Source organism: Streptomyces sp. G-G2, from assembly GCF_030063135.1.
GTDB lineage: Bacteria > Actinomycetota > Actinomycetes > Streptomycetales > Streptomycetaceae > Streptomyces.
In genome coordinates, this window is the sequence record NZ_JASISO010000039.1 from 1 (window position 1) to 57671 (window position 57671).

At 71.8% G+C, this 57671-nt stretch carries 46 protein-coding genes, 1 tRNA gene and 2 pseudogenes (1 of these 49 running past the window's edge); 16 read left to right on the forward strand and 33 right to left on the reverse strand.

Going from position 1 to position 57671, the window contains the following annotated elements; genetic code table 11:
* Positions 1-115 precede the first annotated feature (115 nt).
* From QMF80_RS27160 to QMF80_RS27180, 5 genes and pseudogenes are all read right to left on the reverse strand, one after another.
* A complete protein-coding gene (locus QMF80_RS27160) occupies positions 116-1570 on the reverse strand; it encodes a relaxase/mobilization nuclease domain-containing protein (RefSeq protein WP_283457842.1) in 1455 nt (484 codons plus the stop codon).
* Positions 1567-2127 carry a MobC family plasmid mobilization relaxosome protein gene (locus tag QMF80_RS27165; RefSeq protein WP_283457844.1) on the reverse strand — a complete coding sequence of 187 codons (561 nt, stop codon included), beginning with the start codon at positions 2125-2127 and terminating at the stop codon, positions 1567-1569. Before QMF80_RS27165 ends, QMF80_RS27160 begins: the two co-directional genes overlap by 4 nt.
* 475 nt (positions 2128-2602) lie before the next feature.
* A complete protein-coding gene (locus QMF80_RS27170) occupies positions 2603-3520 on the reverse strand; it encodes a DUF2637 domain-containing protein (protein WP_283457845.1) in 918 nt (305 codons plus the stop codon).
* A 402-nt stretch (positions 3521-3922) separates the two neighbouring features.
* Positions 3923-5204, reverse strand: a pseudogene (locus tag QMF80_RS27175) (DUF3631 domain-containing protein).
* Positions 5205-5434: 230 nt separating this feature from the next.
* The gene (locus tag QMF80_RS27180) at positions 5435-5629 is read right to left on the reverse strand and encodes a hypothetical protein (protein WP_283457988.1); all 195 of its coding nucleotides are present in this window, start codon (positions 5627-5629) and stop codon (positions 5435-5437) included.
* Between the two features lie 130 nt (positions 5630-5759).
* Between QMF80_RS27180 and QMF80_RS27185 the strand changes: the two genes are divergently transcribed.
* Together QMF80_RS27185 and QMF80_RS27190 are read left to right on the forward strand one after the other, a co-directional pair.
* The gene (locus QMF80_RS27185; protein ID WP_283457847.1) at positions 5760-6437 is read left to right on the forward strand and encodes a helix-turn-helix domain-containing protein; all 678 of its coding nucleotides are present in this window, start codon (positions 5760-5762) and stop codon (positions 6435-6437) included.
* Positions 6434-8044, forward strand: a complete 1611-nt coding sequence (locus QMF80_RS27190; RefSeq protein ID WP_283457849.1) for a tyrosine-type recombinase/integrase — start codon at positions 6434-6436, stop codon at positions 8042-8044. The genes QMF80_RS27185 and QMF80_RS27190 overlap by 4 nt, the downstream gene beginning before the upstream one ends.
* 124 nt (positions 8045-8168) lie before the next feature.
* Here QMF80_RS27190 and QMF80_RS27195 read toward each other — a convergent pair.
* From QMF80_RS27195 to bldG, 11 genes are all read right to left on the reverse strand, one after another.
* Positions 8169-8242: transfer RNA gene (locus QMF80_RS27195), tRNA-Thr, on the reverse strand.
* A gap of 136 nt (positions 8243-8378) precedes the next feature.
* Complete coding sequence (locus tag QMF80_RS27200; protein WP_283457851.1) at positions 8379-9986, reverse strand: alpha/beta hydrolase; 1608 nt, start codon at positions 9984-9986, stop codon at positions 8379-8381.
* 162 nt (positions 9987-10148) lie between these two features.
* Positions 10149-11360, reverse strand: a complete 1212-nt coding sequence (locus QMF80_RS27205) for a DNA polymerase III subunit delta' (protein ID WP_283457854.1) — start codon at positions 11358-11360, stop codon at positions 10149-10151.
* 118 nt (positions 11361-11478) lie between these two features.
* Entirely contained in the window at positions 11479-14718 is a 3240-nt protein-coding gene (tmk, locus tag QMF80_RS27210; RefSeq protein WP_283457855.1) for a dTMP kinase, read from the reverse strand.
* 273 nt (positions 14719-14991) lie between these two features.
* Positions 14992-17826 carry a type I DNA topoisomerase gene (gene topA / locus QMF80_RS27215; protein WP_283457857.1) on the reverse strand — a complete coding sequence of 945 codons (2835 nt, stop codon included), beginning with the start codon at positions 17824-17826 and terminating at the stop codon, positions 14992-14994.
* A gap of 302 nt (positions 17827-18128) precedes the next feature.
* Positions 18129-18326 carry a hypothetical protein gene (locus QMF80_RS27220; RefSeq protein WP_283457859.1) on the reverse strand — a complete coding sequence of 66 codons (198 nt, stop codon included), beginning with the start codon at positions 18324-18326 and terminating at the stop codon, positions 18129-18131.
* A gap of 103 nt (positions 18327-18429) precedes the next feature.
* Positions 18430-19947: a DUF7059 domain-containing protein gene (locus QMF80_RS27225; protein WP_283457861.1), complete on the reverse strand. Its 1518-nt coding sequence runs from the start codon at positions 19945-19947 to the stop codon at positions 18430-18432.
* A gap of 162 nt (positions 19948-20109) precedes the next feature.
* The gene (locus tag QMF80_RS27230; protein WP_283457863.1) at positions 20110-20676 is read right to left on the reverse strand and encodes a small secreted protein; all 567 of its coding nucleotides are present in this window, start codon (positions 20674-20676) and stop codon (positions 20110-20112) included.
* 150 nt (positions 20677-20826) lie between these two features.
* Entirely contained in the window at positions 20827-23229 is a 2403-nt protein-coding gene (locus tag QMF80_RS27235; RefSeq protein WP_283457866.1) for a sodium-translocating pyrophosphatase, read from the reverse strand.
* A 278-nt stretch (positions 23230-23507) separates the two neighbouring features.
* Positions 23508-24002: an ATP-binding protein gene (locus QMF80_RS27240; RefSeq protein ID WP_283457868.1), complete on the reverse strand. Its 495-nt coding sequence runs from the start codon at positions 24000-24002 to the stop codon at positions 23508-23510.
* Between the two features lie 83 nt (positions 24003-24085).
* On the reverse strand, positions 24086-24427 hold the full coding sequence (gene bldG, locus QMF80_RS27245; RefSeq protein ID WP_008743037.1) for an anti-sigma factor antagonist BldG: 342 nt from the start codon (positions 24425-24427) through the stop codon (positions 24086-24088).
* 81 nt (positions 24428-24508) lie between these two features.
* Here bldG and QMF80_RS27250 point away from each other — a divergent pair, with 81 nt between their 5' ends.
* Entirely contained in the window at positions 24509-27064 is a 2556-nt protein-coding gene (locus QMF80_RS27250; RefSeq protein ID WP_283457884.1) for a DEAD/DEAH box helicase, read from the forward strand.
* 202 nt (positions 27065-27266) lie between these two features.
* Here QMF80_RS27250 and QMF80_RS27255 read toward each other — a convergent pair.
* The 7 genes and pseudogenes from QMF80_RS27255 to ssd form a co-directional block, all read right to left on the reverse strand.
* Positions 27267-27527: pseudogene (locus QMF80_RS27255) on the reverse strand (Rv3654c family TadE-like protein); the annotation flags it as partial.
* A complete protein-coding gene (locus QMF80_RS27260; protein WP_283457886.1) occupies positions 27524-27922 on the reverse strand; it encodes a TadE family type IV pilus minor pilin in 399 nt (132 codons plus the stop codon). The pseudogene QMF80_RS27255 and the gene QMF80_RS27260, both read right to left, overlap by 4 nt.
* Positions 27909-28046, reverse strand: coding sequence for a DUF4244 domain-containing protein (locus QMF80_RS27265; protein ID WP_349372244.1), 138 nt, complete (start codon positions 28044-28046; stop codon positions 27909-27911). The genes QMF80_RS27260 and QMF80_RS27265 overlap by 14 nt, the downstream gene beginning before the upstream one ends.
* A gap of 96 nt (positions 28047-28142) precedes the next feature.
* A complete protein-coding gene (locus QMF80_RS27270) occupies positions 28143-28964 on the reverse strand; it encodes a type II secretion system F family protein (protein WP_283457888.1) in 822 nt (273 codons plus the stop codon).
* A 14-nt stretch (positions 28965-28978) separates the two neighbouring features.
* Complete coding sequence (locus tag QMF80_RS27275; protein ID WP_283457890.1) at positions 28979-29866, reverse strand: type II secretion system F family protein; 888 nt, start codon at positions 29864-29866, stop codon at positions 28979-28981.
* A complete protein-coding gene (locus tag QMF80_RS27280; RefSeq protein WP_283457893.1) occupies positions 29863-31011 on the reverse strand; it encodes a TadA family conjugal transfer-associated ATPase in 1149 nt (382 codons plus the stop codon). The genes QMF80_RS27275 and QMF80_RS27280 overlap by 4 nt, the downstream gene beginning before the upstream one ends.
* Positions 31008-32231: a septum site-determining protein Ssd gene (ssd, locus tag QMF80_RS27285; RefSeq protein ID WP_283457894.1), complete on the reverse strand. Its 1224-nt coding sequence runs from the start codon at positions 32229-32231 to the stop codon at positions 31008-31010. The genes QMF80_RS27280 and ssd overlap by 4 nt, the downstream gene beginning before the upstream one ends.
* 684 nt (positions 32232-32915) lie before the next feature.
* On the opposite strand from ssd, the gene QMF80_RS27290 reads away from it, so the two are divergent.
* Positions 32916-33791, forward strand: a complete 876-nt coding sequence (locus QMF80_RS27290; RefSeq protein ID WP_283457896.1) for an HAD family hydrolase — start codon at positions 32916-32918, stop codon at positions 33789-33791.
* 547 nt (positions 33792-34338) lie between these two features.
* On the opposite strand, the gene QMF80_RS27295 is transcribed toward QMF80_RS27290, so the two are convergent.
* Positions 34339-35214: a Fic family protein gene (locus QMF80_RS27295; protein ID WP_283457898.1), complete on the reverse strand. Its 876-nt coding sequence runs from the start codon at positions 35212-35214 to the stop codon at positions 34339-34341.
* A 109-nt stretch (positions 35215-35323) separates the two neighbouring features.
* Between QMF80_RS27295 and QMF80_RS27300 the strand changes: the two genes are divergently transcribed.
* Positions 35324-36454, forward strand: a complete 1131-nt coding sequence (locus QMF80_RS27300) for an ATP-binding protein (protein WP_283457900.1) — start codon at positions 35324-35326, stop codon at positions 36452-36454.
* Here QMF80_RS27300 and QMF80_RS27305 read toward each other — a convergent pair.
* Positions 36420-37727 carry a polysaccharide deacetylase family protein gene (locus QMF80_RS27305; RefSeq protein WP_283457902.1) on the reverse strand — a complete coding sequence of 436 codons (1308 nt, stop codon included), beginning with the start codon at positions 37725-37727 and terminating at the stop codon, positions 36420-36422. The genes QMF80_RS27300 and QMF80_RS27305 overlap by 35 nt on opposite strands.
* Before the next feature lie 244 nt (positions 37728-37971).
* On the opposite strand from QMF80_RS27305, the gene QMF80_RS27310 reads away from it, so the two are divergent.
* The 6 genes from QMF80_RS27310 (at position 37972) to QMF80_RS27335 (ending at position 46209) form a co-directional block, all read left to right on the forward strand.
* A complete protein-coding gene (locus QMF80_RS27310; RefSeq protein WP_502962928.1) occupies positions 37972-40626 on the forward strand; it encodes a SulP family inorganic anion transporter in 2655 nt (884 codons plus the stop codon).
* A 172-nt stretch (positions 40627-40798) separates the two neighbouring features.
* Entirely contained in the window at positions 40799-42796 is a 1998-nt protein-coding gene (gene acs / locus QMF80_RS27315) for an acetate--CoA ligase (RefSeq protein WP_283457994.1), read from the forward strand.
* Positions 42797-43003: 207 nt separating this feature from the next.
* Positions 43004-44449: a Na+/H+ antiporter NhaA gene (gene nhaA, locus QMF80_RS27320; protein ID WP_502962929.1), complete on the forward strand. Its 1446-nt coding sequence runs from the start codon at positions 43004-43006 to the stop codon at positions 44447-44449.
* A gap of 51 nt (positions 44450-44500) precedes the next feature.
* Positions 44501-44959, forward strand: coding sequence for a phage holin family protein (locus QMF80_RS27325; protein WP_283457905.1), 459 nt, complete (start codon positions 44501-44503; stop codon positions 44957-44959).
* The gene (locus tag QMF80_RS27330; RefSeq protein ID WP_283457907.1) at positions 44956-45918 is read left to right on the forward strand and encodes an alpha/beta fold hydrolase; all 963 of its coding nucleotides are present in this window, start codon (positions 44956-44958) and stop codon (positions 45916-45918) included. The genes QMF80_RS27325 and QMF80_RS27330 overlap by 4 nt, the downstream gene beginning before the upstream one ends.
* 111 nt (positions 45919-46029) lie before the next feature.
* On the forward strand, positions 46030-46209 hold the full coding sequence (locus QMF80_RS27335) for a hypothetical protein (RefSeq protein ID WP_283457909.1): 180 nt from the start codon (positions 46030-46032) through the stop codon (positions 46207-46209).
* Between the two features lie 58 nt (positions 46210-46267).
* Here the strand turns inward: QMF80_RS27335 and QMF80_RS27340 are convergent, their stop codons facing one another.
* From QMF80_RS27340 to nth, 3 genes are all read right to left on the reverse strand, one after another.
* Complete coding sequence (locus QMF80_RS27340; RefSeq protein ID WP_283457911.1) at positions 46268-47470, reverse strand: MarP family serine protease; 1203 nt, start codon at positions 47468-47470, stop codon at positions 46268-46270.
* Positions 47471-47483: 13 nt separating this feature from the next.
* Positions 47484-48248, reverse strand: coding sequence for an NUDIX hydrolase (locus QMF80_RS27345; RefSeq protein ID WP_283457913.1), 765 nt, complete (start codon positions 48246-48248; stop codon positions 47484-47486).
* Between the two features lie 88 nt (positions 48249-48336).
* Positions 48337-49182 carry an endonuclease III gene (gene nth, locus QMF80_RS27350; protein ID WP_502962930.1) on the reverse strand — a complete coding sequence of 282 codons (846 nt, stop codon included), beginning with the start codon at positions 49180-49182 and terminating at the stop codon, positions 48337-48339.
* A 378-nt stretch (positions 49183-49560) separates the two neighbouring features.
* Here nth and QMF80_RS27355 point away from each other — a divergent pair, with 378 nt between their 5' ends.
* Together QMF80_RS27355 and QMF80_RS27360 are read left to right on the forward strand one after the other, a co-directional pair.
* A complete protein-coding gene (locus QMF80_RS27355; protein ID WP_003981529.1) occupies positions 49561-50235 on the forward strand; it encodes a Crp/Fnr family transcriptional regulator in 675 nt (224 codons plus the stop codon).
* A gap of 83 nt (positions 50236-50318) precedes the next feature.
* Positions 50319-51119 carry a nucleotidyltransferase domain-containing protein gene (locus tag QMF80_RS27360; RefSeq protein WP_283457938.1) on the forward strand — a complete coding sequence of 267 codons (801 nt, stop codon included), beginning with the start codon at positions 50319-50321 and terminating at the stop codon, positions 51117-51119.
* Positions 51120-51138: 19 nt separating this feature from the next.
* Here QMF80_RS27360 and QMF80_RS27365 read toward each other — a convergent pair whose 3' ends face one another.
* From QMF80_RS27365 to sp36, 4 genes are all read right to left on the reverse strand, one after another.
* Positions 51139-51993, reverse strand: a complete 855-nt coding sequence (locus tag QMF80_RS27365; RefSeq protein ID WP_283457939.1) for an MBL fold metallo-hydrolase — start codon at positions 51991-51993, stop codon at positions 51139-51141.
* Positions 51990-52901: an NUDIX hydrolase gene (locus QMF80_RS27370; RefSeq protein WP_283457941.1), complete on the reverse strand. Its 912-nt coding sequence runs from the start codon at positions 52899-52901 to the stop codon at positions 51990-51992. The genes QMF80_RS27365 and QMF80_RS27370 overlap by 4 nt, the downstream gene beginning before the upstream one ends.
* A 140-nt stretch (positions 52902-53041) precedes the next feature.
* Positions 53042-53521, reverse strand: a complete 480-nt coding sequence (locus QMF80_RS27375; RefSeq protein WP_283457943.1) for a RidA family protein — start codon at positions 53519-53521, stop codon at positions 53042-53044.
* A complete protein-coding gene (gene sp36 / locus QMF80_RS27380; RefSeq protein WP_283457945.1) occupies positions 53518-53679 on the reverse strand; it encodes a Sp36 family protein in 162 nt (53 codons plus the stop codon). The genes QMF80_RS27375 and sp36 overlap by 4 nt, the downstream gene beginning before the upstream one ends.
* Positions 53680-53775: 96 nt before the next feature.
* Here sp36 and bagA point away from each other — a divergent pair, with 96 nt between their 5' ends.
* Both bagA and bagB read left to right on the forward strand, forming a co-directional pair.
* Complete coding sequence (bagA, locus tag QMF80_RS27385) at positions 53776-54756, forward strand: ATPase BagA (protein ID WP_283457947.1); 981 nt, start codon at positions 53776-53778, stop codon at positions 54754-54756.
* Positions 54753-56153, forward strand: coding sequence for an ATPase BagB (bagB, locus tag QMF80_RS27390; protein WP_502962931.1), 1401 nt, complete (start codon positions 54753-54755; stop codon positions 56151-56153). The genes bagA and bagB overlap by 4 nt, the downstream gene beginning before the upstream one ends.
* A 17-nt stretch (positions 56154-56170) precedes the next feature.
* On the opposite strand, the gene QMF80_RS27395 is transcribed toward bagB, so the two are convergent.
* Positions 56171-56536 carry a WhiB family transcriptional regulator gene (locus QMF80_RS27395; protein WP_283458000.1) on the reverse strand — a complete coding sequence of 122 codons (366 nt, stop codon included), beginning with the start codon at positions 56534-56536 and terminating at the stop codon, positions 56171-56173.
* Positions 56537-56921: 385 nt separating this feature from the next.
* Between QMF80_RS27395 and QMF80_RS27400 the strand changes: the two genes are divergently transcribed.
* Positions 56922-57671 carry the start of a transglycosylase domain-containing protein gene (locus tag QMF80_RS27400; RefSeq protein ID WP_283457949.1) on the forward strand. It continues 1569 nt past the right edge of the window, so the window shows 750 of its 2319 coding nt (coding positions 1-750); the start codon lies at positions 56922-56924; its stop codon lies beyond the right edge, outside the window.

A 57671-nucleotide genomic window follows, 5' to 3' on the forward strand; every position in this document is an offset into this window, starting at 1 on the left:
GCCTTCAACTCGTCATCGATCCGGGCATAGAGTGCTGTTGCGAGGGTGTTCACGTCGTTCTTCACACATCGACACTGGACGCCCTCGTGCCATGTCCGCAGGCCATCCCTTGGACTCATTCATCTAGGAGAGTGGCGAGGGCGGCCCAGCTGGGGTCGGCAAGGATCTGGTCGGCCTGGTCGGGGATGGCGGCGCGTACGTCGTGGGCGAGGGTTCGGATGGATCCCTGCTGCGGCTGACGCTGTTCGAGTACGACGAGAGTGGGCGTGAGGGTTCGGTCTGCGGCTGCTTGTAGGTGGTGGAGGGTTTGGCGGGCGGCGTCGGCTTGGTGGGCGTGGCCCTTGGCCTCGTGCCAGCGGCCGGCGATGATTCCGGCCCACAGGAGGGCTGCGATGAGGGCGGCGAGGGCGCTGCCGTCGGGGCCGGTGGCGGTGTGGACGATGTCGCGGGCCGCGTTGCGTATGGCGTGGGCGGCGCGGTCTTCCGCCCGGATCTGTGAGCGCTGGGCGCGTGCGAACGCCTTCGAGGCGGCCTGGAGTTCGGCGCGGAGGTGGGTGGGGGCTTTCTGGGCGGTGGCTTCGAGGAGTTCGCCGAGGGCGGTGATGTGTGCCTGGGCGTGGGTGTCGTCTGCGAGGTCGGTGCGGAAGGTGTCGAGGGCTTCGGTGGCCTGGTGCCAGGCGGTGGCGGGCTGGTTGCGGCGGGCGGTGGGGTGTTCTTCCGGCTGGCCGGCTTCGAGGCGGGCCCGGAGTTTGGGGAGGGTGAGGTCGGGGGCGATCTTCCCGCCTGGGTGGAGGACCTGTTCGCCGTCCTTGTTGAGGTCGCCGGGGCGGCCTGCGGCGTAGCCGAGGAGGTCTCCGGATGGGCCGCGGCGGGCCTTGACTGCGATGCCGTCGGCTTCGAGGTAGGCGAGGAGTTCCTCGGCCGTGTGGGCGTGGGGGATGGCGGCGCGGATACGGTTCTGAAGCCATTCGCGGCTGGTCTGCTCCCAGCCGAGCCGTTGGGCCTTGTGCTTCTCGGCCTGGGTGGGGGCGCGGGTGCCGGTGCGGTCGCCCTTCTTCAGGCGGCGCAGGCCGTAGTCCTTCTCGATCTGGCGGCAGGCGTCGCCGACGCGGATGCCGCTGTCGTGGAGTTTGGGGCGGCGGCCGTCCTCGCGGACGGTGGTGGCGAGGATGTGGATGTGATCGTCGGCGTGGCGTACAGCGATCCAGCGGCAGGCCAGGTCGTCGCCTTCGGGGGCGATGCCGACCGCGGCGACGATGCGCTGGGCGATCTCGCCCCACTCAGCGTCGGAGAGGTGGCGGTCTTCGGGTGCTGCGCGGACGGGGCAGTGCCAGACGTGGTCGGTGATCTTCTTGCCGAATTCGCTGTTGCGGAGCCGGACGGGTTCGTCGAGGTAGCGGGCGAGCTGGGTGAGGGTGGCGTTCTCGTCGCGGCCGGGGTCGGGCATGGCGAGCATGGCGAAGCCGGCCACGATGTGCGGGTCGGTGTGCTCGTCGTGCCGGCCGGGACCATAGAGGTAGGCGAGCAGTCCGCGGGTGTTGGCGCCGGAGGGCTTGATGGCTGCGATCACGGCTGACGGACCTCCCGGGGGTCGGCGGGCTCGCGCAAGACCTCAGCGATCGCCGTGAGCAGGTCGTGGAGTTCGTCGAGGCGCTGGCGTATGTCGGGCGGGGTGAGGTCGCTGTTCAGGGCGCGGGTGATCTGGTTGATGTTGACGCCGATGCGGTTGCACTGGCGCAGGACCTGGGCGCGGAAGACGTGGGTGCGGCGCCGGTCCTCGGACAGGGGGAGGTTTGCGGTGAACCGCCCGTTGACGAAGGCGAGGACGATGTCGGCGGCGAAGCCGGATTCGCCCTTGTAGCTATGCTCGGCTGCTGCCTCTGTCAGGCGGGCACGTTCGTCGTCGGTGAAGCGCAGGGGGCCGACGCGGTCGGTGCGCTTGTTGCCGGTGAAGCGGCGGATCGTGGGCTGGACGCTCTGCACCATCGGCTCGCCGGCGGTGGGCTGGGCACTGCGTTCGGCGCGGAGTATCTCGCGCTGGATGGCGTGGAGCTTGTCCTGGTCGGGGCCGCCCTCGGACCCGACCCCACGGTCCGGCGCCCCCTGGCGCCGGACCGTCTCCGCCACCCCCGGGGCGGAGATCCCCGAAGACCGGCCTTGAGTCGGACTCGGAGTACTACTGGCTCCGCCAGGAGCCGCCGTCATCCCGAACGCACTCCACCAACGGTCGCTCAGGCTAGGCGGCTTCGAGGCCGGCGAGGGCGTGGAGTCGGGTTCGTTCGGGTCGAGCGTCACAGGGTGCTTCTCCGATGCGGGGGTGGGCTGACAGTGCGGGGACAGGCGAGGTCGGCAGGCGGGCGTCAGCGGCGTTGGCACAAGTCGCGGCGCGAGGTCAGCGGGGAGATGACCGGAAGACCGGCGGTCCCCGGAATACGGCGGATGGCTGCCCCGGTGCGGAGGACCGTCGAGCACGGCTCGTGGACTGGGGTCCGGGCGAGTGGTGAGGGGACGGGCGTACTGCGGTGGTCGACGGGGACCGTGGCCGTCAGGCAGTCACGGTCCCCATACGGCCTTACCGGCGTTGACCTGCGGTGAATATCGGTCAGCGTCCGGGCTGGGTTCCGGTGAGGACTTGCTGCCTGCGGAGGTCCACAAGCTCCTTCTTCACCTTCCCCAGACGCTCGTTGCTGATCGAGTGGCCCTCGCCCTCGATGGCCTCCCGCATCTGCTTCAGCGTCGGCTCCCCTTCCAGCTTCTCCACAATCGCGAGGAAGTCGTCCATGTCGCCGGTTGTCGGTCGGCCAACCTTCCGGGAGGGGACGGCGGGCGGGGCAGCCTTTTGGGGGCCATCGTCCAGCTCCGACTCCAAGGCGGTCTCGACGCCGGTATCCCCTGGCCTCTCCGGCTCATCGCCTACAGGTTCGGGGTGGCGGTCGAGAGCGCTCGCGTCGTCCTTCGGGGGCAGGACGGAGACTGCCGTCGGGCGGCTGCAGTCATCCGAGCGGCATGGGGTGCCGGGTTCGACGACATGCTCATGGATCTGGCGCATGAGGACGCCGAAGGCCAGGAGGGCAGCAGCTGAGGGTACGGCGGCGACCACGTAGTCCAGCAGGGGCACCGTGTAGACGCCCCGGGTGCCGCTAACGCCCGCGACGTTGAGGGCGATGGAGCCGAGGGAACCGGTGGTGGTGAGGGCGATCGCCCACCAGTCGGTGACGCTGCGCAATCCTGCGCGGAGCATCAGGAGCTCGCCGGCGACGATGAACGCGTCCAGGGTCGCGGGCCAGGCCCACTGGCGGACGGGGGAGGCGGCCAGACCGTGGCGTCCGGCGACCTCTGCGAGGTGCGCGTACGAGAGCCAGAACGCTCCGGCGGTAAGGGCCACGATGACGACCCCGGCCGCTGTGAGCGTGTACCGCTCAGCGGTTTGCGCGGCACTCGCTTGGCGCCTGTCGCCGGACGGTGCCTCATCAGGTCTGGGCTCGCGGTTCGTGGTGTTGGGTGTGGCAAGGGTGGTCATGGGTGTGGGGATGCTCCTGCGCGGCTTCGGGGGGTGTGTGAGGCGTCTTAGGCGTCTTGGCCGTTAAAATCGCAGGTCAGGGCCGGTACGGGGCCGTGCTGGCCTTCCGTCTTGGCGGGCCCCGCGGGCGTCTTGGTGTCATGCGATGCCGGGGGCTCCCCGCCGATGTCGGGTGCCGGTGCTCTCGCCCGGCGTACGGCGACCTGCTGACTGCCGTCTCGGGCGGCAGCGCTGTGACCTGGGGCGATACCGCCAAGACGTTAAGGACGGGGCAAGACGGATGTGGGTGCCGTCCTGGGTGGGTTCCGTCTTGGGCCCGGTTGCCGTCTTGGCCGCATGCCTGTTGACCTGCGGTGTCACGGCAGGGACGGCAAGGACGGCAACCGGGGCTCGGCTCGGGTGTCAGCTCTCGCTGAGCGGACCGACGGGGTGGACGGTGGGGCAGTATCGCCGCCAGGGGTCGAGGAACTTGTGGCGCATGTAGCCCTTGCGCTGGGTTCCGTCGGCGAGCCGGACGTTGCCGGAGGCGATGCCGAACTCGCGCAGCATCGCGCCGAGGTCACGAGGCTTCAGCCCGCCTCCCCCCCCACTCCGCCCACGGGCCCTCCGGGTCCTGGCACAGGTGGTGCAGGAGTTCCTCGGTGGTAAGGCTGTCAACCTCGCGCTGGGCTGCGAAGACGCGGCGGATGTCGGCGAGGATCCTCGCTCCGCCGGGGTGTTCCTCCTCGGCCTCGGTTTCGGCGGCGACCATCCGCGCGCACGCGGTACGTGCGAGGGCGGGCCACTGGCCACCGGCGAGATCGGCCACGGCGATCAGCGGCTGCCAGGTGTCGGCTGCCCTGTCTCGGACCGGCATGGGCGGTACCAGATCCATTGCCTCCGCGTGACGTGGGAGCAGCCACGCCTTGAGGCGATTACGCAGATCGTGGAGCTTGGCGACGTCCCGGGGGACGCGGAACTCCTCGACGCTCTCGTCGCCTCCGCGGCGGCGCATGCGCAGGACGACGGACCGGTCCATGACCGTGTCGGGCAGGTTCCCGATGCCGGCGAGGGCGGCCATCGCGAAGGTGGGAAACTGGACCACTTCGTGGTTGGGCCCAGACACCCGCAGGGTGGGACGGTTGCGCTGGTGGCCCGCGTTGAGAAGGCCGCGCATCTCCTCGTTCTTCTCCGCCACTTTCACGGAGCCGAAGATCGTGTCGACCTCGTCCACTAGCAGCGTAGGCGGGACGTCGGTGATCGACCGGAAGATCGCGGCGGCGGAGGCGTTCACCGTGATCAGCGGGTTGTGGACCACTTCAGTGATGACGTCCAGGAGCCGCGACTTGCCGCACCGCCTGGCCGGGCCCAGCACCGCCAGGCGCGGGGCGTGCTGCCACGCGGTCTGCAGGTGGCTGGCGGCCACCCACAACGTCACCGCCGTGAGGGCTTCATCGCTCGGCAGCACGACATAGCGGCTGATCTCCGTGCGCAGGTCACACAGGACTTGGTCGCCCTCGGTGAGAGGGCCGACGAAAGAGGCGTCCTCCTTTTCGGGCTGGACCTCCGCCCCAGGGCTTACGGGTGCTTCGGCATCCACAGGCTGTGGATGCTGGAGGTGGGCGCCCGGCCGGCCGGGGATCGCGGTCGCAGGCCAGCCCGTCTCGTCTGCTGCGGTAGGGGGCGTGGGTGTCGTAGGTTTCAAGAGGCAGCTCCTTCTCATGTGGCCGCGTGCGTGCAGGCCACTCGGGTTGACCGTGTGATCGCGTGTGTGGGTATTGCCGGGGCCTCCGACGTTGGCGCGTCGGGGGCTCACCCATTTCCCGTGGGCACTTGGCCGCGCCGGGGGATCACGAACAGTACGTACGACCCCGGGCACAGTCCAGCGTTTCTGTGTCATCTCAGCGCAGAAGTGTCTGCTACCTTCTCTCGCCCTCACGCGGCCAGACCCAGCAGATCCAGCAGGTCCGCGGTCACCACGCGATACGCCTTGCCCAGCCGCAGGACCTTGCACGGGTACTCGCCCCGCTTGGCCAGCTCATAGCCCTTGCTACGACCCAGACCCAGCGCCCGGTTGCCTGTGTCCAGGTCAACGGCTACTGGAAGCGCCAGCAACTCATCCCGACCCATCCCCTTCGAGCCGGTTTCTATCGGGTTATCGCGCACTCAGCGCACCTCTCGTCACAGCCCTCGGCGAACACGGCGATCACATCCGGCTCCAGGCCCACAAGAACAACGGTAGGGAAGCTATTGTGTTGCTATGACACAGCGCCGTTTCGATGATGAAGACGAGGACGACTTCCCCGAATGGGTCGACCGGATCAAGAACAACGTCGCCGGCGAGGTCCGGCGGCGACGGAAGGAGATGAGGTGGAGCGCCCAACGGCTGGCAGAACGATGCGAGGAGCTCGGCCACCCCATCCCGCGCAACGTCATCGCCAACCTGGAATCCGGCCGCAGGGCCAACCTGCCCCTGGTCGACGTCATGGTCCTTGCCGCGGCCCTGTACACGTCCCCGATCTGCCTGATCTTCCCCGTCGGCTACGTCGAACAGACCCAGGAACTTCCCTTCCAGCACCTCATCCCGACCTGGGACGCCATGCGGAAGTTCACCGGTGAGCAGCCGGGCCACGACTCCGACGCCGGACTGATCCCCGACTTCAACCGGCACGCCAACCTGGTCCGCACCATCGAGGCCGCCCTCTACGAGACGGAACGAGCCGACTTCGCGACGAAGACGGCGGCCACCCCCGCCGAGCGCGAAGAAGCCGAACGCAGGAAGGCCGACTACGCCAAGCGGGCCAAAGAAGACACACAACAACTCCTTTGGGTTCGCGAGAGCATCCGCGACGAAGACGCCACCCCACCAGACCTGCCACCCGCACTCGCCGCCATCGACCCACCCGATATCGGAACCGACGAAGAGGACGACATTTGAAGGGCTCCACCTACCGCCGATGCTCCTGCCGCGACCCCAAGACCGGCAAGGAACTCGGCACTTCCTGCCCCAGGCGCAACAGCAGGAATCACTGCACCTACTCCATACGCCAGGAGCTGCCGCCCCACGAGGACAGCAGTAGGCGGTCCTTCGCTCGTGGCGGCTACACCAACGCCAAGGCGGCGCAGGCCGACCTCGACCATGTACGTGCCCTCCTGGGCCTCGTGGAGGCCGACGACCGCGAGGGCATACAGCTGGTCGCCGAGATGCTGGCCGAGGTCAGCGGAGAGAAGCTGCCCCTGCCCGACGTCGAAGAGACGCGGCGGCGGCTCAAGGCCGGCCAGGATCTCGTCGGCAGCCTGACCGTCACTGAGTGGCTGGACCGGTGGCTGGCGGGCAAGCGGATCCGGAAATCGGGCATCAGCCGGTACGAGACCGACATCCGCGTGCACCTCAAGCCGCACATCGGGCACCGGCGCCTTGACCGGCTGCGGGTCAGCCACCTGAGCGAGATGTTCACGGCCATCGCCGACGGCAACGCCGAGGTTCTGGAGCAGAACGCCCAGCGGCGTGCTGCCGTGGAGGAGTTGGCGACCATCCCGTGGAAGGGGGCCGAGAACCGTGCTCGCCGGAAGGCGCTGAAGGCGGCGCTCGACGCGATGCCGCCCTTCCGCCGGGTGACCGGCCCCGCCACCCGCCAGCACGTGAAAGCGACGCTCCGCGCGTCCCTGAACGACGCGATCGGGCAGCAGATCATCACGTTCAACCCGGCGGCCCACGTCGAGATCGATCCGGTGCGCAAGCCGAAGGCACTGGTGTGGACGGACGAGCGGGTCGCCAAGTGGGAACAGACCGGCGAGAAGCCCTCGCCGGTGATGGTCTGGACGCCGGAACAGACCGGCGCCTTCCTCGACTTCGTCGCCGGCGACCGGCTGTACGCGATGTGGCACCTGATCGCCTTCCGGGGCCTGCGGCGTGGTGAGGCGTGCGGGCAGCCTTGGTCGGAGACCAATCTCGACCGGCACTCCCTCACCGTGACGGGACAGCTCGTCCAGGACGGCTGGGAGGTCGAGGCGTCCGAGCCGAAGACAGACAGCGGCTTCCGCGTCGTCGCGCTCGACGATGACACCGTCGGCGTCCTGGAGCGGCACCGCAAACAGCAGGAAGCCGAGCGCGCCGAGTGGGGCTCGGCCTGGGTGAACACCGGGCTCGTCTTCACCCAGGAGGACGGCTCCTGGCTGCATCCGGGCAAGGTGACCGATCTCTTCGAGCGACTCGTGGCGGCGTCCGGACTACCGCCGATCCGGCTGCACGACCTTCGGCACGGGGCGGCAACGCTCATGCTGGCGGCCGACATCGACATCAAGATCGTGTCGGACACCCTCGGGCACAGCGACACCCGGATCACGCGCGACATCTACCAGAGTGTGCTCCCCCACGTCGGCAAGAGCGCCGCCGAGGCCACGGCCAAGCTGGTCCCTCTCCAACGCAAGGCGGAGCAGGAGGAGCAGGCCCGCAAGGCCGCCAAGAAGGCCGAGCAAGCCGCGAAGGCGAAGGCCAAGAGGAAGAAGAAGGACAAGGCCAAGAAGGCCGCGAAGAAGGGCTGACAGCCCCTCCGCTCACGCATCGCTCACGCACGGGGTCTCGGGTCTTGGCCGACCCACGCCCCGACCGCCCCCAGAAATAGCAAAACCCCCAGGTCACGGCGAGTGAGTCCTGAGGGTTTTACAGAGCCGCCTTCGGGATTCGAACCCGAGACCTACGCATTACGAGTGCGTTGCTCTGGCCAACTGAGCTAAGGCGGCACCGCTGGGAAGACGAAGTTTCCCCGGAGGGAGGCTCTCATCAGCAGCGGCGCCAAGTCTACAGGGTTAAACCGGGTGCCCTGAACCAGGTTCCCGCAGGCCGGGTCCCTGGTGGGGGCGGGCGGGCGGCGGGGCGCTAGCACTTCGTGCCGTTCCGGGGCGGGGTGCCGTCCAGGAGGTACCGGTTGATCGCCGTGTCGATGCAGTCGCTGCCGCGGCCGTAGGCCGTGTGGCCGTCGCCGTCGTAGGTGAGCAGGACGCCCGAGTCGAGCTGGGTCGCCAGGGCCTGGGCCCACTTGTACGGGGTGGCCGGGTCTCGGATCGTGCCGACGACCACGATCGGGGCCGCGCCCTTCGCCTCGGCGCGGTGGGCCGCACCCGTCGCCTTGACCGGCCAGTACGCGCAGTTCAGGGAGGCCCAGGCGAGGCCCGCGCCGAAGACCGGGGAGGCCTTCTCGAAAGACGGGAGGGCCCTGTCCACGTCTTCCGGGCCGGCGAAGGCCGCGGGCTGGTCGAGGCAGTTCACCGCCGCGTTGGCGTACATCAGGTTGGCGTACGTGCCCTTCGGGTCGCGCTCGTAGTAGCTGTCGGCGAGGCCGAGCAGCCCCGCGCCGTCGCCGTTCATGGCCGCTTGCAGTGCCTCGCGCAGCTGCGGCCAGGCCGCCTGGTCGTACAGGGCGGCGATCACCCCGGTCGTCGCGAGCGACTCGCCGAGCGGGCGGGCCGGGTCGCCGCTGGCCACCGGCTGGGCGTCGACCTTGCGGAAGAACTCCTTCAGCCGGTCTGCCACCGCGTCGGGACCGCCCTGGCCGAGCGGGCAGTCGGGCTGCTTCGCACAGTCCTGGGCGAAGGAGCGGAAGGCCGTGTCGAAGCCCTCCGTCTGATCCCGGTTCAGCTCCAGCGCCGGGCGCGAGGGGTCCATCGCGCCGTCCAGGACCAGCCGTCCGACCCGGCTGGGGAAGAGGTCCGCATACGTCGACCCGAGGAAGGTGCCGTACGAGGCCCCCACGTAGTTCAGCTTCGGGTCGCCCAGCACCGCGCGCAGCATGTCCATGTCGCGTGCCGCCTCCACCGTGGAGACGTGCGGCAGGATCCTGCTGGACTCCTTGGCGCAGCCCGCGGCGAACTCCTTGAACGCCGCCACCAGCTTCGCCCGCTCGGCCGCGTCGTCCGGGGTCTGGTCCACCTGGGTGAAGGCGTCCATACGCGGGCCGGTCAGGCACCCCACCGGGGCGCTGCGGGCGACCCCGCGCGGGTCGAAGGACACCATGTCGTACTGGGCGCGGACGGGGGCCGGGTAGCCGATGCCCGCGTACGCCTGGAGGTAGCCGATCCCGGAGCCGCCCGGTCCGCCCGGGTTCACCAGCAGCGAGCCGAGCCGTTTGCCGGGGCCGGTGGCCACCTTGCGCGAGACCGCGATCTCGATGTCCTGGCCGTTGCCGACGTGCGCGTAGTCCAGCGGGGCCTTCATCGTCGAGCACTGGAACCCGGGCGCGCCGCAGTCGCGCCACTTCAGCTTCTGGGCGTAGTACGGGGCCAGGGCGGCCGCGATCGCGGTGGGCTCGGGCGCCAGCGCGCCGGCGCCCGTACGCGCGGCGGGGCCGCTCGGTCCGGTGGGCGCGGCCGAGCCGGGGGAGGACGCCGCCGCACTGGGGGCGGAGCTGCCCGATGTGCACCCGGAGAGCAGCAGCCCGGCGGCTGCGATCACGGTTCCGGTGGTACGCAGCAGGCGACTGGTGTCCATCCCCGGAGCGTACGGCCTGCCCGGTGCCCGCGGGCCGGAGGCCGCGCCCGCCCCGGAGGGTGGGGAGGGCGCCACGGACCACGGCACCCGCCGGAGCGGGGTCCGGAGCGGCCGCCGCCGCCCCGCGCCCGTACGGGTGAGCCGGTCAACCGGCGTCCCCCGTCAGCCCGCGCGCAGGCCCATCGTCATCGCCTCGACCGCGAGGAGCGGGGACACATTGCGGTCCAGGGCCTGTCGGCACGCGATGATCGCCTCGATGCGGCGCAGGGTCCGCTCGGGGCCGGACGCGCGGGCGACCCGGTCGAGGTCCGGACGTATCTCCTCGTTGGCGATGGCCAGTGCGGAGCCGAGCTGGAGCGCCAGCACATCGCGGTAGAAGCCGATCAGGTCGGTGAGGGCCAGGTCGAGGGTGTCGCGCTGGGTCCGGGTCCGGCGGCGCTTCTGCCGGTCCTCCAGGTCCTTCATCACTCCGGCGGTACCGCGGGGCATCCGCCCGCCGGTGCCCGCGGGGGCGCCCATCGCGGCGCGCAGCTCCTCGGTCTCCTTGACGTCGACTTCCTCGGCGACCTGCTTGGCGTCCTCGGCGGCGGCGTCGACCAGGTCCTGGGCGGCCTTGAGGCAGGCGCCCACGTCGTCCACGCGCAGCGGGAGCTTCAGCACGGCGGCCCGGCGGCTACGGGCCCGCTCGTCGGTGGCGAGCCGACGGGCCCGGCCGATGTGTCCCTGCGTGGCGCGGGCCGCCGCGGCGGCGACGGCGGGCTCGATGCCGTCGCGCCGCACCAGCACGTCGGCGACGGCGGCGACCGACGGGGTGCGCAGCGTGAGGTGACGGCAGCGGGAGCGGATGGTGGGCAGTACGTCCTCCAGGGAGGGCGCGCACAGCAGCCACACCGTGCGGGGTGCGGGCTCCTCCACCGCCTTCAGCAGGACGTTCCCCGCGCCTTCGGTGAGCCGGTCGGCGTCCTCCAGGACGATGACCTGCCAGCGGCCGACGGCGGGGGACAGCTGGGCCCGGCGGACCAGCTCCCGGGTGTCCTTCACGCCGATGGACAGGAGGTCGGTGCGGACGATCTCGACATCGGAGTGGGTGCCGATCACGGTAGTGTGGCAGCCGTCGCAGAATCCGCAGCCCGGTTCGCCGCCGAGCGCCCGGTCGGGGCTGGTGCACTGGAGGGCGGCGGCGAAGGCCCGGGCCACGGTGGAGTGGCCGGAGCCGGGCGGTCCGGTGAACAGCCAGGCGTGGGTCATCTTGGACCCGGCCGCCGATTCGGTGCCCGCCGCGTCGGCCGTCACCAGGGCGTCGGCATCACGGGCGGCGGCGGCGAGCTGCGTCTGCACGCGCTCCTGACCCACCAGGTCGTCCCATACGGGCATTGCCGCCCACCGCCTTTCTCTCTCCGTGCGTTCACGTGGTCACCTACCGCTCACCATTGTGGCGGTGCCCACTGACAATCCCGGCCCGCGGGCCGCGCGGCCCGTCCGCCGGGCGCGGTCAGCGTCGGCGTGGGCGGCCCTCGTGGCCCTCGTCGTCCCGGCGGTGCGGCCCGAGCAGCTCGTCCGCGAGGGTCGGCAGGTCGTCCATCGGGGTCTGCTCCGCCCAGTCCGAGCGGCGGCGCGGGTGCCCCGACTCGTCGACCAGCGGAAGCTCCCGGGTCACGTCATTGCCGTTGTCCTGCGTGTCACGCGCGCGCTGGTCGTCCTGGCTTCCCTGGCCGGCGGGCGCCGCGTCGCGGAAGATCCGCTGCGGTACCCGGGCCGTCGGGTCGGAGCCACGGGACGGCGCGGGTTCCTGCGGCCGACGTGCCTGCTGCGAGCGCGGCGCCGGGTCCTGGGGGCGGACCGGCGGCAGCACCGCCGTCTCCTCGTTCGCGGAGTTCGCCGGGTTCGCGGAGTTCGCCGAGTTCGCCGAGTTCGGAGGCAGGGTGACCTTCGGCACCGGGACCGTCTGCGTCATGTCCTGCGGCTTGACCACCGGAGTGACCACGGTGATCGCGTCGGCGTCGGCATCCGCGTCGGGGCCCGTGGCATCCCGCCGCGCGTCCGGCGCCGCGTCCTTGACCATGTCCACCCGCGGCGCGGGAGCCGCAGGCGTACGGGCCGCGGCGGCGGCCGCGGAAGCGGCGGCCGCCTCGGCGGCGAGAGCCGCGGCCGAAGCCTCCGCCAGCCGACGCGCCTGCTCCGCCTTCAGCAGGGCCTCCTCGGCCCGCCGCTGCTTCTCCAGCCGACGCTCCTCGGCCTCGGCCCGCAGCCGGGCCTCCTCCTCCGCCTGCTTGCGCAGCCGCTCCTGCTCCACCGCGTGGGCCCTCTCCTCGGCCTCCACGCGCAGCCGCTCCGCCTCGGCCCGGACCCGGGCCTCCTCCTCGGCGCGCAGCCGCTCCTCCTCGGCCTTGCGGGCGGCCTCCGCCTCGGCCTTGATCCGCGCCGCTTCTTCCTCGCGCGCCGTGCGGGCCTCTTCCTCGGCCCGCAGCCGCGCCTCCTCCGCCTTGCGCGCGGCCTCGGCGGCCGCGGCCCGCTCCGCTTCTTCCTTGGCCAGGCGACGCGCCTCGATCTGCGCCGCCACCTCGGCGTCGGACAGCGGAAGCATCCGGTCCATCCGGTGCCGTACGACCGTGGCCACCGACTCCGGGTCCTGGCCCGCGTCCACCACGAGGTAGCGGCCGGGGTCGGCCGCCGCCAGCGTCAGGAAGCCGGCCCGCACCCGCTGGTGGAACTCCGTCGGCTCCGACTCCAGCCGGTCCGGCGCCTCCGTGAACCGCTCCCGGGCCGCCTCCGGGGAGACGTCCAGCAGGACGGTCAGGTTCGGGACGAGCCCGCTCGTGGCCCATCGGGAGATCCGGGCGATCTCGGTCGGCGACAGATCGCGGCCCGCGCCCTGGTAGGCGACGGACGAGTCGATGTAGCGGTCGGAGATGACGACCGCGCCCCGCTCCAGGGCGGGCCGGACCACCGTGTCCACGTGCTCCGCGCGGTCGGCGGCGTACAGGAGGGCCTCGGCCCGGTTGGAGAGCCCGGCCGAGGAAACGTCCAGCAGGATCGAGCGCAGCCGCTTGCCCACCGGGGTCGCCCCCGGCTCGCGCGTGACGACGACCTCGTGACCCTTGCTCCGTATCCACTCGGCGAGGGTCTCCACCTGGGTGGACTTGCCCGCGCCATCGCCGCCCTCCAGGGCGATGAAGAATCCGGTGGCGGACGCGGCCGAGGCCGGCTCGCCGCCGCGCAGGGCTTCCCGCAGGTCCCGGCGCAGCGGGACGCCCCGGCGGTCGTCCGCCTTGATCAGGACGACCACGGCCACGGGCAGCAGCAGCGCCCCGACCAGCATCAGGACGAAGGCCGCGCCGCCGTACGCGAAGGTGAGGTCGTCGGAGGCCAGCCGGTGCGGGCCGATCAGGGCCGCCAGCGCCGGGGCGCCGACCGCGCCGAGGGCGACCGCGACGCGTACGGCCGCGTGCAGGTGCTCGGCGAGCCGGGTCCGGCGGAACTCCTCGGTCTCCTGGTCCAGCAGGGTGTGGCCGGTGTTGGCCGCCACGCCCGCGCCGGTGCCCGCGAGCAGGGTCAGGAACAGTACGGTCGCGGTGTCCGCGACCAGTCCCGTCAGCAGCAGCGCGACCCCGGTGACGGCGACGGCCAGGGCCAGCAGACGGCGGCGCGAGAGCGCGGGCAGCATCTTTCCGACCTGGGTGAGCCGGATCCCGCCGGCGGCGCCGCCGGCCAGCCCGAGCACCAGCAGCGCGAAGGTGGCGGGACCGCCGTCCAGGTCGTACGCGCGCAACGCGGCCACCCCGACCGCGCAGGCCACCGCTCCGGCGACCGCCGCGCAGGCGAGCACGAGGAGCGGGATCGCGCCCGTACGCCCCTTCTCCGGGCGGTCACCGGCCTTCGGCGTGCGCAGGCCCTCCAGCGGGGAGCGCGGGCGCGGGGTCCTGCCGTCGGGCAGCACCAGCGGGAGCAGCAGCGAGACGGACGCGGCGAAGAGTCCGGCGGCGACGTACGAGCCGAGCGCGGCCTGGTTCTCCGCGAACCACCCCACGCCGAGGCCGAGGGCACGGCCGACGAGGGTGGCCGCGAGCAGCGCGGCGGCGGCGATGGGCAGCGTCGCGAAGGCGGTCCGCAGGGTCAGCCGCTTGAGGGTGTCGAGGTGGTCCGGCAACGGCCGCACGCTCGCCCCCTCGGGCGGCGGCCCGGGCAGCAGGGCCGGGGCCGCGCTCTCCTTGGCCAGGGTCCACAACCGCTCGGCGGCGCCGGAGACGAAGACGGTCGCGAGCAGCACGGTCAGCGCGTGCGCCGGGACCCAGTCGAGCCAGAGCGGGGCGACGACGAACAGCGCCATCCGGACCCCGTCGGCGCCGATCATGGTCCACCGGCGGTCGAGCTTGCCACCGGCCGCGGTGAGCTGGGACAGCGGACCGAGCAGGACCGCTCCGAACAGCAGGCCGGCCAGGGCGCGGACGCCGAGGACGGCCGCGACGGCGAGCGCGGGGCCGCGCAGGCCGCCGCCGAACGAGCCCTCGGACACGGCGGCCTGAAGCGCCAGCAGCACCAGGACCAGCAGCGCCAGCATGTCGCCGATGCCGCTCACCAGCTGGGCGCTCCACAGGCGGCGCAGCCTGGGAGTGCGCAGCAAGGCGCGCACCGCACGCTCGCGGGAGTCCGCGGCGAGGGCTTCGTCGTAGGTGGGTGGCGGGGTGGGGTTCTCGGGGGCCGTGACGACCGTTGGCTGCTCGGCTCGCGTCATCCGCCCAGCCTATCCGCTGCGCTTGGCGGGTGCGGAGGGCTGTGGACAAGGTGGGCTGTGACCCCGGCCCCACCGGTGGGCGCGGGCCCACCGGCTGCCCGCCGTACGGGTGACGACGGGCGCCGTGACCTCGGGGTCCGGCCGGGGCGGGAGGAACCGGTCGACCGCCCTCGCCCTGCGGCGAAAGGCTCCGGCGCGAAGGCTCCGGCGCACGGCGAAGGGCCCCGAGCACGGATGCTCGGGGCCCTTGCCGTGGCGCGGGAGGGGGCGGGGTCAGTCGTCCGAGGCCGGGGTGGCCGCCGTCGTCTTCGCCGTCGTCTTCTTCGCCGTGGTCTTCGCGGCGGCCGTCTTCTTCGTGGCCGTCGTCTTCTTCGCCGCGGTCGTCTTCTTGGCCGCGGTCGCCTTCTTGGCCGGGGCCTTCTTCGCCGGGGCCTTCTTCGCCGGGGCCTTCTTGGCGGTCTTCTTCGCCGGGCTCTTCTCCCGCTTCTCCGCGAGCAGCTCGTAGCCCCGCTCCGGCGTGATCGTCTCGACGTCGTCGTCCCGCCGCAGCGTCGCGTTCGTCTCGCCGTCCGTCACGTACGGCCCGAAGCGGCCGTCCTTGACCACCACCGGCTTCTCGCTGACCGGGTCGGTGCCCAGCTCCTTCAGCGGCGGCTTGGCCGCGGCGCGGCCGCGCTGCTTCGGCTGGGCGTAGATCGCCAGCGACTCGTCCAGCGTGATCGAGAAGAGCTGGCCCTCGGTCTCCAGGGAGCGCGAGTCCGTGCCCTTCTTGAGGTAGGGACCGTAGCGGCCGTTCTGCGCGGTGATCTCGACGCCGTCGGCGTCGACGCCGACGACGCGCGGCAGCGACATCAGCTTGAGCGCGTCCTCCAGCGTCACGGTGTCGAGGGTCATCGACTGGAAGAGCGAGGCGGTCCGCGGCTTGACCGCGTTCTTGCCGGTCTTCGGGGTGCCCTCGGGGAGGATCTCCGTCACGTACGGCCCGTAGCGACCGTCCTTCGCGACGATTTCGTTCCCGCTGACGGGGTCCTTGCCCAGCTCGAACTCACCGCTCGGCTTCGCGAAGAGTTCCTCCGCGTACTCCGTGGTCAGCTCGTCCGGAGCCATGTCGTCCGGCACGTCGGCCCGCTGGTGGCCGTCCGTGTCCTTCTCGCCGCGCTCGACGTACGGCCCGTAGCGGCCCACGCGCAGCACGATGCCGTCGCCGACCGGGAAGGAGGAGATCTCCCGGGCGTCGATCGCGCCCAGGTCCGTGACCAGCTCCTTGAGCCCGCCCAGGTGGTCGCCGTTGGCCGGGACCACCTCGGAGGCGTCCGGCGCGCCGAAGTAGAACCGCTTGAGCCACGGCACGGACTGGGCCTCGCCCCGCGCGATGCGGTCGAGGTCGTCCTCCATCTTGGCGGTGAAGTCGTAGTCGACGAGCCGGCCGAAGTGCGTCTCCAGCAGGTTCACCACGGCGAACGACAGGAAGGACGGCACGAGCGCCGTGCCCTTCTTGAAGACGTAGCCGCGGTCGAGGATCGTGCCGATGATCGACGCGTACGTCGACGGGCGGCCGATCTCGCGCTCTTCCAGCTCCTTGACCAGCGAGGCCTCGGTGTAGCGGGCCGGGGGCTTGGTCGAGTGGCCGTCGGCGGTGATGTCCTCGCCGGACAGCGCGTCGCCCTCGGTGACCTGGGGCAGCCGCTTCTCGCGGTCGTCCAGCTCGGCGTTCGGGTCGTCGGCGCCTTCGACGTAGGCCTTCATGAAGCCGTGGAAGGTGATCGTCTTGCCGGAGGCGGAGAACTCGGCGTCGCGGCCGTCGGCCGACCGGCCGCCGATCTTGACGGTGACCGAGTTGCCGACCGCGTCCTTCATCTGGGAGGCAACGGTCCGCTTCCAGATCAGCTCGTACAGGCGGAACTGGTCGCCGGTCAGACCCGTCTCGGCGGGAGTGCGGAAACGATCGCCCGAAGGCCGGATCGCCTCGTGCGCCTCCTGCGCGTTCTTGACCTTGGCCGCGTAGACGCGCGGCTTCTCCGGCAGGTACTCGGCCCCGTAGAGCTGGGTGACCTGCGCCCGGGCCGCCGTGATCGCGGTCTCGGACAGCGTCGTGGAGTCCGTACGCATATAGGTGATGAAGCCGTTCTCGTACAGCTTCTGCGCCACCTGCATGGTCGCCTTCGCACCGAAGCCGAGCTTGCGCGAGGCCTCCTGCTGGAGCGTGGTCGTACGGAACGGCGCGTACGGGGAGCGGCGGTACGGCTTGGACTCGACCGAGCGGACCGCGAAGGCCGTCTCGGCGAGGGCCGCGGCCAGGGAGCGGGCGTTCGCCTCGTCGAGGTGCAGCACCTCGCTCTTGAGCTGCCCGGTGGATCCGAAGTCGCGGCCCTGCGCCACGCGCTTGCCGTCGACCGTGTTGAGGCGGGCGACCAGCGAGGACGGGTCGGAGGCGTCACCGGTGCGGCCGGTGGCGAAGGTGCCGGTCAGGTCCCAGTACTCGGCGGAGCGGAAGGCGATGCGCTCGCGCTCCTTCTCCACGACCATGCGCGTGGCGACCGACTGGACGCGGCCCGCCGACAGCTTCGGCATGACCTTCTTCCACAGGACCGGCGAGACCTCGTAGCCGTAGAGGCGGTCGAGGATGCGGCGGGTCTCCTGGGCGTCGACCATGCGCTGGTTCAGCTCGCGCGGGTTGGCGACGGCGTCGCGGATCGCGTCCTTGGTGATCTCGTGGAAGACCATCCGGTGGACGGGGACCTTGGGCTTGAGGACTTCCTGCAGGTGCCACGCGATCGCTTCGCCCTCGCGGTCCTCATCGGTGGCGAGGAAGAGTTCGTCGGACTCGGCCAGCAGCTCCTTGAGCTTCCTGACCTGCGCCTTCTTGTCCGCATTGACGACATAGATCGGCGCGAAGTCGTGCTCGACGTCCACTCCGAGGCGACGCACCTCGCCCGTGTACTTGTCGGGAACCTCGGCCGCGCCGCTGGGGAGGTCGCGGATGTGCCCGACGCTCGCCTCGACGACATATCCCGGGCCGAGATAGCCCTTGATCGTCTTCGCCTTGGCAGGAGACTCGACGATGACGAGTCGGCGGCCGCCCTTTGCGGTCTCGCTAGTCGGGGACAACTTGGCTCTTCTCTCCGGTCGGCACTCGGTCGCGGTACGGCGACGCTGCGGAGTGTGACGGTACATCCCGCCCCCGTGTCAAACGGCACAAGCCCGCAACGGCCACTCGAACGGTAACCCGACAAGTGCCACTTCTGCCGCCCGGATGCCGCGCCGGGCCCATCCTGATCACCGTGCGGGGGGTCGCGGGGGCCGTCTGGCCCCGCCCGCGGAACAGCCCGGCGGGCCGTCGGGGCCGCCGCCGCACGCCGCTCAGGACGCCGCTCGGGAGGCCGCTCGGGAGGCCGCTCAGGACGCCCGGATCAGAGCCGGCTGAGGCACCATGCGCCGAGGGCCACCGACACGCCCCCGGCCAGCAGTGCGACCGGTACGGCCACGCGCTGGCGCACGCCCTCGGCGACCGGCGCCCGGTGGAGTGCGCGCGCCCCGGTCCAGGCCAGGAGAGCGGCCCCGAACAGCAGGAACACGGCTGCCGCGAACACCGCCGGACCGATTTCCATGCCGTCCCCCCGAGCCCTCGGACCGCCCCCGGGATCCCCCCTGGACCCCCTGTGTCCGGACCCTCCCAGCCCTGGGCGTACGGCGCGCCAACCGAGGGTTAACTCACGGTTCCACGGGCTCGGCGGGCTCGATGAATCCCTGCTCCACCAGCAGCCGGATCGCCTCCGGGGTGCGGTCCCGCAGGGTCACCGGGTCCTCCTCGACCAGGTGGGCGATCGCGTCGAGGATCCGCCCGGCGCTCAGTGATCCGTCGCACACTCCGGCGAAGCCCGCCCCGACGGTGTCCACCTTGGTGGCCCGCCGCATCCCGCGGTTCTGCCGGAGCACCACGTGCTCGGGGTCCTCCGCGCCGGGCGCGCCGACCTGCTCCTGCACGACCTCCACGGCGAGCCGGAAATATCCCTCCAGCAGGGCGGCGTCGTCGTGGTCGCGCAGGTAGTCCTGGCGGGCGAAATGGGCCCGGACGGTGTCCCCGAGCGGCTGCTCCACCGAGTGCGGCCACTCCTCGACCACGATCGACGGGACGGCCGCGTCCGTGCGGCGCAGGGTGATCCAGCCGAAGCCGACCGACTTCGTCCCGCGGGCCTCGAACTCGTCCAGCCAGGCCTCGTAGTGCCGCGTGTACACCTCGGGATCGTCCCGGTGGTCACCCGCGTCCCGCAGCCACAGCTCTGCGTACTGCGTCACATCCTGAACGTCGCGCTGCACGATCCACGCGTCGCAGCCCGGCGGCACCCAGGAACGCAGCCGGTCGTGCCAGTCCTCGCCCTCCACGTGCTGCCAATTGGCCAGGAACTGCGCATATCCGTCCGGATTCAGCCGTTCGCCCGCCTGCCGGACCAGCTCCCGGCACAGGTCGTCCCCGCCCATCCCGCCGTCGCGGTAGGTCAGCCGCGCGCCGGGGGAGATCACGAAGGGCGGGTTGGACACGATCAGGTCGTACGTCGCCCCGCCGACCGGCTCGAAGAGCGAGCCGACGAGCAGCTCGGCCTCCGGCGCCCCCGACAGCGCGAGCGTGAGACGGGTGAAGTCCAGGGCCCGCGGGTTGACGTCAGTGGCCGTGACCCGGGTCGCGTGCTGGGCGGCGTGCAGCGCCTGGATGCCGGAACCGGTGCCGACGTCGAGGGCCGAGCCGACCGGGGTGCGGACGGTGATCCCGGCCAGGGTGGTGGACGCGCCGCCGACCCCGAGCACGACGCCCTCCTCGCGGCTGCCGATCCCGCCGGCCCCGCCGACCGCGCAGCCCAGGTCGGAGACGATGAACCAGTCCTCGCCGTCCGGGCCGCCGTACGGGCGTACGTCCACCACGGCGTGTACGTCGTCCCCCTCCAGGCGCACCCAGCCGTCGGCCAGCGCCTCCCGCAGGGGCAGCGCGGCCTCGGCGCGGTCCCGGGGCACGGGCCGCTGGAGCAGGAACAGCCGCACCAGGCTCGCCAGCGGGCCGTCGCCCCGGGTGGCGCGCAGGGCGGGGACCGTCTCGCTGCGGGCCAGCGCGGCGTACGCGGGGGCCCCGAGCAGGTCGAGCAGGCCGTCGGCGGTGAACCCGGCGGCGAGCAGGGCCGTACGCAGCGCGGCGGCGTGGTCGGGCGAGGGCAGGCGGGGAAGGCTGGTGGTACTCACCCGCCCATTGTGTCCGGTGCCACGTGTCCGGTGCCACCGACAACCGGGGCCACCCACAACCGGGGCCACCCACAACCGGGGCCACCCACAAACCAGGGCGGCCGGGTCCGTTTCCGGTCCCGGCCGCCCTGGTCGGCGTACGCCGCGTCAGCGGGCCCCCGCTCAGCTCTTGGAGGGCTCCGGGGCAGCCGCGACCTGGCAGCCCTTCTGAGCGTTCATCGCCTTGTCGAGACCGCCCGACTTGAGCTTCTCCAAGGCGGCCTTGCCGCCCTGGGTGGTCTGGTCGAGTCCGCTCGCGATGCCCTTGAGGCCCTCGGCGAACTTGCCCTGGTCCTTGGGGTCGAGGGCGTCCATCTTCGTCTTGAGGTCCGCGTAACCCTTGGAGGTGTCCTCGAAGCCCTTCACAGCGGCCTTCTGGGTCGCGTCACCGTCCTTGACCGGCGGAACTCCCGCGCCCGTCAGGGCTCCACCCATGGCCTTGTACGACTCGGACATGGTCTGGAACGCGCCCGCGTCCGTCTTCTGCACGTCCTCGGGCTTGCTGCTCTCGGTCGCCACCCGCTTGATGTCGGTGTTGGCTCCCTCGATCTTCTTCAGTTCTGGCTGCCACTTGTCGCAGACCTTCTTGGCCCACTCGTCGGTCTTGTTGGCGCCGTCGTCACCGCAACCGGACAGCACGAGCATCAGTACCGCGCCGCCGGACAAGGCGGCCGCAAACTTCTTGTTCACCGGATCGGTCCCTTCCAAGGCTCTCGGCCCGGAAGATACACGTGTGCGTCCGGATAAGCGGAAAGACGGACGGACGGCGCGTCAGTACGCGCCGCCCGTCCGCCATTCGGTCCCGTGCAGCGGCCCCTCGCGGGGCCGGTCGGTCCACCGTCAGGAAACCACCGCGGGATCGACCGGCTTCGCCACCCGCTCGGCGGCGCCGGTGCCCGTGTCGTCGCCGACCGTGATGCCGCGCCGCTTGGACACGTACACCGCGACGACGATGACGAGGATCGCCAGGACGGCGACCACCGCACGGACGGTCGGGCTGGCGTCGTCGCCGTAACTGAACTTCACGACGGCCGGGGCGATCAGCAGCGCCACCAGGTTCATCACCTTGAGCAGCGGGTTGATCGCGGGACCGGCGGTGTCCTTGAACGGGTCGCCGACGGTGTCGCCGATGACGGTCGCGGCATGGGCGTCGCTGCCCTTGCCGCCGTAGTGGCCGTCCTCGACGAGCTTCTTCGCGTTGTCCCACGCGCCACCGGAGTTGGCGAGGAAGACGGCCATCAGCGTGCCGGTGCCGATGGCGCCCGCGAGGTACGAGCCGAGCGCGCCGACGCCGAGGCTGAACCCGACCGCGATGGGGGCCAACACGGCGAGCAGCCCGGGCGTGGCGAGTTCGCGCAGGGCGTCCTTGGTGCAGATGTCCACGACGCGCCCGTACTCGGGCTTCTCGGTGTAGTCCATGATCCCGGGGTGCTCGCGGAACTGGCGCCGCACCTCGTAGACCACGGCCCCGGCCGAGCGGGAGACCGCGTTGATGGCCAGGCCCGAGAACAGGAACACGACGGCCGCGCCCAGGATCAGCCCGACCAGGTTGTTGGGCTGCGAGATGTCCAGGCTCAGGCCCATGTCGCCGGCCTTGGCACCGACGTCCTTGACGGCCGTGGCGATCGCGTCCCGGTACGAGCCGAAGAGCGCGGCGGCGGCCAGTACGGCGGTGGCGATGGCGATGCCCTTGGTGATCGCCTTGGTGGTGTTGCCCACCGCGTCCAGGTCGGTCAGGACCTGGGCGCCCGCGCCCTCGACGTCGCCGGACATCTCCGCGATGCCCTGGGCGTTGTCGGAGACCGGACCGAAGGTGTCCATGGCGACGATGACGCCGACGGTGGTCAGCAGGCCGGTGCCGGCCAGGGCCACCGCGAAGAGCGCCAGCATGATCGACGTGCCGCCGAGCAGGAACGCGCCGTACACGCCGAGGCCGATGAGCAGCGCGGTGTAGACGGCGGATTCCAGGCCGATGGAGATGCCGGCGAGGACGACGGTGGCCGCGCCGGTGAGCGAGGACTTGCCGATGTCCTGGACGGGACGGCGGGTGGTCTCGGTGAAGTAGCCCGTGAGCTGCTGGATGAGGGCGGCGAGCACGATGCCGATGGCCACGGAGACGAGCGCGAAGACGCGCGGGTCGCCGGAGTGGCCGGTGATGCCCGTGTCCTCGACGCCGACCAGGTCCTTGAAGCTGGACGGCAGGTAGACGAGGACCGCGACGGCGACCAGCACCAGCGAGATCACCGCCGAGATGAAGAACCCGCGGTTGATGGCGCTCATGCCGCTGCGGTCGGTGCGGCGCGGAGAGACCGCGAAGATGCCGATCATGGCGGTGATGACGCCGATGGCGGGCACGATCAACGGGAAGGCCAGACCCAGGTCGCCGAAGGCGGCCTTGCCGAGGATGAGCGCCGCGACGAGCGTGACGGCGTACGACTCGAAGAGGTCGGCGGCCATTCCCGCGCAGTCGCCGACGTTGTCGCCCACGTTGTCGGCGATGGTCGCGGCATTTCGCGGGTCGTCCTCCGGAATGCCCTGCTCGACCTTGCCGACCAGGTCGGCGCCGACGTCGGCGGCCTTGGTGAAGATGCCGCCGCCGACGCGCATGAACATCGCGATGAGCGCGGCGCCGAGGCCGAAGCCCTCCAGGACCTTGGGGGCGTCGGCGGCGTAGACGAGCACGACGCAGGAGGCGCCGAGCAGGCCGAGGCCGACCGTGAACATGCCGACCACGCCGCCTGTGCGGAAGGCGATCCGCATGGCCTTGTGGGAGACCTCGGTCAGGTCCTTGGCGGGTTCGCCCTCGGCGGGGGTGGCCTCGCGGGCGGCCGCGGCGACGCGGACGTTGGCGCGGACGGCGAGGCGCATGCCGATGTATCCGGTGGCGGCCGAGAAGAGCGCGCCGACGAGGAAGAAGGCGGAACGTCCCGCCCGCTGGGTCCAGTTCTCGGCGGGGAGCAGGAAGAGCAGGAAGAACACGACGACGGCGAAGATGCCGAGGGTGCGCATCTGGCGTCCCAGGTAGGCGTTGGCGCCCTCCTGGACCGCTGCCGCGATCTCCTTCATCCGGTCGGTTCCCTCGTCGGCGGCGAGCACCTGGCGGACCAGGATCTGCGCGACGACGAGCGCGGCGAGTGCCACCGCGGCAATGACGATCACGATAAGCCGATTGTCATCGGTCAGCACGGCCGCAGCGAGCTGGGCGGTGCTGTCTTGCGCGAGAGGGGTGAAGAGCCCCGTCATTCGTCCTCCTTGACGTGATGAGCTCAAGATGTGGACGGATTGTAGGGAGCGCCACCTGATCAAAACAGTGGGCGGGAAACGGAATTGGCCTGCACTTGCCCCTCTGCAATAGATCGCGTCACGGCAATACCCTCGAAAGTAGTAACGGGGCAAACCCATTGACCGATCGATGGCCGGTCGGCAAGGGATCTAGGAAAACGAAAAAGGCCCTGCTCAGCAGGGCCTTGGGAAAATATCGGAAGATGGGATTAAAGATCTCTGGGGAGCTACCGGAAGGACTAGGGCAGTTCCGAGACCCTGGTGGTCGGCCAGCTCATCCTGATGACACCGCCCGATTCACCACTGGTGACCTCGACGTCGTCGACCAGCCCGCTGATCACGGCGAGGCTCATCTCGTCCTCGGTGTCGACGTCGGCGTCCGCCGCGGGTGCGCCGGGGCCGGGAAAACCCGGGTGGCCGACGGAACCGCCGGGTTCACCCGAACGGCCGCCGGAACGGGACGCGGAGGTGCCTCCGGGCGGCCCGGGGACCTCGTCGCCGACCTCGATGGAGAAGACCTTCTCCTCTTCGGTCAGCACGACGCGGACGGGGGCGGTGAGCCCATTGCCGCGGTGGAGTCCGACGGCGCGCGAACAGGCCTCGCCCACGGCGAGTCTGACCTCGTCGAGAACGGCTTCCTCCACGCCTGCCCTGCGCGCGACGGCGGCCGCGACGAGGCGGGCCGTCCGGACGTGTTCGGGCTGAGCGCTGAAGCGGAGTTCAACGGTGGCCATGCGCGTCCCCCTCGGACTACGGGCGTGCCTTACAGGGGCCCGGGCACATAGCCCGGGACCCCCGCTCCTACTGCCGGGATCCGTCAGTCGGTGGCGTTGACGGCGTCTTCCACCGTGGTGTGAATCGGGAACACCTTGGTGAGACCGGTGATGCGGAAAATCTTGAGGATGCGCTCCTGGTTGCACACCAGACGCAGTGAGCCCTCATGCGCGCGGACGCGCTTGAGGCCTCCCACGAGCACACCGAGGCCGGTGGAGTCGAGGAAGTCCACTCGCTCCATGTCGACAACCAAGTGGTAGCTGCCGTCGTTCACCAACTCGACCAACTGCTCGCGCAGCTTGGGCGCGGTATACACATCAATCTCGCCACCGACCTCGACGACTGTGCGGTCGCCAACTGTGCGAGTCGACAGGGACAGGTCCACGGATCCTCCAGCACCTTGCTATCGAGCGGCGCCCCCCAGGGGCCTCCTCACCCGAAGGTAGAGGAGGGATTGGCTGCCGCGATGGCATTCAATCACTTACCGGTAGGCGCGCACGACGCCTTGGGACCATTGTCCCGCACGCCAGTGACACACTCGCTTCCGATGTCCCATTCTCACCGTTCCCGTCGGCCCACGGCGGCCGCGGACACACGACCCAGCCCCGACACGGTCCTGGACCGGCTGTCACGGGGGCCTGCCCGAGCTGCGCGCATCACTCATACGGAGCACTTGCCCCCTCGGGAGGGTCGTCATGCGGTCTGGCCTGATCGCATCCGAACTGATGTCGTAGCCGCGATCCAGGCCGCCGGGATCGAACATCCGTGGGAACACCAGGCGCGGGCCGCGGAGCACGCCCTGGACGGCGAATCCGTGATCGTCGCCACCGGCACCGCCTCCGGCAAGTCCCTGGCCTACCTCGCCCCGGTGCTCAGCGCCCTGGCGGACGGCGCCGAGGCCCCGAACGGCCGGGGCGCGACGGCCCTGTACCTCGCCCCCACCAAGGCCCTGGCCGCCGACCAGCGGCGCGCCGTACGAGAACTGGCCGGGCCCCTCGGGAACGCCGTCCGGCCCGCGGTCTACGACGGGGACACCCCCGTCGAGGAACGCGAATGGGTGCGGCAGTACGCCAACTACGTCCTCACCAATCCCGACATGCTGCACCGGGGGATACTCCCGGCCCATCCCCGCTGGTCCTCCTTCCTGCGCGCCCTGCGCTACGTCGTCATCGACGAGAGCCACACCTACCGCGGGGTCTTCGGCTCCCACGTCGCCCAGGTGCTGCGCCGGCTGCGGCGGCTGTGCGCCCGCTACGGCTCCGACCCGGTCTTCCTGCTGGCCTCGGCCACCGCGACCCGGCCCGCCGCCTCGGCCTCCCTGCTGACCGGGCTCCCCGTGACGGAGATCACGGACGACGCGTCCCCGCGCGGCGAGGTCGTCTTCGCCCTGTGGGAGCCCCCGCTCACCGACCTGAAGGGCGAGAAGGGCGCCCCGGTGCGCCGTACGGCCACCGCGGAGACCGCCGACCTCCTGACGGACCTGGTCGTCCAGGGGGTCCGTACGGTCGCCTTCGTGCGCTCCCGGCGCGGCGCCGAGCTGATCGCCCTGATCACCCAGGAGCGGCTGGCCGCCGTGGACCGCTCGCTGCCGCCGCGGGTGGCCGCCTACCGGGGCGGGTACCTGCCCGAGGAGCGCCGGGCCCTGGAGCGGGCCCTGCACTCCGGCGAGCTGCTCGGGCTCGCCGCCACCACCGCCCTGGAGCTGGGCGTGGACGTCTCCGGCCTGGACGCGGTCCTGATCACGGGCTACCCGGGCACCCGGGCCTCCCTGTGGCAGCAGGCCGGGCGGGCCGGACGCTCCGGCCAGGGCGCCCTGGCCATCCTGATCGCCCGGGACGACCCGCTGGACACCTACCTGGTCCACCACCCCGAGGCCCTGTTCCAGCAGCCGGTGGAGGCCACCGTGCTGGACCCCGACAACCCGTACGTCCTGGCCCCCCACCTGTGCGCGGCGGCGGCCGAGCTCCCGCTGACCGAACCCGATCTGGACCTCTTCGGCCCGGCCGCCCGCGACCTCCTCCCCCAGCTCGAAGCGGCGAAGCTGCTGCGGCACCGCGTCACGGCCTGGCACTGGACCCGCCGGGAGCGGGCCTCGGACCTGACCGACATCCGGGGAGACGGCGGGCGCCCGGTGCAGATCGTGGAGGCCGCGACGGGCCGGCTGCTGGGCACCGTCGACGAGGCGGCGGCCCACACCGCCGTCCACGACGGCGCCGTCCACCTCCACCAGGGCCGCACCTACCTGGTGCGGCACCTGGACCTGGAGGACTCGGTCGCCCTCGTCGAGGAGGCCTCACCGCCCTTCTCCACCACCGCCCGCGACATCACCTCCATCTCCGTCCTGGAGACCGAGACGGAGATCCCCTGGGGAGCGGCCCGGCTCTGCTTCGGCTCCGTGGAGGTCACCAACCAGGTCGTCTCCTACCTTCGGCGCAAACTGATCACCGGCGAGGTGCTCGGCGAGGCCAAGCTCGACCTCCCGCCCCGCACCCTGCGCACCCGGGCCGTGTGGTGGACGGTCACCGAGGACCAGCTCGACGAGGCCCGGATCAACCCGGAGATCCTCGGCGGCGCCCTGCACGCCGCCGAACACGCCTCGATCGGCCTGCTCCCGCTGTTCGCCACCTGCGACCGCTGGGACATCGGCGGCGTCTCCGTCCCGCTGCACCCGGACACCCTCCTTCCGACGGTCTTCGTCTACGACGGCCACCCCGGCGGCGCCGGATTCGCGGAGCGCGCCTTCCACACGGCCCGCGCCTGGCTGACCGCCACGCGCGACGCGATCGCCGCCTGCGAATGCGAGGCGGGCTGCCCCTCCTGCATCCAGTCCCCCAAGTGCGGCAACGGCAATGACCCCCTGCACAAACGCGGCGCCATCCGCCTCCTCACCCACCTCCTCTCAGCGGCCCCGGAACCGGTGCCGGACCTGGGCCTGGGCCCGGAGCCGGGGCTTGGGGTGGGCCCGGGGCCGGAGCCGGGTCGGGCGCCGGGGCCGGGGCCGGGCCCGGCGCCGGCTTCGTAGGGCCGCCGTAGCCCGGCGGGAGCCGGGGTGCGGCCCGAGGCGAGGGTGTTCCCAGGGGTGCCGCCCGGGGCGGGAGTGTCGGCGCGGGACCGGGCGCGGGCGCGGGACGGGGCGCGGGTTCGAGACCGGGCGCGGGTTCGGGCGGGCCCGCGCGGGCGGAGACCGCCGGGGCGAAGGGGCCCGCCGGGGCGCGGACCGTCACCTCCGCTACCTCCCCCGGGACCGCGCAGGCGGTCACCCGCGCGCCCTGCTCAGCCGCCACGCGTACCGCCGCGGCGCACGCCACCCGGGGGCCGCGGGTCCAGCTCGCGGCGGCCGCCAGGGCGGCCAGGTCCGCGGCGGCCCCCGCCCGGTGCCGGGCCACCACCGCCTGGCCCAGCAGCAGCACTCCCCCGAACACCGCCACCAGCGCCGTGGCCACCACGGTCGCCCACACCGTGGCCGAACCCCGGTCCCGGCTCATGGCGGCGGCCCCACGCTGTCCTCGGCCAGCGCCACCGCCTGGGCACCGAGGCGCACGGGCAGCGCGCCCGGGCCCGGTGCGGGCGCACTCACCCGCACCCGCCACAGGTCCCCCGTCCGCTCCAGCTCCACCCGGGCCCCCGGCGGAGCGGCCTCCCGGGCGGCGCCGAGCGCCGCCTCGGCCGGTTCGGAGCGGGCCGCCGCCCGCGCCCCCGCCCGGGCCGCGTCCACGCACCGGATCTGCGCGGCCGCCGCCATCAGCGCCCACACCAGCAGCGCCGCGAAAAGGACCAGCGCCGGGATCACCAGGGCTGCCTCCGCCGTGACATAACCGCGGTCGCCCCTTTCCGCCGACTTCCCGGACCCCCCGTCAGACCCCCGCTCAGAAGGGCACATCGAGCGCCTTCCCGATGGTCGACTGAAGCGCCGTCGCAACGACGTCACTCGTGACCACCTTGTACAGAACGGCCGCGAACGCACATGCCGCGATCGTGCCCATGGCGTATTCCGAGGTCGACATTCCCGCGTCCCCGCAGCGGGCCCGCAGGGCCACACGAACGCGAAACCACATGATCCTCACAACAACCTCCAGTGAATTCGACTTACTGATGTGATTTCAGTTGCCGGAGAGGAGACCGGAAGCCATCCCGATCACCACCGGCGCCACTCCCACCGCGAGAAATGCGGGGAGGAAACACAGCCCCACCGGGGCGGTGATGAGAACGGCGACCCGCTGGGCCCTGGCTCCGGCCCGCCGGGCCCGGTCCGCGCGGAGCCTCCCCGCCAGCCGGGCCACCGGCTCCGCCGCGGGCGCCCCCGTCCGGGCGGCCCGGTCCAGGCATTCGGCCAGCACCTCGGCGCCCGGCACCCGCGCCAACCGCCCCCACGCGGCCCCTGGTTCTCCACCGAGCCGCAGCTCCGCCCCGGCCAGGGCCAGCCGCTCACCCACCGGGCCGCCCAAGGACTCGCCGACCACCTCGGCCGCCTCGACCGGCCCGGCCCCGGCCGCCAGACACGCGGCCAGCAGATCGGCGGCGAACGGCAACTGGCGCTCCGCCTCCCTCAGGTCCTCCTCGGGCGACGCCCGCGCCCTGAACTGCCAGCGCCGTACCCCGAGGGCCGCCGCGCAGCCGACCGCACCGCCCGCCACCCCGCCCACCAGCACCCAGCCCGCGAGCAACGCCCCAACGGGGCCCGCCCACACCACCACCGCCTCCCGGACCCGAGGAGTGATCGCGGCTCCCGCGCGGCGGCCTGGATCCCGCCCGAGCAGCACCGCGAGCCTGCGCCGAGCCGCCCGGTCCCGGACCCGCGACCCCACCACCGACACCAGCCACAGCACAGTTCCCGCGAGGCCGAGCACTGTCCCCAGCCTGTGGACGGACGCCCCGGACCCGAGGACACCCATCACCGCCCCGCCCGTCACGGCACCTCCCATCACCGGACCTCCCATCACCGCTCCCCCGTCCGCATCAGCCGTCGGCACCACAGCAGTCCCAGCGCCTCCAGCACCCCGCCCGCCACCAGGCACCCCAGCCCCAGCGGGGTGTGCAGCAGCACCCATAACGGATCGGCGCCCAACCCGGTCCCCATCAGCAGCCCGACCAGTGGCAACAGCGCGAGCACCACCGCGGTGGACCGCGCCCCCGCCAGCTCCGCCCGCATCGACTCCTCCCGGTCCCGCTCCGCCCGCAACGCCCCCTCCAGCCGCTCCAGCCCGGCGGCCAGCCCCGCGCCGCCGTCCACCGACACCCGCCAGCAGGCGGCCATCCCGGCCAGCCCCTCCGCGCCGGGCTCCCGGGCCGCCAGCCGCAGCGCCCCCGCGACATCCCCGCCGAACGCCGCAGCGGCCAGCAGCCCCGTCTCCGCCGCGCCGGGACCTCCCGGCCCGGACACGGTCCGGCGCATCGCCGCCGTCAGCGCCTGCCCCGGTTGCGCCCCGGAGCGCAGCTCCCCCACCACGGCCCCGCACAGGGCCACCACCTCCGCGGCCCGCGCCTCCCGGGCCCGGGCCCGCTGCCGGACCCGCAGCAGCCGCCGCACCAGGGGCACCGCCACCGCCCCCACCACCAGGGGAATCACCGAGCCGCCCAGTACCGCGAGGACCAGGCCGACCGCTAGGGCGCCCCACTCCCGCCAGCGCGCCACCCCCACCCGCACCGCGACGGCCAGCCGCTCCCGGGCCTCCGGCCCGCCCGGCACCACCGGACCCGCCCCGGCCAGCATCAACCGGGCCCGCCGCGGCACCGGATCGCCCCCGGCCAGCAACCAGGCCGCCGCCCCCGCGCAGAGCGCCGCGGCGAACACGGGAGCCGACACCACCGGCGCCCCCGCGCTCACCGCACACCTCCCAGCAGAGGCCGCAGCCGTTCCCAGCCCGCCTCCCGGACGAAACCCCGCGCCCCCCAGCGCAGCGCGGGCACCGTCACCACCAGACCGGCGCCGTCCCGCTCCAGCACGTGCACCTCGGCCACCCGGCGCCGACCGTTCCGGTCCCGGACCAGATGGATCACCAGGGACAGCGCGGCCGCCAACTGACTGTGCAGGGCGGCCCGGTCGAGTCCGGCGGCGGTGCCGAGCGCCTCCATCCGGGCGGGGACGTGCGCGGCGGCATTGGCGTGCACCGTCCCGCAGCCACCTTCGTGCCCCGTATTGAGCGCGGCCAGCAGATCCGCCACCTCGGCCCCCCGCACCTCACCCACGACGAGCCGGTCCGGCCGCATCCGCAGCGCCTGACGGACCAGATCGGCCAGGGTGACCAGGCCCGCGCCCTCCTGGTTCGCCGGCCGTGCCTCCAGCCGCACCACATGGGGATGGTCAGGACGCAGCTCGGCCGAATCCTCGGCCAGCACGATCCGCTCCCCCGGCCCGACCAGCCCCAGCAACGCGCTCAACAGCGTGGTCTTCCCAGTTCCGGTGCCTCCGGAGACCAGGAACGACAGCCGGGCCTCGACCAGCGCCCGCAGCAGCCGATGCCCGCCCGGCGGCAGCGTCCCCGCGTCCACCAGCTCGTCCAGGGTGAACGCCCTCGGCCGCACCACTCGCAGCGACAGACAGGCCGACCCCACCGCGACCGGTGGCAGCACCGCGTGCAGCCGGGTCCCGTCCGGCAGCCTCGCGTCCACCCAGGGCCGCGCATCGTCGAGCCGACGGCCCGCGACGGCGGCCAGTCGCTGCGCGAGCCTGCGCACCGCCTCGGCATCCGGGAAGGTCACCGAGGTCAACTCCAGCCCACCGCCCCGGTCCACCCACACCCGGTCCGGCGCCGCCACCAGGACATCCGTCACCTCCGGATCGGCCAGCAACGCCTCCAGCGGCCCGGCGCCGACCAGCTCGCACCGCAACTCCTCGGCCGCGCCGAGCACTTCCGCGTCCCCCAGCAGCCTCCCCTGGGCCCGCAGCGCCGCCGCCACCCTGGCCGGGGTCGGCTCCGCCCCGCTCTCCGCGAGCCGCTGCCGCACCGCTTCCAGCAGCCCGGCGCTCATACCGCCGCCCCCTGACCGGACGGGGCCAACGCCCGCTCCCAGAACCCGTCGCAGAACCGGGCCAGCGCACCCCGGCCCCGCTCCCCCGGTGTCTCTCCTTCGGCCACCCGCCCCGGCAGCCCCACCTCCAGCGGCACCTCACCGGCCAGCGGCACCCGCAGCAGCTCGGCCACCGCCTCCGCGTCCAGACCGCCCGGGAGCCTCCCCCGGACCACCGCACGCACGTCCCGGGCCACCATCCGCACCCCGGCAGCCACCCGCCCCGCGGCGGCCACCGCCCGCAACTCGCCCGGCACCACCAGCAGCACCAGGTCCAGCTGGGCCAGCACCTCGGCCACGCCCTCGTCGACCCGCCGCGGAAGGTCGACCACGACCACCCCGCCCCGGCGCCGCGCCGCGGCCACCACCGAGCGCATCGCGGCGGGCGGCACCACCACCCGGTCCCCGCGGTCCCAGCTGAGCACCCGCAACGCGTGCAGTTCCGGGAGCGATTCGGCGAGCGCGTCGGCGCCGACCCGGCCCCGGGAGCCCGCGAAGTCCGGCCAGCGGAGCCCCTCGGCGCCCTCACCGCCGAGCAGCACGTCCATACCGCCGCCCAGCGGATCGCCGTCGACGAGAAGGGTCCGCTCCCCGAGCGCGGCAGCCCGTACCGCCAGGGCGCAGGCCAGCGTGGACGCTCCGGCCCCGCCGCTCCCGCCGATCACCCCCACCGTGAGCGCGGGCCGCCCCGCACCTTCCACCACATCGGCGATGCGGTCGACGAGCCTGCTCTCGGCGTCCGGCAGCCGCATCACCTCCTCGGCCCCGATCTCCACCGCCCGCTGCCAGACCCGCGGATCGTCCAGATCCCGGCCGACGAGGAGCACTCCCGCCCTGCGGGGCGCCCCGCGCAGCCGTCGGGCGGCGTCGTCCCCGACCAGGACGAGCGGTGCCGACTCCCACCCCACCCCTCCCTTCGGGCCGTCCTCCACGCCCCGGTCGAGCCCGTCGGCCGTCCGGCCCCCATCGGTCCCGTCACCCCCGGCGGGTCGCCCCGCGCCGCTCACCGCGGACACCGCGGCCACGGGTGGCACCGCGGGCGCCACGAGCCCCCCGTGGTCCACGTGGGGCTCGGCCCCCGCGGCGGCGCACAGCCGCAGCAGATCGTCGAGCAGCAGCGGATCCTCCGTGATGATCAGCGGCCTCCCCCCGCCCACGGCCGTCCGGACCCCGGCGGGCACCGCCGCTCCACGTCCCGGACCGGACGTCCCACCGGGCCATCCGGCATCCGGAGCCCCGGCCCCCGGCGCCCCGCGTCCACGCCCCCCGCGCGCGGCCTTCACACGGGCCCGCGCACCGCTCCTCGTACCGCCCCTCGGAACGGAAGCCGACCCGGGAACCGGCCCGTACCCAGACCCGTGTGCCGATCCGTGCGTCGACGCGTGTGCCGATCCGGCGAACGATCCAGCCATGATCCCCACCCCTTTCTCACCGCAAATCCCGGGCCGTGGACTTCACGCCCGGAATCACCGTGCGGCGAGGAGGGGATATCAAGTGGATCTTGGTCGAAAACTGTGGATAAGAAGATGCCTGTGAATAACTCCGACACCCACAAGGGTGAGTTCCAGAGCGCGCCGGAACAACTACGCAGCGTCACGAGTTCGATGAAGTGAGGGCCTTCGCCACGCAGGCCCACCGAGCAAGGGGAGCCAGAGGAATGATCACTTGGGGCCGAAGGCAGGAACGCGAACCGCGTCCGGACATGCGACGACCCCCGCCGGGGGGGAGAGCGGGGGTCGTCCCCACGGTCCGACTCGGGGGGGGAGGAGCCAGACCGGGTTAGCACGGTCGCGAACGATCCGTGACTTCCATGGTGTACCCGAGAGGCCTCTCAGGCAAACCCACGCGCCACACCCTTACGCCGAATGGTGGGCGCATATGCTCGGCACGTGGAAAATCAGCCCTTGCCGCACTCCTCGCCTCGCACCGCCGCCTTCTTCGACCTGGACAAGACGGTCATTGCGAAGTCGAGCACGCTGACGTTCAGCAAGTCCTTCTACCAGGGCGGCCTGATCAACCGGCGAGCGGTGCTGCGCACCGCCTACACCCAGTTCATCTTCCTGGCCGGCGGCGCCGACCACGACCAGATGGAGCGGATGCGGGAGTACCTCTCCGCCCTCTGCAAGGGGTGGAACGTGCAGCAAGTACGGGAGATCGTCGCCGAAGCCCTGCACGACCTCATCGATCCGATCATCTACGACGAGGCAGCGTCACTCATCGAGGCCCACCACACCGCGGGCCGCGACGTGGTGATCGTGTCCACCTCCGGCGCGGAGGTGGTCGAGCCGATCGGCGAGATGCTCGGCGCCGACCGGGTCGTCGCCACGCGCATGGTGGTCGGCGAGGACGGCTGCTTCACGGGCGAGATCGACTACTACGCCTACGGTCCCACCAAGGCCGAAGCCGTAAGGGAGTTGGCCGAGTCCGAGGGCTACGACCTCGCGCGGTGCTACGCCTACAGCGACTCGGCGACGGACATCCCGATGCTGGAGGCGGTCGGCCACCCGCACGCGGTCAACCCCGACCGGGCGTTGCGCCGCGAGGCGATCGCCCGCGAGTGGCCCGTACTGGTCTTCAACCGGCCGGTCCGGCTCAAGCAGCGGCTGCCCGGACTGTCGATGCCGCCGCGTCCCGCGCTCATCGCGGCGGCGGCCGTGGGCGCCGCCGCGGTCACGGCGGGCCTGGTCTGGTACGCCGGCCGCCGCCGTGCGGGCGCCCTCGCGGCCATCACCTCGGCCTGACCCGACCACCCCGGCCCGACCCCCGCTCCACCTCCACCCCGCCCCCACCCCGGCCCGCCCAAAGCCGAGCCGGGGGCGGCCACGAGCCAGGCCGGGGGTGCTGACCAGCCCAGAAACACCCTGTCCGGTTCGCCCCGGCTCGTCCCGGAAAGTAAAGAAGTGAGGCTAGGGGTTCCGCTTACTTCGGAAGCGGGGTACAAATGAGTCAACGGCCCGCGAGACCAAAGAACATCCGAGAGGATCATCTTTAACCGCAGTAAGGCCCACGGACCGAGCATGACGCATGAACGCCGAGCACCCACGCGACGTCGACCCGTCGATTACGGGCCAGCCGCACCAGGTAACGGGCAAAGTTCCCGACCTGATGGGCATACATCGAGGACGCTTGGTAACTGGGCGTGAATGCCAGCGGCGACACCAAAGCAAGACGGTGTCGCCGCAACCCTTTTTTCGCCTCCGCGCAGGCCCCTCCCCGGCGCCCCGGCGCCTTCCGAGCGCCCCACAAGCGCCTTGACGGCCGTTTTCGGGCCGTTCCCGCCCCGAACCCTCAGGCGGCGCCGCGCTGGAGCGCCTCGCAGACAGCCGTCGACTCACGGACACCGAGTTCGACCGCCCGGCCGCAGTGCGCGATCCAGGCCGCCATCCCCTGCGGGGTTCCGGACACATAGCCCTCGAACGCCGCGAGGTACGCCGCCGCACCCTGTTCGGCGTGCCCCACCTCGGCCGGGCAGATCGCCTTCGGGTCCAGGCCGCTGTTGATGAGCACGATCCGCTCGGCGGCGCGCGCGACCAGGCCGTTGTACGTACCGAAGGGCCGCAGCGCGAGCAGTTCGCCGTGCACCACCGCCGCCGTGACCAGCGCCGGAGCCGAACTCCCGCCGATGATCAGCCCGGACAGCCCCTCCAGCCGTCCCGCGACCTCGACCGCGTCCGGCAGCGGCAGCTCCACCAGCGGCTCGTCCACCGGCTCACCCGCCAGCCGAGGGCGCCCCACCGTGTCCCCCGAGCCAAAACCAGAACCTGCGGCCGAATCGGCACCCGCACCCAGACCCGCTCCCGCGCCCACCTGCCCCACCGCCACCAGGTGCAGCCGCGCCAGCACGCGCATCGGCGACTGCCGCCAGATACTCAGCAGCTGCCCGGCCTCGGCGGTGAGCCGCAGCGCCGCACCCACGGTCCGCGCCTGCGCGTCCAGGCTGAAGTCGCTGCGCCGCCGAACCTCCTCCAAGGCCCAGTCCGCGCCGGAGAGCGCCGCACTGCCGCGCGCCGCCCGCAGCGCGGCCTCCGAGGTGATCTCCCCGGCGCGCCGACGCATCACCCGGTGTCCGTAGACCCGGTCCACGGCCCTGCGTACGGAGTCGACCGCGTCCGGAACACCGGGAAGCGAGGCCAGGGCGACCAGCGGGTCAGTAGCACTACTCATAAGTAGGGAGCCTACGCACTGCCCACCCATAGCACCGACCCCTCCTTGGAGTGGTCTTCTTCACTCACATCGACCACGTCACGCAACCAACCGACTACGCTTGGTGAACATGAAGATCGCTTTCGTGGGAAAGGGCGGCAGCGGCAAGAGCACGCTGTCCTCCCTCTTCATCCGCCACCTCGCAGCCAATGAGGCCCCCGTCGTCGCGGTGGACGCCGACATCAACCAGCACCTCGGGGCCGCGCTCGGCCTCACCGAGGAAGAGGCCGCCGCGATGCCCGCCATGGGCGCGCACCTGCCCCTGATCAAGGATTACCTGCGCGGCTCCAATCCCCGCATCAGCTCCGCCGACGCGATGATCAAGACCACCCCACCCGGCGCCGGATCCCGCCTGCTGCGCGTCGCCGAGGACAACCCGGTCTACGACGCGTGCGCCCGCACCGTCAACCTCGACGGCCACGAGGAGGGCGACGTCGAGTACGTCCGGCTCATGGCCACCGGCCCCTTCACGGAATCCGATCTGGGCGTGGCCTGCTACCACTCGAAGGTCGGGGCGGTCGAACTCTGCCTGAACCACCTCGTGGACGGGCCCGACGAGTACGTCGTCGTCGACATGACGGCCGGGTCGGACTCCTTCGCCTCGGGCATGTTCACCCGCTTCGACATGACCTTCCTGGTCGCCGAGCCGACCCTCAAGGGCGTCTCCGTCTACCGCCAGTACAAGGAGTACGCGCGGAACTTCGGGATCACGCTCAAGGTCGTCGGGAACAAGGTGCAGGGACAGGACGACGTCGACTTCCTGCGCGCCGAGGTCGGTGACGACCTGCTCGTCACCGTCGGGCACTCGGACTGGGTCCGGTCGATGGAGAAGGGCCGTCCCGCTCCCTTCGACCTGCTGGAGGCGACCAACCGGCTGGCCCTGCAGACCCTCCAGGACGCGGCGGACGACTCGTACGCCGGGCGCGACTGGGCCCGGTACACCGAACAGATGGTGCACTTCCACCGGAAGAACGCCGAGAGCTGGGGCAACGCCAAGACCGGGGCCGACCTGGCGGACCAGATCGACCCCGATTTCGTCCTGCACGAACGGCTCGGCCAACAGCGGCCCGGCGAAGCCGCCGGGGATCAGCAGGTCGGCGAGACCGTCGGCGGGTCCGTCAGCGAGTGCTCCGAGGAGGACTCGGAGGAGGCCGCCGACGGGTCGTTCAGTTCTCCTCTGCCGACTCCGCAGCCGGCTTGACGCCCGCGGGCGCCGCGGGAGCGGAGGGCGGAGTGGCCGGACCGGTCGTCAGGAACTTCGGCCAGCCCTCCTTCGGCGTCTGGCCGACGTCGAGGGTGCGCATCCACTCCAGGGTCTTGGGGTCCTGCGCGTCCAGCCAGTCGGCCAGCTCGCGGAACGTGACGCAGCGGACCTCCTTCTGCGTGCACATGCCCTTGATGGAGTCCTCGACGGCGCGCATGTAGGTGCCGCCGTTCCAGGACTCGAAGTGGTTGCCGATGATCATCGGCGCGCGGTTGCCCTGGTAGACGCGGTCGAAGGCCTTCATCAGGCCGTCGCGCATCTGCTCACCCCAGTAGGCGTGCTGCGAGGGGTCGCCCTGGGTGGTCGTACCGGACTGGTTGACCAGGTAGTTGTAGTCCATGCTGAGCGTTTCGAACGCCCGGCCCGGCATGGGCACCAGTTGGAGCGGCAGGTCCCACAGGCCGTCCGTCTTCTTGGGCCAGATCTGCTTGCTGATCCCGCTGGAGTCGTAGCGGAAGCCCATGTCCTTCGCCGCCAGCATGAAGTTCTTCTGGCCCTCGAGGCAGGGGGTGCGGGCGCCGATCAGCTCCTTGTCGTAGTCGAAGGGGAGCGCCTTCTCCTGCTTGAGGCCCGGCGTGTTCGTCTTCCAGGACTTGACGAAGGACTTGGCCTGGTTGATCTCGCTCTTCCACTCGTCGACCGACCAGGTGCCGACGCCGCCCTCGGGACCGCAGAAGTGGCCGTTGAAGTGGGTGCCGATCTCGTTGCCCTCCAGCCAGGCACCGCGGACCTGCTCGGCGGTGTCCTTGATGCCCTGGAGGTCACCGAACCCGATGTCGGAGCGGCCCGGTGCGTGCTGAGGTGCGGTGTAGAGGGAACGCTTCTCCTCGGGGAGCATGTAGACGCCGCTGAGGAAATACGTCATCCGCGCGTTGTACTGCTTGCCGACCCCGCGGAAGTGCGAGAAGAGTTTCTGACTGTCCTCGCCCGCCCCGTCCCAGGAGAAGACGACGAATTGCGGGGGCTTCTCGCCGGGCTTCAGCTTTTCCGGCTTGCCCACGTTCGGCTGCGTGCCGGTGTACGAGGTCGAGCCGTCGCCGATCATCCGCAGGACGCTGCCCGGGGCTTCCGGCGCGGCGGCGCCCTTCTTGGCCTGGCTGCCCGCGGCGCCGATGCGCTTGGCCGGCTCCGAGGCGCTGCACCCGGTCACGCCCAGGACCAGCGCCGTGGCGACCAGGCCGCCGGCGATCTTCTTCGTGGCGGCCATCATCCGCCCACCTCATCCCTTGCCCGTTTCGGTGTTCCGCACGTTCCGCGTTCGGGCTGAAACGTCGCATGGGCACCACTCCGGGAAAGGTATGACAAGCCCGACTAAATGCTTAATCACCCTTGAGGGTTAATTCGTAGACCATTTAACCCCTATGTCTGGCCATGGACTTTACTCTGCATTACCATCCATTTACCGAGTGTTGATACTCCCGCCGCTTCACCCCTGCCCCCAGAGGAGACGGGAAATGACCCCCAGCGCCCCCACGCGCACCGACCAGCCCGCACCGCCGTCTCGCATGTCGCCCCGGATCCCGCCCCGGTTCACGGCCGACCTGTCCGCCTCCGTCGCCGTCTTCTTGATCGCCCTGCCGTTCTCCCTGGGCGTCGCCCTCGCCACCGGTTCCCCCCTCCAGGCCGGTCTCGTGGCCGCCGCCGTCGGCGGGATCATCGCCGGACGGCTCGGCGGAGCCCCGCTCCAGGTGAGCGGTCCCGCCGGCGGGCTGACCGTCGTGACCGCCGGGTTGATCCAGCACTACGGCTGGCGCACCACCTGTGCGATCACCGTGCTCGCCGGGCTCTGCCAGCTCGCCCTGGCCCTGCTGCGCACCGCCCGCTCGGCGCTCATGGTCAGCCCGTCCGTCGTGCACGGGATGCTCGCGGGCGTCGGTGTGACGATCGCGCTCGCCCAACTCCACATCGTGCTCGGCGGCACTCCGCAGAGCTCCGCCGTGGCCAACATCCAGGGCCTGCCCGCCCAGTTGGCCGCGCCACACCCCGCCGCGCTCGCCGTCAGCGCGCTCACCCTGACCGTGCTCTTCGGCTGGACCCGGCTCCCCGGGCGGGCCGGGCGGGCGCTGCGCAAGGTTCCGGCGGCGCTCGGCGCGGTCGCCGCGGCCACCGCCTTCGCGGCGTTCGCCGGGCTCTCCCTGCCCCGGGTCGACCTGCCGTCCTGGCGCGACCACGTCCTGCCCGCGCTGCCCGAGGGGCCCGTCCTCGGCATCCTCGCGGCGGTACTGACCGTCACTCTGGTCGGCAGTGTGGAATCACTGCTGTCCGCCGTCGCCACCGACAAGCTGATCGCCTCCAGCCGCGTTACGGGGGACCGCCCGCCGCGCGCCGACCTGGACCGGGAACTGCGCGGCCAGGGCGTGGCCAACATCGTCTCCGGAGCATTGGGCGGGCTGCCCGTCGCGGGCGGGGCCACCCGCAGCGTGGCCAACGTCAAGTCCGGCGCGGTCAGCCGGAGGTCGTCGATGCTGCACGGGCTCTGGGTGCTGCTCGCGGCGGGGCTGCTCGTACCCGTCCTCGACCTGATCCCGCTGGCCGCGCTGGCCGCCCTCGTCATGACCGTCGGCGTACAGATGGCCGGCATCAGGCACCTGCGCAGCGTCAGCCGCCATCGCGAGATCATCGTCTACCTCACCACCCTCACGGCCGTGGTGCTCGGCGGGGTGCTCGAAGGGGTGGCCATCGGGGTCGCGGTCGCCGTCGCCATCGCCCTGCACCGGCTGGCGCGTACCCGGATCACCATGGAAGTACAGGACGACGGACGGGTCCACCGGGTGTGGGCGCGCGGCCAGTTGACCTTCCTCGCGGTCCCGCGGCTCAGCCGGGTGCTGGGCCAGATCCCGCAGCACGGGCACGCGGTGATCGAGCTGGACGGTTCGTTCATCGACCACGCCGCCTACGAGACCCTGCAGGACTGGCAGGACTCCCATCTCGCGCACGGGGGTTCGGTGGAGGTCACCGGCCGCTCGGGGGCCAGGATCGGCGAGCCCGGCCGGACGCAGCGCGGTGCCCACCACTGCTGCCGGCCCTGGACCCCCTGGCAGAACCACTGCGACCACCGGGCACCGGAGGACCACGCGGAGGACCCCTCGACGAACCGTTCGGGGGACCTGCCCGTGGAGCTCTCGGAGGCGGCGCCCTTCGCGGGCCCTCCCGCGCAGGCCGCTCCCCCGGCACCCGCGGGACCCGTCAGGGCGGTGCGGCCCGGTCCGGCGCAGCGGCGTCGCGGTGCCGGACAGCTGGCCAGCGGGATCGGCGCCTTCCAGCGCGATACCGCCCCCCACGTCCGGGACGAGCTGGCCCGGCTGGCGCGCGAGGGCCAGCGCCCCTCGCAGCTCTTCCTCACCTGCGCGGATTCCCGGCTGGTCACCAGCATGATCACGGCCAGCGGCCCGGGCGACCTGTTCACCGTCCGCAATGTCGGCAATCTGGTCCCGCTGCCCGGCGCCGAGGCCACGGACGACTCCGTCGCGGCCGCCATCGAGTACGCCGTGGACGTGCTCATGGTGGACAGCATCACGGTCTGCGGCCACTCGGGCTGCGGGGCGATGCAGGCGCTGCTCACTGCCTCGCCCGGGGCGCCGATGACCCCGCTGCGGCGCTGGCTGCGGCACGGTCTGCCCAGTCTGGAACGGATGGCCAGCCGTCACCACGCCTGGGTCCGGATCTCGGGCAGGCTGCCCGCGGACGCCGTCGAGCAGCTGTGCCTGACCAATGTGGTGCAGCAGCTGGAGCACCTCAGGGCCCACGATTCGGTGGCGCGCAGGCTGGCCGAGGGCACCCTGGAGCTGCACGGGATGTACTTCCACGTGGGTGAGGCCCAGGCCTATCTGCTCTCGCAGGGCGAGGACTTCTTCGACTGCCGGGTCTTCGACAGCGTCCTGCCGGACGCCAGGACGGACGCCAGGACGGACGCCAGGGCGAACCCCAGGCCGGACACCAGGCCGGACACCAGACTGGGCAGCATGGCGGGCACCAGGCTGAGCACCAGGGCGGGCTTCAGGCTGGGCAGCATGCTGGGCGCCAAGCCGAACACCGGGCCGGACACCCAGGGGGCAAAAGCAGCCAAGCAGGATTCCCCTGCCTCACCCCGGGCGGCCACGCCCGTGTGACCCGATACGCTCCGTTCCGCGAGCCCCTCGATGGCCTCTTCCCGCACTCTGTCGCGGGAAGGGGCCATCGGCGCCTGCCCGCCCAGGGGTCGGGACATCCAGCCAGCCGTGCTATAGGTCTAAACCAATTTCCGGCAAGGGCTTGTCACCTGGGTGTCTGACCTGATGAGCTATACCCGGGGACACAACGGACACCCTGGGAAAGGGAGATGTCGTGAGCAATGACAGCCTGGCCAACCTGCTCAAGGAGGAGCGGCGGTTCGCACCGCCCGCCGATCTGGCCACCGCCGCCAACGTGACGGCCGCGGCGTACGAACAGGCCGACGCGGACAGGCTGGGCTTCTGGGCCGAGCAGGCTCGTCGGCTGAGCTGGGCCGTCGAGCCCACCGAGACGCTCGACTGGACCAACCCGCCCTTCGCCAAGTGGTTCGCGGACGGCAAGCTGAACGTCGCCTACAACTGCGTGGACCGCCACGTCGAGGCCGGCAACGGCGACCGGGTGGCCCTCCACTTCGAGGGCGAGCCCGGCGACAGCCGCTCGATCACCTACGCCGAGCTCAAGGACGAGGTCTCCCGGGCCGCCAACGCCCTGACCGAGCTGGGTGTGCGGACCGGCGACCGGGTCGCCGTGTACCTGCCGATGATCCCCGAGGCCGTCATCGCGATGCTCGCGTGCGCCCGGGTCGGCGCCGCCCACTCCGTGGTCTTCGGCGGTTTCTCCGCCGACGCCGTCGCCTCCCGCATCCAGGACGCCGACGCGAAGCTCGTCATCACCTCCGACGGCGGCTACCGCCGCGGCAAGCCCTCCGCGCTCAAGCCCGCCATCGACGAAGCCGTCGCCAAGTGTCCGCAGGTCGAGCACGTGCTCGTCGTACGGCGCACCGGCCAGGACACCGCCTTCACCGAGGGCCGGGACGTCTGGTGGCACGACATCGTCGGGCGCCAGTCCGCCGAGCACGCCCCCGAGGCCTTCGACGCGGAGCACCCGCTCTTCATCCTCTACACCTCGGGCACCACCGGGAAGCCGAAGGGCATCCTGCACACCTCCGGCGGTTACCTCACGCAGGCGGCGTACACCCACAACGCCGTCTTCGACCTCAAGCCGGAGAGCGACGTCTATTGGTGCACGGCCGACATCGGCTGGGTGACCGGGCACTCCTACATCGTCTACGGGCCGCTCGCCAACGGCGCCACCCAGGTGATGTACGAGGGCACCCCGGACACCCCGCACCAGGGCCGGTTCTGGGAGGTCGTGCAGAAGTACGGCGTCACCATCCTCTACACCGCGCCGACGGCCATCCGGACGTTCATGAAGTGGGGCGACGACATCCCCGCGAAGTTCGACCTGTCGAGCCTGCGCGTGCTGGGGTCGGTCGGCGAGCCGATCAACCCCGAGGCCTGGATGTGGTACCGCAAGAACATCGGCGGTGACCGCTGCCCGATCGTCGACACGTGGTGGCAGACCGAGACCGGCGCCATGATGATCTCCCCGCTGCCCGGCGTCACCGAGACCAAGCCCGGCTCGGCCCAGCGCGCGCTGCCCGGCATCGGCGCCACCGTCGTGGACGACGAGGGCAACGAGGTCCCCCACGGCGGTGGCGGCTACCTGGTCCTCACCGAGCCGTGGCCCTCGATGCTGCGCACCATCTGGGGCGACGACCAGCGGTTCATCGACACCTACTGGTCCCGCTTCCCGGGCAAGTACTTCGCCGGTGACGGCGCCAAGAAGGACGACGACGGCGACATCTGGCTGCTCGGCCGGGTCGACGACGTGATGCTGGTGTCGGGCCACAACATCTCGACCACCGAGGTCGAGTCGGCGCTCGTCTCGCACCCCTCGGTCGCCGAGGCGGCCGTGGTCGGCGCCGTAGACGAGACCACCGGCCAGGCCATCGTGGCGTTCGTGATCCTGCGCGGCACCGCCTCCGAGACCGACACCCTGGTCGCCGAGCTGCGCAACCACGTGGGAGCCACCCTCGGCCCGATCGCCAAGCCGAAGCGGATCCTGCCCGTCCAGGAGCTGCCGAAGACCCGCTCCGGCAAGATCATGCGCCGTCTGCTGCGCGACGTGGCGGAGAACCGCGCGGTGGGTGACGTCACCACCCTGGCGGATTCCTCGGTCATGGACCTGATCCAGAGCAAGCTGCCCGCGGCGGGCAGCGAGGACTGATCCCGGCCCCGTTCCACCCGAAGGGCGTCCGGCGCACAACGCGCCGGGCGCCCTTTTCGCACATAAAGTGATGATCGCCGGATACATCCCCTCCGCACCCCTGTAAAGTACCGAGAGCGTAAATATTGTGACCACAGGGTGCGCCGGGAAGTCTGGTCGGCAACGTGCTTCGCCATGCCGTCCAACCGACCCCGGAGGTGTCCTCACGTGGCCGCGCCCACCCCCACCGACCCGTCCGACCGCAAGCTCCTCGGCCGGCTCTCGCTCCCCGAGCGCCGGTTCGTGGCCGACGCCCTGCGCGCCGAGACGGTCGGCGGTGTCCTGCTCCTCGTGGCCGCGATCGCCGCCCTGATGTGGGCCAACATCCCCGCCCTGGCCGACAGCTACGACAGCGTCCGCGGCTTCCACATCGGCCCCGCCTCCCTCGGCCTCGACCTCTCGCTCCAGCACTGGGCGGCCGACGGCCTGCTCGCGATCTTCTTCTTCGTCGCGGGCATCGAGCTGAAGCGCGAGCTGGTCGCCGGCGACCTCCGTGACGCCAAGGCCGCGGCCCTGCCCGTCATCGCCGCCCTCTGCGGCATGGCGGTCCCCGCGCTGGTCTACGTACTGGTCAACGTCCTCGGCGACGGCTCGACCAACGGATGGGCCGTCCCGACCGCCACCGACATCGCCTTCGCGCTGGCCGTGCTCGCGGTCATCGGCACCTCGCTGCCGTCCGCGCTGCGCGCGTTCCTGCTGACGCTGGCCGTGGTCGACGACCTGTTCGCCATCATGATCATCGCGGTGTTCTTCACCAGCGACATCAACTTCCTGGCCCTCGGCGGCGCCGTCGTCGGCCTGGTCCTCTTCTGGTTCCTGCTCCGCCGCGACGTCCGCGGCTGGTACGTCTACGTCCCGCTCGCCCTGGTCATCTGGGGCCTGATGTACAACAGCGGGGTGCACGCCACCATCGCCGGTGTCGCGATGGGCCTGATGCTCCGGTGCAGCGTCAAGGACGGCGAGCGGCACTCCCCCGGCGAGCACATCGAGCACGTGATCCGGCCCCTCTCCGCCGGTCTCGCGGTCCCCCTCTTCGCCCTCTTCTCGGCGGGGGTCTCCCTCTCCGACGACTCCATCGGGCAGGTCTTCACCCGGCCCGAGACCCTCGGTGTGGTCCTCGGCCTGGTCGTCGGCAAGACCATCGGCATCTTCGGCGGCACCTGGCTGGCCGCCCGCTTCACCAAGGCCGAGCTGAACGACGACCTCGCCTGGCCGGACGTCTTCGCGGTCGCCTCGCTCGCGGGCATCGGCTTCACCGTCTCGCTGCTGATCGGCGAACTCGCCTTCACCGACGACCCGCTCCTCACCGACGAGGTGAAGGCCGCCGTCCTGATCGGCTCACTGATCGCCGCCATCCTCGCGGGCATCATGCTCAAGCTCCGCAACCGCAGGTACAAGGCACTCACCGAGGCCGAGGACCGCGACGAGGACCTCGACGGGATTCCGGACATCTACGAGGAGAACAAGCCGGAGTACCACCTGAGGATGGCGAAGATCTACGAGGACAAGGCGGCCGAACACCGCCGCCGGGCCGGAGCCGCCGCCGCAGCCGAGACGACAGCGGCCGCCGCGGACACCACCGGGTCCCCCGCCGGAGGCGGCCGTCCGGCATGATCTGACTGACGGAGGACAGCCGTCACCGGCAGACGAATGAGGGAGAGAGCGATGAGCGCAGTGGACCAAGGGGCGCAGGGAGCCGAGCGCACACTCGGCCAGCTGGTCGCCTCGGCCACCGCCGAGATGTCCGCCCTGGTGCACGACGAGATCGCCCTCGCGAAAGCGGAACTGCGCCAGGACGTCAAGCGCGTGGGTATCGGTGGCACCGCCATCGGTATCGCCGGAGTGCTCGGAATCTTCTCGCTGCCGGTGCTGAGTTTCGCGGCGGCGTACGGGATCCACGCGCTCGGGCTCGGTCTGGCCTGGTCGTTCCTGATCGTCGGCGGAGCGTTCCTGCTGATCGCGGGCCTGCTCGCGCTGCTCGCCGTGTCCAAGTTCAAGAAGGTCAAGCCGCCGGAGCGGTCCATCGCCTCCGTCAAGCAGACGGCCGCGCTCATGGGGACCGTCAAGCCACACCCCCGGCCGGTCAGTGACAAGGCGGTGGGTGTGGCACGCTCGTCCTCATGACAGCGCCCGCACCGGATTCCAGCAGCACCCCGCCCCCCTCGGCTGCCTCGACGGTGCGGATCGACGGCCCGTGGACCCATCGGGACGTCGCCGCCAACGGCGCCCGCTTCCATGTGGCCGAGCTGGGCGAGGGGCCGCTGGTCCTGCTGCTGCACGGCTTCCCCCAGTTCTGGTGGACCTGGCGCCACCAGCTGGTGGCGCTCGCCGACGCGGGCTACCGCGCGGTCGCGATGGACCTGCGCGGGGTGGGCGGCAGCGACCGCACCCCGCGCGGTTACGACCCCGCGAACCTCGCCCTGGACGTCACCGGTGTCATCCGCTCGCTCGGCGAGCCCGACGCCGCGCTCGTCGGCCACGACCTGGGCGGGTACCTGGCCTGGACCGCCGCCGTGATGCGGCCCAAGCTGGTGCGCCGCCTCGTGGTCTCCTCGATGCCGCACCCGCGCCGGTGGCGCTCGGCGATGCTGTCCGACATCGGGCAGACCCGCGCGAGTTCGCACATCTGGGGCTTCCAGCGGCCGTTCCTCCCCGAGCGGCAGCTCGTCGCCGACGAGGGCGCGCTGGTCGGCGAGCTGATCCGCGAGTGGTCGGGACCGGGACTGGGCGAGGGCGTCGACGAGAAGGCCCTCGACGCCTACCGGCGCGCGATGTGCATCCCCTCCACCGCGCACTGCTCGATCGAGCCCTACCGCTGGATGATGCGGTCCATGGCCCGGCCGGACGGGCTCCAGTTCAACCGCCGCATGAAGCGGCCGGTACGGGTGCCGACGCTGCACCTGCACGGCTCGCTCGACCCGGTGATGCGGACGCGCAGCGCGGCCGGTTCCGGGCAGTACGTCGAAGCGCCGTACCGATGGAGGCTGTTCGACGGCCTGGGGCACTTCCCGCACGAGGAGGACCCGGCCGCCTTCTCCACCGAACTGGTGAACTGGCTGGGAGACCCCGAGCCCGACCGCTGACGGTCCCTCAGCCGGACGCTTGTCCTATGAACGTTCACTTGCCCGCCGCATAGGCCAATTGGCCCACCCCCGCACGATTACGGACCTTGGGGCACGGGCAGACGTCGGGGTATGGGCTGGACGCACGACTACGGTGACTCCGCACGCGAACGAGGCTCGGCCGCCGCGCCGGGCACCCACGAGAGGGTGGGCCGGCAAAGCCACGGCCACGACCCCCGACTCGGAATTCCCCGCATCCTGCGCCGCAGGGCCCGCTGGGTCTCTGCGCGCCTGCGTCATCCGCGTACGTAGACGGGCCGGGTCCGGCCCGTCGGCCGGACCCCGTCCCCCGCGAGGGACGCCCGCGGCTCTAGAGGGCGCAGCCCTGGCTGTCGACCCGGCGCTGCGCGGTCTTCCCGTTCCTGATGTCGTCGCGGACCTCGTCCGCCGTCAGGGCGTACCCGGTGTTCGGATCGTCGAGCGACTTCGCGAAGACGACCCCGTACACCTTGCCGTCGGGCGTCAGCAGCGGCCCGCCGGAGTTGCCCTGACGGACCGTCGCGTAGAGCGAGTAGACGTCGCGGCGGACGGTGCCCCGGTGGTAGATGTCCGGGCCGTTGGCGTTGATGCGCCCGCGCACGCGCGCCGCCCGGACGTCGTACGCGCCGTTCTCCGGGAACCCGGCGACGATCGCGTCGAAGCCGCTCGCCGCGTCCTTCTCGGCGAATTCGAGCGGCGGCGCCTTCAGCTTGGGCACGTCCAGGACGGCGATGTCGCGCTCCCAGTCGTAGAGCACGACCTTGCCGTCATAGAGCTTGCCCTCGCCGCCGACCTGCACGGTCGGCTCGCCGACCCCGCCGACCACGTGCGCGTTCGTCATGACCTTGCCGGGGGCGAAGACGAAGCCGGAGCCCTCCAGGACCTTGCTGCAACTGGGCGCCGTACCGACCACCTTGACGATGGAACGCTTGGCGTTGTCCGCGACCGGGCTGTGGGCCAGCGCCGGGTCGGGCGCCTTCACCTCGGTGATCGGCTCGTTCGAGAACGGGCTGAAGACCTGCGGGAAACCGTTCTGCGCGAGCGCCGAACTGAAGTCCGAGAACCAGGTGTTCGCCTGGTTGGGCAGGACCCGGGACACGCCGAGGAGCACCTTGGAGTTACGGACCTCCTTGCCCAGCGTGGGCAGCGAGGTCCCGGCCAGCGCGGAGCCGATCAGCCACGCCACCAGCAGCATGGCCATGACGTTCACCAGGGCGCCGCCGGTCGCGTCGACCAGCCGGGCCGGTGACCAGGTGATGTAGCGGCGCAGCCGGTTGCCCAGGTGCGTGGTGAAGGCCTGGCCGATCGATGCGCAGACGATGACGACGACCACCGCGACGACGGCCATGGTGGTCGACACCTTGGCCTTGTCGTCCGTCATTTGTTCCCAGACGATCGGGAGCAGGGACACGGCGATGAGACCACCGCCGAGGAAGCCGATCACCGACAGGATGCCGACGACGAAGCCTTGGCGGTAGCCGACGATCGCGAACCATACGGCGGCGACCAGCAACAGGATGTCCAGCACGTTCACGTGGGCCACCGTCTCATGCGCGCCAGTCGAGGGGGACCTGGCGGGTGCGGTCCCATGGACGCTCCCATCCGGAGAAATGCAGCAGCCGGTCGATCACTCCGGCGGTAAAACCCCAGACCAGAGCCGATTCGACCTGGAAGGCGGGGCCTTGGTAGCCGCCGGGGTGCACGACGGTGACCCGGTGACCGGGGTCCGTGAGATCCGCCACGGGAACCGTGAAGACCCGGGCGGTCTCCGCGAGGTCCACGGCCCCCACCGGGCTGGGCTCGCGCCACCAGCCGAGCACGGGCGTCACGACGAACTCGCTGACCGGGATGTAGAGGCGGGGCAGCACGCCGAACAGCTGCACCCCGGACGGGTCCAGCCCGGTCTCCTCCTCGGCCTCGCGCAGCGCGGCCCGCAGCGGGCCCGTGGTGTGCGGATCGCCGTCCTCAGGGTCGAGCGCGCCGCCCGGGAACGACGGCTGGCCCGCATGGGAGCGCAAGGTGCTCGCCCGCTCCATCAGCAGCAGCTCGGGGCCGCGAGCGCCCTCGCCGAAGAGGACCAGGACGGCGGACTGGCGGCCCGCGCCGTCCTCCGGGGGCAGGAAGCGGCTCAGCTGGGCCGGCCGGACGGTCCGGGCGGCGGTGACCACCGGGTCGAGCCAGCCGGGCAGCCCCCGCGCGCTGACGGTGGCCGGACCCCGCCCGCGCGCAGCCCCGTACGTCCCCCCACGACCGGTGTCGGCTCCGGCTCCGGCCTCGGTGGTCACGCTGTCGTCCTGCGTCCCGCGCGTCATAGGCACCCCTGCTCCCTGTACTCCCGGCAACCGGACAACGCGGTCGGCGGCCGGATTCGTTCCTCGAGACGTCACTGCTGGGCCCGCGCTAGGCCCCCGCGCCGAGCGGGGGCGCCGGGCGGCCCGGATAGTCGGCCGGTGGGCTCAGCCGCTGGCCCGGATAGCCGCCCATCTCGTACTTGAGCAGCAGCTTCGCCTTCTCCGGGTCCGTCTCGCCCTCCCCGTACGACGGGCAGAGCGGGGCGATCGGGCAGGCTCCGCAGGCGGGTTTGCGGGAGTGGCAGATCCGGCGGCCGTGGAAGACGGTCCGGTGCGAGAGCATCGTCCACTCGCTCTTCGGGAAGATCGCGCAGATCTCCGCCTCGACCTTCTCCGGGTCCTCCTGCTCGGTCAGCTTCCAGCGGCGCACCAGCCGGCCGAAGTGGGTGTCGACCGTGATCCCGGGGACGCCGAAGGCATTGCCGAGGACGACATTGGCGGTCTTGCGGCCCACACCGGGCAGCGTCACCAGGTCCTCGATCCGGCCCGGCACCTCGCCGCCGAAGGAATCCCGCAGGGCGGCCGACAGGCCCAGCAGGGACCTGGCCTTCGCCCGGAAGAACCCGGTCGGCCGGATGATCTGCTCCAGCTCCTCGGGCACGGCCGCCGCCATGTCCTCGGGGGTGGGGTAGGCGGCGAAGAGGGCCGGGGTGGTCTGGTTCACCCGCAGGTCGGTGGTCTGCGCGGAGAGCACGGTGGCGACCAGCAGCTCGAAGGGGTTGCGGAAGTCCAGTTCCGGATGGGCGTACGGATAGACCTCGGCCAGCTCCCGGTTGATCCGGCGGGCGCGCCGGACCATGGCGAGGCGCGATTCCGGGTTCGCGGCGCGCGCCGGCTTCGGCGGCTTCGATGGCTTCGCGGCCGTCACCGGTTCGGCGGAGTTCGCGGCCGTCACCGTTTTCGGCGGCTTCGCGGCCTTCGTGGACCCGGTCGCCGCCGGGGCGCGTTTCTTGGCTGAATCTTTGCTCTTTGCAGTGGGAGACCCCGCCGGAGCCGACCCGGAAGGGGGTTGTTCGCCCACAGCAGAATTATCGGTCTCAGTCACACCCACGGACCCCTTGGCCTGTGCTCTCACTGGCTTATCGGACACCCGGCCAGCCTAAGGCCGGGCGCTGACACCCGCCCGGACCTCTGGTAACACCCCTCCGATTGGCCCCTCGCCGCACAGCACACCCGTACGTCCGGCATCCTTGTGACTGATCGCACTGTTTGAGGCGTCCGGCAAAATGGGGCCGTAGGTCCCCTGACGCCGGTCGACATAGGAGAGAGACTCGTGGACGACGTTCTGCGGCGCGCCCCGCTCTTCGCGGCGCTCGATGACGAGCAGGCCGCGGAGCTCCGCGCATCCATGGGCGAGGTGACCCTCGCCCGCGGTGACGCCCTGTTCCACGAAGGCGACCCCGGTGACCGCCTGTACGTGGTGACCGAGGGCAAGGTGAAGCTGCACCGCACCTCGCCCGACGGGCGCGAGAACATGCTGGCCGTACTCGGCCCCGGCGAGCTGATCGGTGAGCTGTCCCTCTTCGACCCGGGCCCGCGCACCGCCACGGCGACCGCGCTGACCGAGGTCAAGCTGCTCGGCCTCGGCCACGGCGACCTCCAGCCCTGGCTGAACGCCCGCCCCGAGGTCGCGACCGCGCTGCTGCGCGCCGTGGCCCGCCGCCTGCGCAAGACCAACGACCAGATGTCCGACCTGGTCTTCTCCGACGTGCCGGGCCGCGTGGCCCGGGCGCTCCTGGACCTGTCGCGCCGCTTCGGCGTGCAGTCCGAAGAGGGCATCCACGTCGTGCACGACCTCACCCAGGAGGAGCTGGCCCAGCTCGTCGGCGCCTCCCGCGAGACCGTGAACAAGGCCCTGGCCGACTTCGCCGGGCGCGGCTGGCTGCGCCTGGAGGCACGTGCCGTGATCCTGCTCGACGTGGAGCGGCTGGCGAAGCGCTCGCGCTGACGCCCGGCCGTCACGCCGAGACGTACGCGGGGGGGTCCGGCCCGGAAGGGCGGGGCCCCCTTCGCGCTGCCACAGTGAGCCGCATGGGACACAGGGGCCTCGACTCCGAGGGGTACATCTCGCGCGAGGGGTCGCTGGGGCGGGTGCCGCCGGGGTTCGCGGCAGTGGTCGCCGCCGCGCGGGCGCGGACCGCCGAGGCGTACGGGCAGCGGCTGCACAGCGCCTACCTCTACGGGTCCGTCCCGCGCGGCACCGCCCGCCCCGGGCGCTCCGGTCTCGATCTACTGATCGCCCTGCACCGCGAGCCGACCGGTGAGGACCGGGACACCGCCGAGGTGCTGGAGCGCGGGCTCGACCAGGACTTCCCGGAGATCGACGGGGCCGGGGTGCTGCTCCACGGCAAGGAGACCCTGCTCAGCGAGGCGGAGCGGCACGATCTGGGCTGGTTCCTGGCCTGCCTGTGCACCCCGCTGCTCGGGGCCGACCTGGCCGAGCACCTGCCGCGGTACCGGCCGGACGCCCTGCTCGCCGGGAAGGTCTACGGGGACCTGGACGACGTACTCGCGCGGGCCCGGGAACAGGCCGCGGCCGCGCGGACGGACGCGGAGGTGCGGCGGCTGAACCGGTTCCTGGCGCGACGGCTCGTACGGATCGGGTTCACCCTGGTCATGCCCCGGTGGGGCGGCTGGACCAGTGACCTCGCCGAGTCCGCGGAGGTCTTCGGCGGGTACTACCCCGGGCGGGCCGCGCAGATGCGGGCGGCGGCGGCCGAAGGGCTGGACCCGGGCGCCGATCCGGAGGTCCTGCGGACGTTCCTGGAGGACCTCGGGCCGTGGCTGGCGGCGGAGCACGCCGCCCGGCCGGGCCGCGCGTCCCCCCGCTGACCCGGGGAACGCGCGGTCGTCAGCAGTCCTGCTCCGGGCCGCCCGGGATCAGGCCGTGCTCGCGCAGGTACTCCAGCTGGGCGCGTACGGACCATTCGGCGGCGGGCCACAGCGAGGGGTCCACGTCGGCGTAGACACGGGCGACGACCTGCTCGGGCGTGCTGAAACCGTTCTCCACGGCCGTCTCGACCTGGGCGAGCCGGTGCGCGCGGTGGGCGAGGTAGAACTCCACCGCGCCCTGCGCGTCCTCCAGGACCGGCCCGTGGCCCGGCAGGACCGTACGCACACCGTCGTCGACGGTCAGGGAGCGCAGCCGGCGCAACGAGTCGAGGTAGTCGCCGAGGCGGCCGTCGGGGTGGGCGACGACCGTGGTACCGCGGCCGAGGACGGTGTCGCCGGTCAGGACGGCGCGGTCGGCCGGGAGGTGGAAGCAGAGCGAGTCCCCGGTGTGGCCCGGGGTGGGCACGACCAGCAGTTCCAGGCCGCCGACCCGGATGACGTCGCCGCCCGCGAGGCCCTCGTCGCCCAGGCGCAGCGCCGGGTCGAGGGCGCGCACCTTGGTGCCGGTCAGTTCGGCGAAGCGGCCGGCGCCCTCGGCGTGGTCGAAGTGGCCGTGGGTGAGGAGGGTCAGCGCGATCCGCTTGCCCGCCCGTTCGGCGGTGTCGACGACGGCCCGCAGGTGGCCCTCGTCCAGCGGGCCGGGGTCGATGACGACGGCGAGGTCGGAGTCCGGTTCGGAGACCAGCCAGGTGTTGGTGCCGTCCAGGGTCATCGCGGAGGCGTTGGGGGCCAGGACGTTGACCGCGCGGGTGGTGGCCGGACCGGAGGTGACGACTCCGCGCGGCTGGCCGGGGAGGGCGGCCGCGTCGCTCACGCCGTGCCTCCCGGACCGCCCTGCCGGACCCGCTTGGTGAACTCGTCGTGGCCGGGCCAGCTGAGCACCAGCTCGCCGCCCTCCAGTACGGCCTGGGCCAGCACCGGGTTCAGATCCTGCCCGGCGGCCGCGGCGAGGGCCTCGGCGGCGCTCCCGTACGGCTCCAGCGAGCGCAGGGTGGAGATGGTCGGCGGCATCATCAGCAGCTCGCCCCCGTCGTATCCGGCGGCGGCCTCGGCCGGGCGGATCCACACGGTCCGGTCGGCCTCGGTGGAGGCGTTGCGGGTGCGCTGGCCGGTGGGGAGGGCGGCCACGAAGAACCAGGTGTCGTAGCGGCGCGGTTCGAACTCCGGGGTGATCCAGCGGGCCCAGGCGCCGAGCAGGTCGGACCGCAGTCGCAGGCCGCGGCGGTCCAGGAACTCGGCGAAGGACAGCTCCCGGGCGACCAGGGCCAGCCGGTCGGCCTCCCAGTCGTCCCCGGTGGTGTCGCCGACGACGGTGTCGGGGCCCTCGCCCGCGAGCAGGACCCCGGCCTCCTCGAAGGTCTCGCGGACCGCGCCGCAGATGATGGCCTGGGCGGTGGCGGTGTCCGTACCCATACGGGCGGCCCACGCGTCCAGGGACGGCCCCGCCCAGCCGATCCGGTGGTCCTCGTCGCGGGGGTCGACCCCGCCGCCGGGGTAGGCGTACGCGCCACCGGCGAAGGCCATCGAGGTGCGGCGGCGGAGCATGTGCACGGCGGGGCCGGTGTCCTGGTCGCGCAGCAGCATCACGGTGGCGGCACGGCGGGGCCGCACCGGGGTGAGGGTGCCGTCCGCGAGGGCCCGGATGCGGTCGGGCCACTCCGGGGGGTACCACTGGCCGCCCGGGGGCGGGCTGGGCGACTGACCGTGCTGATCATTCGGCATGGCGGGATGCTACGGGGAACCGGCGCGATGTTCGAGGCCCCCCGGAGGTGACCCCCCTCTCCCGGCCTCCGGTCGGCGGGACCGGGCCGGGACGGGGCGGTGGGCCCCGTCCCGGAAGCGGGCTGGACGGGCTGGACGGGCTAGGCGGGGTCCGGGGTCAGTTCCACCAGGATCTCGACCTCGACCGGCGCGTCCAGCGGGAGGACCGCCACGCCGACCGCGCTGCGCGCGTGCACGCCACGCTCACCGAGCACCTCGCCGAGCAGCTCACTCGCGCCGTTCAGCACGCCCGGCTGGCCGGTGAAGTCCGGCGCCGAGGCGACGAACCCGACGACCTTCACGACGCGCGCGATCCGGTCGAGGTCGCCCACGACCGACTTCACGGCCGCCAGCGCGTTCAGCGCGCAGATCGCGGCCAGTTCCTTCGCCTGCTCCGGCGAGACCTCCGCACCGACCTTGCCGGTGACCGGAAGGCTGCCCTTCACCATCGGGAGCTGGCCCGCGGTGTAGACGTACGCACCCGAGCGCACGGCCGGCTGGTAGGTGGCCAGCGGCGGCACGACCTCGGGCAGGGTCAGGCCCAGCTCGGCCAGCTTCGCCTCGACGGCACCGGTGCTCATGCCTTCTCCCGCTTCAGGTACGCCACGAGCTGCTCGGGGTTGTTCGGGCCGGGCACGACCTGGATGAGCTCCCAGCCGTCCTCGCCCCAGGTGTCCAGGATCTGCTTGGTGGCGTGGACAAGCAGCGGGACGGTCGCATATTCGAACTTCTTGGTCATGGGAGCGAGCGTAGTGCCTGTCCCGGGACGTGATGCGCGACCCGTCCTGCCCCCACCGCCCACGTCACCGCCGCCGAGGAATTAGGCTCGGTCGCTGTGAGCAGGCTCCAGGTGGTCAGCGGCAAGGGCGGCACCGGAAAGACCACGGTCGCCGCGGCATTCGCGCTCGCCCTCGCACGTGAGGGCGGACGCACGCTTCTGGTGGAGGTGGAGGGCAGGCAGGGGATCGCGCGGCTCTTCGGCGCGGACGCGCTGCCGTACGAGGAACGGAAGATCGCCGTCGCCCCGGGCGGCGGTGAGGTGTTCGGGCTCGCCATCGACGCGGAGCGGGCCCTGCTGGACTATCTCCAGATGTTCTACAAGCTCGGCTCGGCAGGGCGCGCCCTGAAGAAGCTGGGCGCCATCGACTTCGCGACGACGATCGCGCCGGGGCTGCGGGACGTGCTGCTGACCGGCAAGGCGTGCGAGGCGGTGCGGCGCAAGGACAAGGCGGGCCGGTTCGTCTACGACCACGTCGTGATGGACGCGCCGCCGACCGGGCGGATCACCCGGTTCCTGAACGTCAACGACGAGGTGGCCGGACTGGCCCGGTTCGGGCCGATCCACAACCAGGCACAGGCCGTCATGAAGGTGCTGAAGTCCCCCGAGACGGCGGTGCACCTGGTGACGCTGCTGGAGGAGATGCCGGTCCAGGAGACCGCGGACGGCATCGCCGAACTGCGCGGGGTCGGGCTGCCGGTCGGCCGGATCATCGTCAACATGACGCGCCCGCACCACCTCGACGAGGGAACCCTGCGGGCGGCCGCCGGGGAGCGCCGCGCCGAGCTGGCGAAGTCGCTGTCCCGGGCGGGCCTGGGCGGCGCCCGGCGCGGGGGCCTGGCGGAGCGGCTGCTGGACCCCCTGCTGGAGCAGGCCGCGGAGCACGCGGGGCGGGTCGAGCTGGAGCGGGAGCAACGGGCGGTCCTGGAGGGGCTCGACGTAGCGGCGTACGAACTTCCGCAGCTCGGCGCCGGGGTGGACCTGGCCGGGCTGTACGAGCTGGCGACGGAGCTCCGCAAGCAGGTGGGGACCGAATGAGCGAGAACCTGGGGAGCGCGGGGACCATGGGCCTGGACACTCCGCCGCGGCTGGCGGTCGACGCGCTGCTCGACGACGCGGGCACCCGGATCATCGTGTGCTGCGGCTCGGGTGGCGTGGGCAAGACCACCACGGCCGCCGCGCTCGGCGTCCGCGCGGCGGAGCGCGGGCGCAAGGTGGTGGTCCTGACCATCGACCCGGCGCGCAGACTGGCCCAGTCGCTGGGCATCGACTCCCTCGACAACACCCCGCGCCGGGTGGCGGGCGTGGCGGGCGACGACAGCGCGGGCACCGGCGAACTGCACGCCATGATGCTCGACATGAAGCGGACCTTCGACGAGATCGTCGAGGGGCACGCGGACGCCGAGCGGGCGCAGGCCATCCTGGAGAACCCCTTCTACCAGTCCCTGTCGGCCGGGTTCGCGGGCACGCAGGAGTACATGGCGATGGAGAAGCTCGGGCAGCTGCGCGCCCGCGACGACTGGGACCTGATCATCGTCGACACCCCGCCGAGCCGGTCGGCGCTGGACTTCCTGGACGCCCCGAAGCGGCTGGGGTCCTTCCTGGACGGGAAGTTCATCCGGGTGCTGATGGCTCCGGCGAAGGTCGGCGGCCGGGCCGGGATGAAGTTCCTCAATGTCGGCATGTCGATGATGACGGGGACCCTGAGCAAGCTGATGGGTGCCTCGCTGCTGAAGGACGTACAGACCTTCGTGGCCGCGATGGACACGATGTTCGGCGGCTTCCGGACCCGCGCGGACGCGACGTACCGGCTGCTGCAGGCCCCCGGTACGGCCTTCCTCGTGGTCGCGGCGCCGGAGGAGGACGCGGTGCGCGAGGCGGCGTACTTCGTGGAGCGGCTGGCCGCGGAACGGATGCCGCTGGCCGGGCTCGTGCTGAACCGGGTGCACGGCAGTGGCGCCGACCAGCTCTCGGCGGAGCGGGCGCTGGCCGCCGCAGAGAATCTTGAAGAGGGCGGCATTGTCGATCAGGAGTCCGGGAAAGCTGGAGATCGTGGCTCCGGTGCGGACGACTCCCCCACCGACGTTCCGGCGGCCGACAGCACCAGTGACGAGAGCGGCACGGCAGGGAACAGCACGGACGGGAACGGCACCACGGACGACGCCGACAGCGCGGACGGCGCCCACGGTACGGACGACGCCGACGGCACGGCGGGCGCGATCACAGCGGACGAGATCACGGCCGGTCTGCTGCGTCTGCACGCCGAGCGCATGCAGGTGATCGCGCGCGAACAGCGCACACGCGATCGCTTCACTTCACTGCACCCCGAAGTGGCGGTGGCCGAAGTGGCCGCCCTGCCCGGCGATGTACACGACCTCGCCGGGCTGCGGGCCATCGGAGAAAGGCTCGCGGCCGGGGTACCGGCCGGAGCGTAGACGGGCCGCGCGGGGGTCTACCCGGCTGCCGCGTACGTCTCGAACCGAAGATCGACCTCCGCATCGATCGCGTCGACATCCACATCCACGGTGAGGATGCCCGTACTGCGCTCGTACTCCGTACGGGCGGTTTCGAGCAGCCGTCGCCACGAGGTGACGGTGGGGCGCCGGCGCAGCAGTGCGCGACGTTCCCGCTCGGTCATTCCGCCCCACACGCCGAACTCGACGCGGTTGTCGAGCGCATCGGCCAGGCATTCGGTCCGCACCGGGCAACCGGTGCACACCGCCTTGGCCCTGTTCTGTGCCGCTCCTTGAACAAATAGTTCATCCGGATCGGTAGTGCGGCAGGCTGCCTGCGCACTCCAGTCGGTAACCCAGCCCATCCCGGCGCCGTCCTCTCCCGAATCGAGGCTCCCCCACGGCGGCAGCGGCATATTCACCGCTGCCAGTTGAGGACGTTACGGAAGGTAGGCACAGTGCAACACCCCCGTCGGGCCCAATCTTGAATGGTCCGAACGGACTATGGGTAAGCGGCAGATCACCCGACGGAGTGATCGGACGACATGCCCGACCATTCCGGCAATTGGGGTGAATCGATAGGGAGCCGCCCGAGCGAGGCGCGAGATTCGGACACGAGTTCACCCCATTCGGGGAGGGTGAAAATCAAGCCGCGGGGTTGATGTCGCGTACCACTGCTGTGACAGTTGTTGCCAGCTTAGGCCAAGGCATTCGCGCGTGTCCGGCGAATGAGAACGTAGGCTGCCCTTCATGGGAAAGAAGCGCTCAAGCGGAGGGCTCTCGGGGAGCCAACAGGCCGCCAGGTTCCTCGGGGTGTCCGTTCTCGCCGGAGTCGTCCTCGCCGGCATCGCGATCCCCGGCGCGGGCGCGCTGGGCCTCGCGGCCAAGGGCACGGTCGAGGGATTCGACGAGATCCCGGCCAATCTCAAGACACCGCCGCTGAGCCAGCGCACCACGATTCTGGACTCCGAAGGTGGCTTGATCGCCACTGTCTATTCACGTGACCGTCAGGTGGTCCCGCTCACCGCGGTCTCTCCGTACATGCAGAAGGCGATCGTCGCGATCGAGGACTCGCGTTTCTACGAACACGGCGCGGTGGACCTCAAGGGCATCCTGCGCGCCGTGAACCGGAACGCGCAGGAAGGCGGCGCCGCACAGGGCGCCTCCACGCTGACGCAGCAGTACGTGAAGAACGTGTTCGTCGAAGAGGCTGGCGACGACCTGAGCAAGGTGCGCGAGGCCCAGGAGAAGAGCCTCGGGCGCAAGATCCGCGAACTCAAGTACTCGATCCAGGTCGAGGAGGAGCTCGGCAAGAAGAAGATCCTGGAGAACTACCTCAACATCACGTACTTCGGCCAGCAGGCCTACGGAATCGAGTCGGCGGCCCAGCGCTACTTCAGCAAGCCCGCCAAGGACCTCACCCTGGACGAGGCCGCGCTGCTCGCGGGCATCGTCCAGTCTCCGAGCCGGTTCGACCCGGTCAACGACTCGGCCGAGTCG

What these genes read in the sequence shown, in the direction of transcription:
- QMF80_RS27270 (WP_283457888.1), bottom strand. Translation starts at nt 28,964, where the DNA reads ATGGGAGGTGCCGTGACGGGCGGGGCGGTGATGGGTGTCCTCGGGTCC.
- QMF80_RS27375 (WP_283457943.1), bottom strand. Translation starts at nt 53,521, where the DNA reads ATGAGCACCGGTGCCGTCGAGGCGAAGCTGGCCGAGCTGGGCCTGACC.
- QMF80_RS27300 (WP_283457900.1), top strand. Translation starts at nt 35,324, where the DNA reads ATGAAGATCGCTTTCGTGGGAAAGGGCGGCAGCGGCAAGAGCACGCTG.
- QMF80_RS27360 (WP_283457938.1), top strand. Translation starts at nt 50,319, where the DNA reads ATGGGACACAGGGGCCTCGACTCCGAGGGGTACATCTCGCGCGAGGGG.
- QMF80_RS27345 (WP_283457913.1), bottom strand. Translation starts at nt 48,248, where the DNA reads ATGACGCGCGGGACGCAGGACGACAGCGTGACCACCGAGGCCGGAGCC.
- QMF80_RS27280 (WP_283457893.1), bottom strand. Translation starts at nt 31,011, where the DNA reads ATGAGCGCCGGGCTGCTGGAAGCGGTGCGGCAGCGGCTCGCGGAGAGC.
- QMF80_RS27335 (WP_283457909.1), top strand. Translation starts at nt 46,030, where the DNA reads ATGGGCTGGACGCACGACTACGGTGACTCCGCACGCGAACGAGGCTCG.
- QMF80_RS27235 (WP_283457866.1), bottom strand. Translation starts at nt 23,229, where the DNA reads ATGACGGGGCTCTTCACCCCTCTCGCGCAAGACAGCACCGCCCAGCTC.
- QMF80_RS27310 (WP_502962928.1), top strand. Translation starts at nt 37,972, where the DNA reads ATGACCCCCAGCGCCCCCACGCGCACCGACCAGCCCGCACCGCCGTCT.
- QMF80_RS27370 (WP_283457941.1), bottom strand. Translation starts at nt 52,901, where the DNA reads ATGCCGAATGATCAGCACGGTCAGTCGCCCAGCCCGCCCCCGGGCGGC.
- QMF80_RS27180 (WP_283457988.1), bottom strand. Translation starts at nt 5,629, where the DNA reads ATGGGTCGGGATGAGTTGCTGGCGCTTCCAGTAGCCGTTGACCTGGAC.
- QMF80_RS27305 (WP_283457902.1), bottom strand. Translation starts at nt 37,727, where the DNA reads ATGATGGCCGCCACGAAGAAGATCGCCGGCGGCCTGGTCGCCACGGCG.
- QMF80_RS27250 (WP_283457884.1), top strand. Translation starts at nt 24,509, where the DNA reads ATGGCATTCAATCACTTACCGGTAGGCGCGCACGACGCCTTGGGACCA.
- QMF80_RS27295 (WP_283457898.1), bottom strand. Translation starts at nt 35,214, where the DNA reads ATGAGTAGTGCTACTGACCCGCTGGTCGCCCTGGCCTCGCTTCCCGGT.
- QMF80_RS27205 (WP_283457854.1), bottom strand. Translation starts at nt 11,360, where the DNA reads ATGCCCGTATGGGACGACCTGGTGGGTCAGGAGCGCGTGCAGACGCAG.
- sp36 (WP_283457945.1), bottom strand. Translation starts at nt 53,679, where the DNA reads ATGACCAAGAAGTTCGAATATGCGACCGTCCCGCTGCTTGTCCACGCC.
- bagB (WP_502962931.1), top strand. Translation starts at nt 54,753, where the DNA reads ATGAGCGAGAACCTGGGGAGCGCGGGGACCATGGGCCTGGACACTCCG.
- QMF80_RS27290 (WP_283457896.1), top strand. Translation starts at nt 32,916, where the DNA reads ATGGTGGGCGCATATGCTCGGCACGTGGAAAATCAGCCCTTGCCGCAC.
- QMF80_RS27240 (WP_283457868.1), bottom strand. Translation starts at nt 24,002, where the DNA reads ATGGCCACCGTTGAACTCCGCTTCAGCGCTCAGCCCGAACACGTCCGG.
- QMF80_RS27330 (WP_283457907.1), top strand. Translation starts at nt 44,956, where the DNA reads ATGACAGCGCCCGCACCGGATTCCAGCAGCACCCCGCCCCCCTCGGCT.
- QMF80_RS27260 (WP_283457886.1), bottom strand. Translation starts at nt 27,922, where the DNA reads ATGTGCCCTTCTGAGCGGGGGTCTGACGGGGGGTCCGGGAAGTCGGCG.
- QMF80_RS27395 (WP_283458000.1), bottom strand. Translation starts at nt 56,536, where the DNA reads ATGGGCTGGGTTACCGACTGGAGTGCGCAGGCAGCCTGCCGCACTACC.
- QMF80_RS27325 (WP_283457905.1), top strand. Translation starts at nt 44,501, where the DNA reads ATGAGCGCAGTGGACCAAGGGGCGCAGGGAGCCGAGCGCACACTCGGC.
- QMF80_RS27185 (WP_283457847.1), top strand. Translation starts at nt 5,760, where the DNA reads ATGACACAGCGCCGTTTCGATGATGAAGACGAGGACGACTTCCCCGAA.
- QMF80_RS27220 (WP_283457859.1), bottom strand. Translation starts at nt 18,326, where the DNA reads ATGGAAATCGGTCCGGCGGTGTTCGCGGCAGCCGTGTTCCTGCTGTTC.
- QMF80_RS27265 (WP_349372244.1), bottom strand. Translation starts at nt 28,046, where the DNA reads ATGTCGACCTCGGAATACGCCATGGGCACGATCGCGGCATGTGCGTTC.
- tmk (WP_283457855.1), bottom strand. Translation starts at nt 14,718, where the DNA reads ATGACGCGAGCCGAGCAGCCAACGGTCGTCACGGCCCCCGAGAACCCC.
- QMF80_RS27200 (WP_283457851.1), bottom strand. Translation starts at nt 9,986, where the DNA reads ATGGACACCAGTCGCCTGCTGCGTACCACCGGAACCGTGATCGCAGCC.
- QMF80_RS27170 (WP_283457845.1), bottom strand. Translation starts at nt 3,520, where the DNA reads ATGACCACCCTTGCCACACCCAACACCACGAACCGCGAGCCCAGACCT.